This is a genomic window from Streptomyces sp. NPDC005794, assembly GCF_042871445.1.
Classification (GTDB): domain Bacteria; phylum Actinomycetota; class Actinomycetes; order Streptomycetales; family Streptomycetaceae; genus Streptomyces.
In genome coordinates this window covers 226,449-282,009 of sequence record NZ_JBIAIN010000008.1, presented here as the reverse complement: position 1 = coordinate 282,009, position 55,561 = coordinate 226,449, and the positions used below count along the sequence as shown (strand labels likewise).

At 70.8% G+C, this 55,561-nt stretch carries 49 protein-coding genes and 2 pseudogenes (1 of these 51 running past the window's edge); 16 read left to right on the top strand and 35 right to left on the bottom strand.

Annotated elements, in window-relative coordinates; genetic code table 11:
* Positions 1-139: 139 nt before the first annotated feature.
* Positions 140-304 carry a 50S ribosomal protein L33 gene (rpmG, locus tag ACFYQ5_RS15820; protein WP_389197869.1) on the bottom strand — a complete coding sequence of 55 codons (165 nt, stop codon included), beginning with the start codon at positions 302-304 and terminating at the stop codon, positions 140-142.
* A 472-nt stretch (positions 305-776) separates the two neighbouring features.
* Here rpmG and ACFYQ5_RS15815 point away from each other — a divergent pair, with 472 nt between their 5' ends.
* Positions 777-2,210 carry a PP2C family protein-serine/threonine phosphatase gene (locus ACFYQ5_RS15815; protein WP_389197868.1) on the top strand — a complete coding sequence of 478 codons (1,434 nt, stop codon included), beginning with the start codon at positions 777-779 and terminating at the stop codon, positions 2,208-2,210.
* 109 nt (positions 2,211-2,319) lie between these two features.
* On the opposite strand, the gene ACFYQ5_RS15810 is transcribed toward ACFYQ5_RS15815, so the two are convergent.
* The gene (locus tag ACFYQ5_RS15810) at positions 2,320-3,816 is read right to left on the bottom strand and encodes a hypothetical protein (RefSeq protein WP_389197867.1); all 1,497 of its coding nucleotides are present in this window, start codon (positions 3,814-3,816) and stop codon (positions 2,320-2,322) included.
* A gap of 231 nt (positions 3,817-4,047) precedes the next feature.
* Between ACFYQ5_RS15810 and ACFYQ5_RS15805 the strand changes: the two genes are divergently transcribed.
* Positions 4,048-5,184 carry an aminoglycoside phosphotransferase family protein gene (locus ACFYQ5_RS15805; RefSeq protein ID WP_389197866.1) on the top strand — a complete coding sequence of 379 codons (1,137 nt, stop codon included), beginning with the start codon at positions 4,048-4,050 and terminating at the stop codon, positions 5,182-5,184.
* A gap of 97 nt (positions 5,185-5,281) precedes the next feature.
* Here ACFYQ5_RS15805 and ACFYQ5_RS15800 read toward each other — a convergent pair whose 3' ends face one another.
* A complete protein-coding gene (locus tag ACFYQ5_RS15800; protein ID WP_389197865.1) occupies positions 5,282-6,613 on the bottom strand; it encodes an N-acetylmuramoyl-L-alanine amidase in 1,332 nt (443 codons plus the stop codon).
* Positions 6,614-6,851: 238 nt separating this feature from the next.
* Here ACFYQ5_RS15800 and ACFYQ5_RS15795 point away from each other — a divergent pair, with 238 nt between their 5' ends.
* Positions 6,852-9,116, top strand: coding sequence for a germacradienol/geosmin synthase (locus tag ACFYQ5_RS15795; RefSeq protein ID WP_389197864.1), 2,265 nt, complete (start codon positions 6,852-6,854; stop codon positions 9,114-9,116).
* Here the strand turns inward: ACFYQ5_RS15795 and ACFYQ5_RS15790 are convergent.
* Entirely contained in the window at positions 9,055-9,555 is a 501-nt protein-coding gene (locus ACFYQ5_RS15790) for a hypothetical protein (RefSeq protein WP_389197863.1), read from the bottom strand. The two genes, ACFYQ5_RS15795 and ACFYQ5_RS15790, sit on opposite strands and share 62 nt — an antisense overlap.
* A 47-nt stretch (positions 9,556-9,602) precedes the next feature.
* The gene (locus tag ACFYQ5_RS15785) at positions 9,603-10,004 is read right to left on the bottom strand and encodes an ACT domain-containing protein (protein ID WP_389197862.1); all 402 of its coding nucleotides are present in this window, start codon (positions 10,002-10,004) and stop codon (positions 9,603-9,605) included.
* Between the two features lie 138 nt (positions 10,005-10,142).
* Between ACFYQ5_RS15785 and ACFYQ5_RS15780 the strand changes: the two genes are divergently transcribed.
* Positions 10,143-11,240 carry a nitrous oxide reductase family maturation protein NosD gene (locus ACFYQ5_RS15780; protein ID WP_389197861.1) on the top strand — a complete coding sequence of 366 codons (1,098 nt, stop codon included), beginning with the start codon at positions 10,143-10,145 and terminating at the stop codon, positions 11,238-11,240.
* A gap of 34 nt (positions 11,241-11,274) precedes the next feature.
* Positions 11,275-12,354, top strand: coding sequence for a methyltransferase (locus ACFYQ5_RS15775; RefSeq protein ID WP_389197860.1), 1,080 nt, complete (start codon positions 11,275-11,277; stop codon positions 12,352-12,354).
* Positions 12,355-12,428: 74 nt separating this feature from the next.
* Here the strand turns inward: ACFYQ5_RS15775 and ACFYQ5_RS15770 are convergent, their stop codons facing one another.
* The 7 genes from ACFYQ5_RS15770 to ACFYQ5_RS15740 all read right to left on the bottom strand — a co-directional run bounded on the left by ACFYQ5_RS15770 (position 12,429) and on the right by ACFYQ5_RS15740 (position 17,684).
* Positions 12,429-12,761: a TcmI family type II polyketide cyclase gene (locus ACFYQ5_RS15770; protein ID WP_389197859.1), complete on the bottom strand. Its 333-nt coding sequence runs from the start codon at positions 12,759-12,761 to the stop codon at positions 12,429-12,431.
* A gap of 19 nt (positions 12,762-12,780) precedes the next feature.
* A complete protein-coding gene (locus ACFYQ5_RS15765) occupies positions 12,781-13,260 on the bottom strand; it encodes an SRPBCC family protein (RefSeq protein ID WP_389197858.1) in 480 nt (159 codons plus the stop codon).
* Between the two features lies 1 nt (position 13,261).
* Positions 13,262-13,519 (bottom strand): acyl carrier protein, encoded by a 258-nt coding sequence (locus ACFYQ5_RS15760; protein ID WP_389197857.1) that lies wholly within the window; start codon positions 13,517-13,519, stop codon positions 13,262-13,264.
* Between the two features lie 15 nt (positions 13,520-13,534).
* The gene (locus tag ACFYQ5_RS15755; protein ID WP_389197856.1) at positions 13,535-14,785 is read right to left on the bottom strand and encodes a ketosynthase chain-length factor; all 1,251 of its coding nucleotides are present in this window, start codon (positions 14,783-14,785) and stop codon (positions 13,535-13,537) included.
* Positions 14,782-16,053, bottom strand: a complete 1,272-nt coding sequence (locus ACFYQ5_RS15750) for a beta-ketoacyl-[acyl-carrier-protein] synthase family protein (protein ID WP_389197855.1) — start codon at positions 16,051-16,053, stop codon at positions 14,782-14,784. Before ACFYQ5_RS15750 ends, ACFYQ5_RS15755 begins: the two co-directional genes overlap by 4 nt.
* Positions 16,050-16,493: a cupin domain-containing protein gene (locus tag ACFYQ5_RS15745; protein WP_389197854.1), complete on the bottom strand. Its 444-nt coding sequence runs from the start codon at positions 16,491-16,493 to the stop codon at positions 16,050-16,052. The genes ACFYQ5_RS15750 and ACFYQ5_RS15745 overlap by 4 nt, the downstream gene beginning before the upstream one ends.
* Before the next feature lie 72 nt (positions 16,494-16,565).
* The gene (locus ACFYQ5_RS15740; RefSeq protein WP_389197853.1) at positions 16,566-17,684 is read right to left on the bottom strand and encodes a TcmI family type II polyketide cyclase; all 1,119 of its coding nucleotides are present in this window, start codon (positions 17,682-17,684) and stop codon (positions 16,566-16,568) included.
* A 271-nt stretch (positions 17,685-17,955) separates the two neighbouring features.
* Here ACFYQ5_RS15740 and ACFYQ5_RS15735 point away from each other — a divergent pair, with 271 nt between their 5' ends.
* Positions 17,956-19,590 (top strand): FAD-dependent oxidoreductase, encoded by a 1,635-nt coding sequence (locus ACFYQ5_RS15735; RefSeq protein ID WP_389197852.1) that lies wholly within the window; start codon positions 17,956-17,958, stop codon positions 19,588-19,590.
* Between the two features lie 44 nt (positions 19,591-19,634).
* Here the strand turns inward: ACFYQ5_RS15735 and ACFYQ5_RS15730 are convergent, their stop codons facing one another.
* Positions 19,635-21,155 (bottom strand): alpha/beta fold hydrolase, encoded by a 1,521-nt coding sequence (locus tag ACFYQ5_RS15730; RefSeq protein WP_389197851.1) that lies wholly within the window; start codon positions 21,153-21,155, stop codon positions 19,635-19,637.
* 56 nt (positions 21,156-21,211) lie between these two features.
* Positions 21,212-21,775 (bottom strand): TetR/AcrR family transcriptional regulator, encoded by a 564-nt coding sequence (locus ACFYQ5_RS15725; RefSeq protein WP_389197850.1) that lies wholly within the window; start codon positions 21,773-21,775, stop codon positions 21,212-21,214.
* A gap of 100 nt (positions 21,776-21,875) precedes the next feature.
* Here ACFYQ5_RS15725 and ACFYQ5_RS15720 point away from each other — a divergent pair, with 100 nt between their 5' ends.
* Positions 21,876-22,343 (top strand): DUF1348 family protein, encoded by a 468-nt coding sequence (locus ACFYQ5_RS15720; protein WP_389197849.1) that lies wholly within the window; start codon positions 21,876-21,878, stop codon positions 22,341-22,343.
* A 116-nt stretch (positions 22,344-22,459) separates the two neighbouring features.
* Positions 22,460-23,749: a phenylacetate--CoA ligase PaaK gene (paaK, locus tag ACFYQ5_RS15715; RefSeq protein ID WP_389197848.1), complete on the top strand. Its 1,290-nt coding sequence runs from the start codon at positions 22,460-22,462 to the stop codon at positions 23,747-23,749.
* Positions 23,750-23,786: 37 nt separating this feature from the next.
* Here the strand turns inward: paaK and ACFYQ5_RS15710 are convergent, their stop codons facing one another.
* From ACFYQ5_RS15710 to ACFYQ5_RS15695, 4 genes and pseudogenes are all read right to left on the bottom strand, one after another.
* Positions 23,787-24,698, bottom strand: coding sequence for a class F sortase (locus ACFYQ5_RS15710; RefSeq protein ID WP_389197847.1), 912 nt, complete (start codon positions 24,696-24,698; stop codon positions 23,787-23,789).
* Between the two features lie 90 nt (positions 24,699-24,788).
* Complete coding sequence (locus tag ACFYQ5_RS15705; RefSeq protein ID WP_389197846.1) at positions 24,789-25,289, bottom strand: sortase; 501 nt, start codon at positions 25,287-25,289, stop codon at positions 24,789-24,791.
* Positions 25,290-25,703: 414 nt separating this feature from the next.
* Positions 25,704-26,275: pseudogene (locus ACFYQ5_RS15700) on the bottom strand (DNA alkylation repair protein); the annotation flags it as partial.
* Positions 26,276-26,285: 10 nt separating this feature from the next.
* Positions 26,286-27,830 carry an acyl-CoA synthetase gene (locus tag ACFYQ5_RS15695; RefSeq protein ID WP_389197845.1) on the bottom strand — a complete coding sequence of 515 codons (1,545 nt, stop codon included), beginning with the start codon at positions 27,828-27,830 and terminating at the stop codon, positions 26,286-26,288.
* A 256-nt stretch (positions 27,831-28,086) separates the two neighbouring features.
* On the opposite strand from ACFYQ5_RS15695, the gene ACFYQ5_RS15690 reads away from it, so the two are divergent.
* Together ACFYQ5_RS15690 and ACFYQ5_RS15685 are read left to right on the top strand one after the other, a co-directional pair.
* On the top strand, positions 28,087-29,949 hold the full coding sequence (locus tag ACFYQ5_RS15690) for a serine hydrolase (protein WP_389197844.1): 1,863 nt from the start codon (positions 28,087-28,089) through the stop codon (positions 29,947-29,949).
* A 437-nt stretch (positions 29,950-30,386) separates the two neighbouring features.
* Positions 30,387-30,509: pseudogene (locus tag ACFYQ5_RS15685) on the top strand (acetylxylan esterase); the annotation flags it as partial.
* 125 nt (positions 30,510-30,634) lie between these two features.
* On the opposite strand, the gene ACFYQ5_RS15680 reads toward ACFYQ5_RS15685, so the two are convergent.
* Entirely contained in the window at positions 30,635-32,209 is a 1,575-nt protein-coding gene (locus ACFYQ5_RS15680; protein ID WP_389197843.1) for a phytoene desaturase family protein, read from the bottom strand.
* Positions 32,210-32,364: 155 nt separating this feature from the next.
* Between ACFYQ5_RS15680 and ACFYQ5_RS15675 the strand changes: the two genes are divergently transcribed.
* Positions 32,365-32,991, top strand: coding sequence for a DinB family protein (locus tag ACFYQ5_RS15675; RefSeq protein ID WP_389197842.1), 627 nt, complete (start codon positions 32,365-32,367; stop codon positions 32,989-32,991).
* Positions 32,992-32,994: 3 nt separating this feature from the next.
* On the opposite strand, the gene ACFYQ5_RS15670 is transcribed toward ACFYQ5_RS15675, so the two are convergent.
* Both ACFYQ5_RS15670 and ACFYQ5_RS15665 read right to left on the bottom strand, forming a co-directional pair.
* Positions 32,995-35,238: a tetratricopeptide repeat protein gene (locus tag ACFYQ5_RS15670; protein WP_389197841.1), complete on the bottom strand. Its 2,244-nt coding sequence runs from the start codon at positions 35,236-35,238 to the stop codon at positions 32,995-32,997.
* A gap of 211 nt (positions 35,239-35,449) precedes the next feature.
* Positions 35,450-36,340, bottom strand: coding sequence for an oxygenase MpaB family protein (locus tag ACFYQ5_RS15665; RefSeq protein WP_389197840.1), 891 nt, complete (start codon positions 36,338-36,340; stop codon positions 35,450-35,452).
* 124 nt (positions 36,341-36,464) lie between these two features.
* On the opposite strand from ACFYQ5_RS15665, the gene ACFYQ5_RS15660 reads away from it, so the two are divergent.
* A complete protein-coding gene (locus ACFYQ5_RS15660; protein ID WP_389197839.1) occupies positions 36,465-36,926 on the top strand; it encodes a hypothetical protein in 462 nt (153 codons plus the stop codon).
* A gap of 6 nt (positions 36,927-36,932) precedes the next feature.
* Here the strand turns inward: ACFYQ5_RS15660 and ACFYQ5_RS15655 are convergent, their stop codons facing one another.
* Positions 36,933-38,090, bottom strand: a complete 1,158-nt coding sequence (locus ACFYQ5_RS15655; RefSeq protein WP_389197838.1) for a methyltransferase — start codon at positions 38,088-38,090, stop codon at positions 36,933-36,935.
* Between the two features lie 71 nt (positions 38,091-38,161).
* Positions 38,162-38,374 (bottom strand): hypothetical protein, encoded by a 213-nt coding sequence (locus ACFYQ5_RS15650; RefSeq protein WP_389197837.1) that lies wholly within the window; start codon positions 38,372-38,374, stop codon positions 38,162-38,164.
* 212 nt (positions 38,375-38,586) lie between these two features.
* On the opposite strand from ACFYQ5_RS15650, the gene ACFYQ5_RS15645 reads away from it, so the two are divergent.
* Positions 38,587-39,408 carry an endonuclease I family protein gene (locus tag ACFYQ5_RS15645; RefSeq protein ID WP_389197836.1) on the top strand — a complete coding sequence of 274 codons (822 nt, stop codon included), beginning with the start codon at positions 38,587-38,589 and terminating at the stop codon, positions 39,406-39,408.
* 298 nt (positions 39,409-39,706) lie between these two features.
* Here ACFYQ5_RS15645 and glsA read toward each other — a convergent pair whose 3' ends face one another.
* Positions 39,707-41,059 (bottom strand): glutaminase A, encoded by a 1,353-nt coding sequence (glsA, locus tag ACFYQ5_RS15640; RefSeq protein ID WP_389197835.1) that lies wholly within the window; start codon positions 41,057-41,059, stop codon positions 39,707-39,709.
* Between the two features lie 64 nt (positions 41,060-41,123).
* Complete coding sequence (locus ACFYQ5_RS15635; RefSeq protein ID WP_389197834.1) at positions 41,124-41,390, bottom strand: DUF1269 domain-containing protein; 267 nt, start codon at positions 41,388-41,390, stop codon at positions 41,124-41,126.
* Between the two features lie 136 nt (positions 41,391-41,526).
* Here ACFYQ5_RS15635 and ACFYQ5_RS15630 point away from each other — a divergent pair, with 136 nt between their 5' ends.
* From ACFYQ5_RS15630 to ACFYQ5_RS15620, 3 genes are all read left to right on the top strand, one after another.
* Positions 41,527-42,642 carry a chemotaxis protein gene (locus ACFYQ5_RS15630; RefSeq protein WP_389197833.1) on the top strand — a complete coding sequence of 372 codons (1,116 nt, stop codon included), beginning with the start codon at positions 41,527-41,529 and terminating at the stop codon, positions 42,640-42,642.
* A 120-nt stretch (positions 42,643-42,762) separates the two neighbouring features.
* Complete coding sequence (locus ACFYQ5_RS15625; RefSeq protein ID WP_389197832.1) at positions 42,763-43,029, top strand: hypothetical protein; 267 nt, start codon at positions 42,763-42,765, stop codon at positions 43,027-43,029.
* Positions 43,030-43,170 (top strand): hypothetical protein, encoded by a 141-nt coding sequence (locus ACFYQ5_RS15620; protein WP_389197831.1) that lies wholly within the window; start codon positions 43,030-43,032, stop codon positions 43,168-43,170.
* Positions 43,171-43,215: 45 nt separating this feature from the next.
* Here the strand turns inward: ACFYQ5_RS15620 and ACFYQ5_RS15615 are convergent, their stop codons facing one another.
* The 10 genes from ACFYQ5_RS15615 to fdh form a co-directional block, all read right to left on the bottom strand.
* Positions 43,216-45,603, bottom strand: coding sequence for a phosphoketolase (locus ACFYQ5_RS15615; RefSeq protein WP_389197830.1), 2,388 nt, complete (start codon positions 45,601-45,603; stop codon positions 43,216-43,218).
* 31 nt (positions 45,604-45,634) lie between these two features.
* Positions 45,635-47,041: an NADP-dependent succinic semialdehyde dehydrogenase gene (locus tag ACFYQ5_RS15610; RefSeq protein WP_389197829.1), complete on the bottom strand. Its 1,407-nt coding sequence runs from the start codon at positions 47,039-47,041 to the stop codon at positions 45,635-45,637.
* Positions 47,042-47,189: 148 nt separating this feature from the next.
* Positions 47,190-47,651 carry an ATP-binding protein gene (locus tag ACFYQ5_RS15605; protein WP_389197828.1) on the bottom strand — a complete coding sequence of 154 codons (462 nt, stop codon included), beginning with the start codon at positions 47,649-47,651 and terminating at the stop codon, positions 47,190-47,192.
* 153 nt (positions 47,652-47,804) lie between these two features.
* On the bottom strand, positions 47,805-49,901 hold the full coding sequence (locus tag ACFYQ5_RS15600) for a xanthine dehydrogenase family protein molybdopterin-binding subunit (RefSeq protein ID WP_389197827.1): 2,097 nt from the start codon (positions 49,899-49,901) through the stop codon (positions 47,805-47,807).
* Positions 49,902-49,943: 42 nt separating this feature from the next.
* On the bottom strand, positions 49,944-50,939 hold the full coding sequence (locus ACFYQ5_RS15595; protein WP_389197826.1) for an FAD binding domain-containing protein: 996 nt from the start codon (positions 50,937-50,939) through the stop codon (positions 49,944-49,946).
* Positions 50,936-51,508, bottom strand: coding sequence for a 2Fe-2S iron-sulfur cluster-binding protein (locus ACFYQ5_RS15590; protein ID WP_389197825.1), 573 nt, complete (start codon positions 51,506-51,508; stop codon positions 50,936-50,938). The genes ACFYQ5_RS15595 and ACFYQ5_RS15590 overlap by 4 nt, the downstream gene beginning before the upstream one ends.
* A 35-nt stretch (positions 51,509-51,543) precedes the next feature.
* The gene (locus ACFYQ5_RS15585; protein WP_389197824.1) at positions 51,544-51,939 is read right to left on the bottom strand and encodes a hypothetical protein; all 396 of its coding nucleotides are present in this window, start codon (positions 51,937-51,939) and stop codon (positions 51,544-51,546) included.
* Positions 51,940-51,951: 12 nt separating this feature from the next.
* Complete coding sequence (nrfD, locus tag ACFYQ5_RS15580) at positions 51,952-52,902, bottom strand: NrfD/PsrC family molybdoenzyme membrane anchor subunit (protein WP_389197823.1); 951 nt, start codon at positions 52,900-52,902, stop codon at positions 51,952-51,954.
* Entirely contained in the window at positions 52,899-53,804 is a 906-nt protein-coding gene (locus ACFYQ5_RS15575) for a 4Fe-4S dicluster domain-containing protein (RefSeq protein WP_389197822.1), read from the bottom strand. The genes nrfD and ACFYQ5_RS15575 overlap by 4 nt, the downstream gene beginning before the upstream one ends.
* Positions 53,801-55,561 carry the 3' portion of a formate dehydrogenase gene (gene fdh / locus ACFYQ5_RS15570; protein ID WP_389197821.1) on the bottom strand. 1,512 nt of this gene lie beyond the right edge of the window, so only the last 1,761 of its 3,273 coding nucleotides appear in the window; its start codon lies off the right edge, out of view — the gene reads right to left on this strand; its stop codon occupies positions 53,801-53,803. Before fdh ends, ACFYQ5_RS15575 begins: the two co-directional genes overlap by 4 nt.

Below are 55,561 nucleotides of genomic sequence, written 5' to 3'. Positions count from 1 at the left end.
CCAGACCTCACTCCCCACGTATAGGTGAACGATAAACCACCGCTCGCCGTTCCCGTGAATCCACCCCCAGCGGTGTGATCCGCACCACGATCGCGCAGGCCAGGGCGCCTCCGGGTGCAGCAAGGGATGCCGTCGCTCGTCAGCGGGCCTCACGGAACACGACGTGGCGCCCCACGGCCGGGTCGAACTTCCGCAACTCCAGCCGGTCGGGGTCATTGCGCCGGCTTTTGCGCGTCACATAGGTATGACCGGTTCCGGCCATGGACCGGAGAAGGACGACGGGCCTGGTCTCACTGCGCGCCATGGGGCCTCCAGACAGAGTTCCGACCCCACCCAGGATGGGAATGGGTGTCGTTTTCGCTTCTGGCTCCCATAACACGTACGAGTGCATCATCATTCCCGCCTTCGAACGGGGGGCCGACGCACGCCCGACCGCTATATCGAACGTTCCATCGGCCGGCACCATGATCGGCGCGACAGTCATCCGTTCCGCAACTCCGCACGACTCCGTATATGCCCTGATCCCGGCCGGTCCGAGCCGTACAGCGCCGCGTGCGCGGGCGTACGCCGAACGGCTCACGCCTGGCGACTTGCCTCAACTCCCCGCCAGGGGCAAGGGTGTTCGCCAGACCCTCGCCACACTCAGCCGACGGCATATGCCGGAAGCAAGAACGTATCGAGTGTCGCCAAACCCCTTACGGGGCCCCCAAGCCTGTGCAACAGTCGTGTTCGGTCCACCCCACGAACCGGCTGCACCGCCTGTATCGGAGTATCAGATGCCGTCCCATCTGTTTGCGGACCGCCCGGCCCCACAGCCGCCCGAGCGGGATGCCGTCGATGCCCTGATCAACCGGACCCGACTGCTGCGCGGCGACGTGGACGCCGTACGGCGCGACAGTTCCGTGATCGACGACGACGATCCCCAGCTGCGCTGGCAGCGGGCGCTCTGCGAGCTCGCCGTCCATCAGCTCGACGACCTCGGCGAGCATCTGGGACAGCTACGGGACGGCATCCCCCACGCCACGGCCGCCGAGCCCGCGGGAGGGCCCTCCACGGAGACGCCGGCCGAACCGCCGACGGGATCGCTCCTCAGCAGGGTGGGCAGTGCCGAGTGGAATCTGCTCACCGACGAGGTCAGTTGGTCCGACGAGCTGTATCGGATCTTCGGCAGGTCCCCGGAGACAGGAGCGCTGTCCCTGGACGAGCTGCCGTCCCTGCTCCTCGCGGAGGACCAGCCCCTCCTCACCTCGATGGTGACCGACTGCCTGGTGGACGGCAGGCCGATAGACGGCGAATTCCGGATCCTGTTGCCTGACGGCGATATGCGCACGCTGCACATGACGGGCGAACCCGTCCTCGACGCGGATGGCTGCACCGCTTCCATGTGGGCGGTCCTGCGCGATGTCAGCAGGCTGCGGCGCAGCCAGCACATCGTGAGCAGGACACGGGACACCTTGCGGCGCCAGGAACAGCGGGCCAGGACCGAGCACCGGATGGCGGTAGAACTCCAGGAGGCCGTCCTTCCACCGTGGCGCGGCTCACTGTCGGCATCCGGCCGGAGCGCGCGTGGCCTGGACCTCGCCGCCCATTACCTGCCGTCGGAGTCGAGTGACCTGATCGGGGGCGACTGGTACGACGCGCTGCCGCTCCCGGACGGCAGGACCATGCTCACCGTCGGTAACCTCACCGGCCACGGAATCCCTGCCACCTCGGCCATGGCGATGTTACTCGGCGCGCTGCGGGGCATGGCCGTGGCGGGCGTCGCCCCGGGGGCGGTCCTGGGCCATCTGAACGAGCTGATCGAATGCTCGGCGCAACCCGCTTTGGGCAGCGCCGTGTGCTGCCGCTTCGACCCTGAGAGCGGCACGCTCGTCTGGGCGCAGGCAGGGCACCCCGCACCGCTGCTGTTCCGCAACGGAGTGGGGCGTCCTCTGTCCGCGCCGGACGGGGTCCTCCTCGGGGCGGCATCCGGAGTCATCTACGAGCAGGACCGGGTGGACCTGCTGCCGGGCGACGTACTCGTACTGCACACCGACGGACTGACACGACAGAACGACCGGAGCGCCGGCCCGGACATGCTTCTGGGGCTGGCGCCTCGGTTCGCGCAGGCCCGCACGGCACAGGACTGCGTACGAATCCTGGTCGAGGAGCTCGGATCGGCCGAACGACTGGACGATGCCTGCGTGTTGGTGGCCCGCGTCGATACGTGAGGGACTTCTGGGTCGCCTCGGGCCTCAGGTAGGAGGAGACCCCTGGCAGGGCAGACCTGTCCGGCCCCGGGACACATGCGGTCCTGAGCGCGTCGACGGCGATGACAGGTCAGATCTGGGAACCTTTCGCCTTTTTGCTGGATGCCCGTGTGGGCAGGGCGAGCTCGATCTCCTCGCGCAGGTCTTCGATCGTGGCGTGACCCGCGAACTGGCCGGTGAGCCGGTACATCTCCCGCAGCCGGTCCCAGGTCCGGTGCGAGGACGTCTCCCCCATCGACACCAGGGCGAGCCGTGCGTAACGGTCGGCCTGCTCGGGGTCGTCGGCGATGAAGCATGCCGAGGCGAGCGAGATGTAGTCGAAGATCTTGGAACGCTGGCGACCGTTTATCCGCAGGTCAAGGGCCTGCTTCGCGTGGCGCTGAGCGGTGGAGGCCGCACCCGGTTCATGGTCGGCCAGGGTGCGGAAGGCCAGTGCCTGCATCCCGTGCATGTCCGCCTCGTCGAACATCTGCATCCAGCTCGGCGGCGGTACATCACCCTTGTCCGAGACGAACAGCTCCTCGGCCTCGCCGAGGGTACGGCGCATGGCCTGCCCGCGTCCCATCGACGCCTGCGCCCAGGCCTCGATGGTGTGCAGCATCGCGCGGGTACGCGGCAGGGTCTCCTCCCCGGAACCGGACTTGGCCAGTTTCATCAGGTCCAGGGCCTCGTCCGGCCGGCCCAGGTGGACCATCTGGCGTGCGGCGCGGGAGAGCGCCTCGCCCGCCCTCGGACGGTCGCCGCCCTCACGCGCCGCGTGGACGGCGATCACGAAGTACTTCTGGGCGGTGGGCTCGAGGCCGACGTCGTGCGACATCCAGCCTGCGAGGACCGCAAGGTTGGCAGCGACGCCCCAGAGACGACGCTGCAGGTGCTCGGGGTGGTGGTAGGCGAGCATGCCACCCACTTCGTTGAGCTGCCCCACGACGGCCTTGCGCTGCAGCCCGCCTCCTCTGGAGGCGTCCCAGGCCCGGAACACCTCGACCGAGTGCTCGAGAGCCTCGATCTCCTCGGAACCGACGGGGGCGGCCTCGTACAGGTCGAAGCCGGCGTTGTCGGCGTACAGGGGATCGTTGAGTCGGGCGCCCCGGGCCGCCGGAGCCGGATCGGAGTGCAGCCAGTCGTGCATGGCACCGGTGAGAGCTGAGCCGGCGGTGAGCGCGGCGCCCGCGCCTACCAAACCGCGTCGGTTGAGCATGAGGTCCATTCCCGTGAATTCGGTGAGGACCGCTGCCGTCCGTTCGGGCGCCCACGGCAAACCGTCGGGATTGTCTTCCGTCCCGGCTTTTCGCCGCTTCCCCACACGCCCGCGCCGGCCGAACCCGAGGTCCTCGATGGTCACGACACGGCCGAGCCGCTCGGTGAACAGAGCTGCCAGCACTTCGGGCACGGGATCACGGGGGGACTCCCCCATGTCGATCCAGCGCCGCACCCGCGAGGTGTCGGTGGCCAGTTGGAGGTGGCCCATGGCCGCCGCCTGCCTGTTCACCATTCTCGCGAGTTCGCCCTTGGACCAGCCGGCCAGGCCGAACAGGTCAGATAGGCGGGTGTTGGGTTCTCCGGTCACGTCAAGCCCCCAGGTTCTCGGCTGACTTGACCCTAGCTCCCCTGCGGATGCCCGGCGAATATTCGCCAGGGTTCGCCAGGGGTCGCCAGATGTTGTGCCACCCGCCGTGCGGTGTCAGGTAGGAAAGCGCCACCCCGCCCGGCAGCCCTAGGTACTCCCCAGGGTGCCGAACGGCCGCCGGCCGGGGCGGCGCACGCAACTTGTCGGCGCACGAAGGGATCTGTCTCGCCCATGTACACAGCATCGTCCTCCGTGTCCGCCCCGCCCCGGCCGCTTCGTCCTCTGGGGGCGGGCGGCGGGCCGTATCTCGACCCCCGCGCCGCGTCTCCGGCGTCCGGCACGGGTCGGACCCGGCGGGCGGCGGGGCCGGGCTCCCAACCTCTCAGCGGAAGACTGGACCTGTCCGGTACCCAGGGCGCGCAGCTGCGGATGGCCATCGCCTCGGTGCACCGCATCTGCCCCGAGTTCAATCCGGTGCAGGTGCTGCGCCGCAGCGGGCGTTCGGTGCTCATCGTGGGCACCACCGGCCGTGCGACAGCGGTGGCCAAGTGCTTACTCGATCACTCACCCGCGTGGACGGAGCGGTTCAGGCACGAAATAGCGGCATACCGCGCGTTCGTCAGGCACCGCCCACCGGTCCGGGTCCCGCGGCTCATCGCCGCCGACCCGGAGAACTGCACCCTGGTGATCGAGCGGATGCCCGGCCGTGTCGCGGCGCTGACGAGGCATCCTGCGGAGCCGCCGCCCCGTGCGGACCTGCGGGCCGTTCTCGGAGCGGTCAGCCAGGTCAACGCCTGGAGGCCGCCGGCCGGTCTGTTCGACGCTCCCCTGGATTACGCATCACGGATCGCCCGCTATCACGAGTTGGGGCTCTTCACCGATCGTGATCTGGGTGACCTGCAGAAGCTGCTGCACGGCCTGGCCCATGCGGGCGGCCGACAGGGCATGGGCCAGTTCTGCCATGGCGACGCTCTGCTCTCGAACATCCTGCTGCCGCCCACCGGGCCCGTGCTGGTCGACTGGGAGCACGCCGGCTGGTATCTGCCGGGATATGACCTGGCGACGCTCTGGGCCGTGCTCGGTGACGCACCGGCGTCACGACGCCAGATCAGCCAGCTGGCGCAGACGAAGGGCCCCGCTGCCCGTGACGCTTTTCTGGTCAACCTCATGATCGTGCTGACCCGGGAGATCCGTACGTACGAGACGGCTGTCCAGCGCGCGATGCGTGACGGCGCGCCGGCCGGGAACGGCCAGGCACGGCAGGGTGTGCTGTCCTCCGGCGAGGAACAACGGCTGCTGCTGCGCAGGCTGCACGACGACTGCGCCATGGCCCGGCGGGCCGTACGCGCAGCGGTGGGGACACGCTGACCACGCCGGGTCGACCGGCCTGACCGACGGGGGGAGCGCGCTGCGGGACCGGTGCCGACACACAGTCCCGCAGCGCGCCGTACGAGGTCTCAGCCGCTCATGAACCGGCTCGCACCACATCGACGTCAACCGCCTTCACGAAGCCGATCCGGTGACCGATCTGGACCGTCACGTACTTCTGTGTTCCGCGGAAGTACGTGTGGTCGTACGGCTTCGACGCGTCGATCGTCGGTGCGTAGTAGTAGCCGGTGGGTGCTTCGCCACCGCCGGGGAACGCCTGCCCCTCCTTGATGGTGTACACGAGTGGGCCGCCCACGGTCGGCTTGACGAAGTCCGTGGGGTACTCCGCCTTCTCCGGGTAGGCGACTCCGTAGACCGGCACCTCCGTCTTGCCTGCCTTCGGCCGTACGACGAGGCCGGATGTGGGGCTGACGACCCGGGTCCCGGCGGGGGTGTGGAACCACGCCTTCTCCCCGTACCACCAGATCGCCGTCCAGCCGGGTGCCCTCTCGGCGACGACGGCCTGCTGGGTGGCATTGATCTTGCTGCCCCAGTCCGCAGCGCAGTTCGTCCCCGGCGAGCCGTCCGGGTGCAGACCCGGGTCGGAGAAGAGCGGCGAGTCCGCGGACGGCCCGGTGCGCAGCGGGACCGCGCTGCTGCCCTGCCGAGGCAGATCGACGCCTTTCTCGCAGTCACGGAACTCCTGCTGGTTCCTGGTGAAGTCCGCGCTGACGGTGACCAGTTCGCTGCTCCTGGGCGCGCTCGGCACGGTGGGCTTGCCGAGCAGTGCCATGAAGCGGTTCCAGTCCCAGTAGGGGCCCGGGTCCCAGTGCATGTTCTGCGTACCGGCCGCGCTGGTGGGCGGTACGCCGTCGTGTCCGAGGATGTGCTGCCGGTCGAGCGGGATGTCGTACCTCGCCGCCAGGTGACGCACCAGTCGTGCGGTCGAGCGGTACATCTCGGGGGTGTACCACTTGGCGCCCTCGGCTGCGACGCCTTCCTGCTCGATGCCGATGGAGTGGGTGTTGAGGTACCAGTTGCCCGCTTGCCAGGCGACGTCCTTGTTCTTCACCATCTGCGTGACATGGCCGTCGGACGAACGCACCACGTAGTGGGCGGAGGTCTGGTTGGCCGGGTTCTGGAAGATCTTCAGGGTGGTGTCGTAGTCGACCTCGGTGTCGTGCAGGACGATGAACTCGATGGGGTTGCTCTCGGGCCGGTTCGCCGTGTCGTAGTTGCCGTAGGTGTCCTTGTCCGACGGGTCGCCGGTCTGCTGGTAGGCCGCGGGGACCCAGTCGCAGTCCAGGTCGCGCGGGCATTCCGGTTGCACGGGGTCCGCTCCGGCGGCCGCCGGGGAGAGGAGCGCCATGCTCAGCGCTCCCACCGTGGTCAGTGCGAGGGCGAGTCTGGTCCTCTGCTTGGACGTCATGACAACCCTTCTTGGGCCTGGTTGGCAGAGCGGTTCCCGGGGCGCTCCCCGCGTTCATCGGTCGGCGCACACTCTGTGGCGGGAGGTGTTGGTGAGTCAAGAGTGCAGTGTGCCGCCGGACCTGAGTTTGTGTGACTATTCCGCGCTGTGCGTGCCCCGGATGGCCGAGGGGTAGTGCTGGCGCCGACAGGGGCGGTCCGCGTGGACCGCGCGGAGTTCTCGGAAAGGCCGGACGCACATGGCACAGCCCTTCTCACTGCCGGACTTCTACGTGCCGTACCCGGCACGCCTCAATCCGCATCTGGAGGCGGCCCGGAGCCACACCCGGACGTGGGCGCGCGGAATGGGGATGCTGGAGGGCTCCGGTATCTGGGAGGAGAAGGACCTCGAATCCCATGACTACGCGCTGCTCTGCTCCTACACCCATCCCGACTGCTCGGCAGAGGCCTTGTCCCTGGTCACCGACTGGTATGTGTGGGTCTTCTTCTTCGACGACCATTTCCTCGAGCTGTTCAAACGCACTCCGGACCGTGAGGGCGGGAAGCGGTATCTGGACCGGCTGCCCGCCTTCATGCCCATGGAGCGGGGAGCGGCGACGCCGGAGCCGACCAATCCGGTGGAATCGGGGCTGGCCGACCTCTGGGCCAGGACGGTGCCCTGCATGTCCGATGCCTGGCGGGCCCGGTTCGCCGAGGCGACGGAGAATCTGCTCAACGAGTCCCTGTGGGAGCTCTCGAACATCAACGAGGGACGGATCGCCAACCCCGTCGAGTACATCGAGATGCGCCGCAAGGTGGGTGGGGCGCCGTGGTCGGCGGGCCTGGTGGAGTACACGGCGAACGCGGAGGTGCCCGACGCCGCGGCCGGTTCACGCCCGCTGCGGGTGCTGAGGGACGCCTTCTCCGACGGCGTGCACCTGCGCAACGATCTGTTCTCGTACCAGCGCGAGGTCGAGGACGAGGGCGAGAACAGCAACGGCGTACTGGTCCTGGAGAGGTTCCTGGGCTGCTCGACCCAGGAGGCGGCGGAGGCGGTCAACGATCTGCTGACGTCCCGCCTGCAGCAGTTCGAGAACACGGCCCTCACCGAACTCGGTCCGCTGTGCGCGGAGAAGGGGCTGACCGCCGACGAGACGGTCGCTGTCCTGGCGTACGTGAAGGGGCTTCAGGACTGGCAGTCCGGTGGCCATGAGTGGCACATGCGCTCCAGCCGCTACATGAACGGCGGCGGCGCAGGTGAGAGCGTGCCCGGTTTCGGCATGGCCGCCGCATCACTCCGCTTCACCCCGCGCTCGGAATCGTTCCGCAGCCGCAGCCACACCCATGTGCCGTACCAGCACGTCGGACCGTCCCTGCTGCCCGACTTCGACATGCCGTTCGGCACGACGCTGAGCCCGCATCTGGACGGGGCCCGGGTCCGGATCGTGGAGTGGTCGCGCCGGATGGGGCTGCTGGAGGCGCAACCGGGTGTGCCGGGCTCACACATCTGGGACGAGGAGCGCCTCGTCGCGACCGATCTGCCGCTCTGCGCGGCGGGGCTGCATCCCGATGCGACTCCGGACGAGCTCGATCTGTCCTCGGGATGGCTGACCTGGGGGACCTACGGCGACGACTGGTTCCCGGTGGTGCACGGCCGGACCCGTGATCTGGCCGGGGCGCGGCTGGCGAACGAGCGGCTGTCGCTGTTCATGCCACTGGACGGGGCGTCCGTGCCCGAGCCCGTCAACGCCCTGGAGCGGGCGCTGGCCGACCTCTGGCGGCGGACGGCGGAGCCGATGGACGACGACGCCCGACGGACCTTCCGGGAGGCTGTGGAGTCGATGACGGCGAGCTGGCTCTGGGAGCTGACGAACCAGGCGCAGAACCGGATCCCCGATCCGGTCGACTACATGGAGATGCGCCGGGCCACGTTCGGTTCGGACCTGACGATGAGCCTGTGCCGGCTGGGTCACGGCAGGAAGGTGCCGGACGCGGTCTACCGCAGCGGTCCGATGCGGTCCCTGGAGAACGCCGCAGCGGACTACGCGTGCCTGCTCAACGACCTGTTCTCGTACCAGAAGGAGATCGAGTACGAGGGCGAGGTGCACAACGGTGTCCTCGTCGTGCAGAACTTCTTCGGGGTGGACTATCCGACGGGTGTCGCGATCGTGCACGAATTGATGAATTCACGCATGCGCCAGTTCCAGCATGTAGCCGAGCAGGAACTGCCGGTTCTGTACGACGACTTCGATCTGAGCGCGGAGGCGCGGGAGGTCCTGGCCGGCTATGTGGTGGAGCTCCAGCACTGGCTGGCGGGCATCCTGATCTGGCACCGGGACTGCCGGCGCTATCGCGAGGAGGATCTTCGGCGGGGCACCGGAACCCCGTGGCACATCAGCGGGCCCACGGGGTTCGGGACGTCGGCGGCGCGGGTGACACGTCTGCTGACGACGCAGGGACGTTTCAGCCCTGCTGGAACAGCTCCGCGGGAAGTGGTTTCAGCAGGGCGTACAGATCGTCGGTGATCGGCCGGTCCCAGCTGGCGATGGTGACGAGTACGCCATCGCTCCGGTCGAACTGGACGCAGGAGATCCGGCTCTCGGAGAGCTTGATGCGGCGCACGATCAGCAGGCTGTCGCCCTGCATGACGGGCACGTCCTCGGCGCCGGTCACTTCGACGGGCTCGTCGTTCTCGAGGGCGAGGAGTAGCTGGGCGACCTCGAAGGGGACCTGCCCCTCCTCGGTCTCGCGGGCCGGTGAGCCCTTCGGCAGATTCCCGATGATCATCGCGGGGCCGCGTCCGCCGAACAGGTCGTAGCGCAGGAAAACGCCCTGACAGCTCCCGTCGGGAGCGGGGAGCAGACCGGCGCCGAGGTTGCCGGGCCAGTCCCCCGGGTCCATGGCCAGGACATCGAAGTCCGGGCCCGCGGGTGTGGCGGCGCTACGGCGGCGGAGGAAGGACATGGGGGCCATGTTACGTGTCCCGGCTCACGTGGCGGAGCCGGGCACTCCTATGCGGACTCCACGGCCAGCGCTTCGAGTACCTGGACCGCCTCGGTCGCACGCGCGTACGGCACGAACAGGTGGTCATGGTGGAATCCGGCGACCACGTTGCAGCTGATCCCGGCGTCCGTGAGGGCCAGGGAGACCGCTGCGGTCAGTCCGACGGCGTCCAGCGCGGAATGCACACGGAGCGTGATCCAGCCGGCCACGAAGTGGGACGCCAGTCCTGATGCCGCGGCTTGCGCCTCGGGAACGACGAGGGTCAGTCCCTCCTCCTCGGAGACGGTGACCACCGGGGCGACACCGGTGGGCACCTCGCCACCGGGCACGGTCGTCCAGACGTAGCGGCCGGGCCTCAGTTCCGGTCGCATGCCGTGCAGCAGTGTTCGAAGATCGCGCTCGCCCGTCATGGGGCCACGCTACGGCCTCGTGGAGGGCACGGGACCGCGAGGGCGTAAGCCATTCAGGCACGCCATGTATCCATACGCTCACCTTGCGTGGCACCGTGGGTTGATCGCCCCTAGCTTCGGCTCATGAGGAAAAGACACATGAAATGCCTGGCGGGCATCACTGTCGCTGCGGCCACGGCCCTGGGCCTCGCGGCCGTTCCCTCCGTCGCGTCCGGAGAGAGCGACCGTGTGGTGCGCCCGGGCGAATCGATCCAGAGCGCGGTGGACGCCTCGAAGCCCGGGGACACCGTCGTCGTCCTGCCGGGCACGTACCGCGAGAGCGTCCTGATCACCAAGCCCGGCCTGACCCTGCGCGGGACCGGTGAGCGGACAGTGATCGCACCGGCGGCCGCGAAGGGCGCCAAGGGCACGAAGGGCACGAAGGGCGCCAAGGCCGCCAACGCCTGCGCCATGGGCGGGAACGGCATCTGCGTCATCGGGACGAAGGGCCACACGGTCGACGACGTCCACATCCGGTCACTGACCGTCTCCGGTTTCGACAAGAGCGGCGTCTGGGCTGCCTGGACCGACGGGCTCTCCGTCCACAGGGTGGCCGCCCGCAAGAACGGCACCTGGGGCATCGCGCAGGAGCGGTCCACCCGCGGCGACTTCCGGCACAACACCGCCACCGGCAACGGCGACGCGGGCATCTTCGTCGCCAACTCGGTCACCGAGGAGGGCGGAGCGACCGACACCGGCGGGACCCTGGTCGTGGACAACTCCGTGAGTGGGAACCGCATCGGCGTCACCGCCCGCCGGGTCCGGAACCTCGTGATCGACGGCAACACCCTGACCGGCAACTGCAGCGGCGTGTTCGTCGTGGGTGACGAGTCCAGGCCCGCGGCCGGGGCGATGACGATCAGCGGCAACCGGATCCTCAAGAACAACAAGTTCTGTCCGGCGACCCCTCGCCTGTCCGCGATCCAGGGGTCCGGCATCGTCCTCACCGGAAGCGAGGCCACGACGGTACGTTCCAACGTCATCCTGGACAACGTCGGCTCCACCCCGCTCTCCGGCGGCATCCTGCTGTTCAAGAGCTTCGTGGGCGCGCTGAACACCGACAACACCATCAGCGAGAACCTCGTACGCGGCAACAAGCCGGCCGACCTCGCCAACCGCGACACCGCGGGCACCGGCAACAGCTTCGTCAGCAACACGTGCGGGACGTCCGTCCCGGCCGGGATGTGTGCCGGATGACGGTGCACCACCGCACAAGGAGAAAAGAGACGGTATGACCACCGTGAGTCCCACCCCCGACACCACCCCCGTCGTCACTCCGCCCGCCGCGCCCCACGTCGCCGCCACCCCTCCGCCGTCCATGCGGCTGCGGGAGCTCGCGTTCGGAGCGGCCTGCGCGGCCGCTGTGCGGGCGGCGGCCAGGCTGGGCGTCGCCGACGCGCTGGGTGAGACGCCGGCATCGGCCGCGGAGCTCGCCCTGGTCGTGGACGCCGAGCCCGTACCTCTGCGGCGGCTGCTGCGCGCGCTGTGCTGCTACGGGATCTTCGGCGAGACCCCGGAGGGGAAGTTCGTCCACACGGAGATGTCCCGTCTGCTGCGCGAGGACGACCCGAACAGCCTGCGGTACATCTCCCTGTGGTGCACGGAACCCTGGACCTGGGAGGTCTGGCCGCGGCTGGACGTTGCGGTGCGCTCCGGCACGAGCGTCTTCCCGGAGACGTTCGGCAAGGGCTTCTTCGACTATCTCCACCAGGACGCGGGCGAGTCCGCCCAGGTGTTCAACCGGGCCATGACCACCTCCAGCGTGCAGTCCGCACAGGACGTCGCCGGTCTCCTCGACCTCACCGGGGTGTCCTCGGTCGCCGACATCGGCGGTGGTCAGGGGCACGTACTCGCGAGCCTGCTGGAGAAGCACCCCTCGGTCCACGGAACCCTCCTCGACCTTCCGGGTGTCGTGGCGCGTGCGGACGCGCGGTTGCGGGACGGCGGCCGGCTCGCCGACCGGGTCCGGATCGTGCCCGGGGACTGCCGTGAGGACATCCCGTTCGAGGTGGATATGTACGTCATCAAGAACATCCTCGAATGGGACGACGAGAGCACCCGCAGGACCCTCGCCAACGTGCTCGCCGCTGCCCGTCCGGGCGCCCGTGTCGTGGTCATCGAGAATCTCGTCGACGACACCCCGTCGATGCGGTTCACCACCGCCATGGACCTGCTGCTCCTGCTCAACGTCGGTGGTGCGAAGCACACCCGGGAGAGCCTGGTCGGGCGGCTGTCCGACGCGGGCCTGCGGGTCGGTGAGATCCACCCCGTCAACGCGTACCTGCACGCCTTCGAGTGCGTCGTCCCGTAGCGCGCGGCCCCCGGCGCACGGAATCGCCCCGGGTCCGGCACCTGAGTGCCGGACCCGGGGCGACCGTTTGTGTGTCAGGCGGAGCCGTCGCGCTGCCAGCGGTAGAACTGCTGCGCCATCGCGTCCTTCGGACCGCGCCAGGTCTGCGGGTCGTACGGGCTCACGAACGCGGTCAGTTGCTCGCTGACGGCCTTGAACTCCGGGTGCTCCGTCACCTTGGCGATCTCCGGGCCCGGGGGCCGGTCGGATTCGATCAGGTGCAGATACACATCGCCGAACTGGAACAGAGTGCGCCTGTTGACGCCGACGAGGTGGGGCAGTTCGGTGTTGTCGGACGCCTCGAAGAGCTTGGCGATGTCCGGTGCCGATTCAGGCGCCATCCGGGCGACGATCAGTGCGTGGTGCATCCGGCTGCCTTTCCGGGCATCAGTTGGCGGGGACGGAGGCGGTGCGGCGTTCCCGGTCGCGCTGCTCGATCTTGTCGCGGATGAGTTCCAGCTGGACGCGCGAGTTGCGGTTGATGTTGTCGGTCATCCACGCGTCGTCGACCGGTGCGTCGGGGCGCATCGCGAAGTCCTGGCGCCAGTGCATGCGCGTGCCGCCGGGGACCTCCGAGTACTCCCACCGGATGTCCATGTGCTGGAACGGACCGGGCTCGACCCGCCGGGCGCGTACGTTGCGTCCCTGGCGGTCCGTGGTGCGCTCGGAGACCCAGCTCCATACCTTGCCGTTGTCGTCGGGGTGCATGGTGAGGCGGAAGGTCGTCTTCTGCCCCTCGCGCTCGATCACCTCGACGGCCGCGTACTCGCTGAACAGCTGCGGCCAGTTCTCGAGATCGTTCGTCATGTCCCAGACGAGGTCCAGGGGGGCGGCGATGGTGATCTCGTTCTCGGTGTGTCCGGACACGTCAGGCTCCTGTCACGAGGGTGTTGTTCACGAGGTCGATGAACTCGCCGGGCGTCTTGCACCGGTCGGCGTCGACGGGCAGCGGGTGGCCGTACCGGTTCTCGAGCGCGGCCACGATGCCGAGCAGGCCGAGCGAGTCCAGGCCGTACTCGTCGAAGGCCGAGCCGGGGCGGCTCGCCATCTCCGACGGGTCGACCGTGAGGCCGGCGCCGCTCTTCATCAGCGTGGCCAGTTCTTCGTACGTCAGCTGAGCGGTCATGAGGACTACTCCTTCTCACAGCGGGGTGTCGGTGGGGCGGCGCAGTACCAGGGCCGAGTTCGAGCCCATCAGCCCGCGGCTCAGTACGAGCGCCGTGCGCAGTTCGGCGGGGCGCGCTCGGCCGGTGACCACGTCCAGGTCGTGACACACCTCGAAGACGTTGGGCGTCGGCGGGATCAGGCCGTGCTCCATGGCCAGCACCGCGGCAGAGGTGTCGAGCACGGGTGCGCCGCAGTAGGCGCGGCCCGTTCCGGTCTTGGGCGCGGTCACCGGGACGCGCCGTCCGTGCGGGCCGAGGGCATCAGCGATCGCCAGGGCTTCGGCACGGTCCGCCGAGGGCACGCCCAGCGCGTCCGCGAAGACGACGTCGATCTCCTCCGGAGCGCAGTCCGCCTCACGGAGCGCCCCTTCGATCGCCCGGGCCAGTCCCGCGCGGGACTCTTCCCACCGGGCCGCGCCGGTGAAGGTGGCGGCGTGGCCGGCCAGTTCGGCCCGGATGTGTGCGCCGCGGTCGCGGGCCGCCGTCTCCTCCTCGACGACCAGCATCGCGCCGCCCTCGGCCGGCGCGAATCCGCAGGCGTCCGCGGTGAACGGCCGATAGGCGCGGGTGGGTTCGTCGCAGAGGCTGAGGTCGTCGTAGCCGAGCTGGCAGACGACCGAATACGGGGCGAGCGGAGCCTCGGCCGCGCCGACGACAACGGCGTCCGTGCCTCGCCGGATGGAACGCCCGGCGTGCATGAGCGCGTCCAGGCCGCCGGCCTCGTCGCTGGCCACGACGGCGCACGGCCCCTTGAAGCCGCCCCGGATCGAGATCTGGCCGGTGCTGGCCGCGTAGAACCAGGCGATGGACTGGTAGGGGCCGACGAAACGGGAGCCCTCACCCCACAGCCGCTGCAGCTCGCGCTGGCCGAATTCACCGCCACCGGATCCGGCGGCGGTGACCACGCCCACCTTGAAAGGCGCGCCTTCGTAATCCGCGCGTCCGAGCCGCGCGTCGTCCAGGGCGAGATCGGCGGCTGCCATCGCGTAGTGCGTGTATCGGTCGGTCTGGACGAGGAAGCGCTCCTCGATGTACGCGACCGGGTCGAAGTCCCTGACCTCGCCCGCGACCCGCAGCGGGAGGTTCTCGCAGCCCGCGCGGGACACGAGGTCGAGGACGCTGGCACCGTCCTGGGTCTGCTTCCAGAAAGCACTCGCGCCGATCCCGTTGGGGGCGACGACACCGATCCCCGTGATGACGGAGCTGCGGGTTGCCTGGGTGTTCATGGGGTCCTCCCGCCTGATCGGGTCATGGCGACGGCGGACTGGAATCCGCCGAAGCCGCTGCCGACCGAGAGCACGCTGCGCAGCTTGAGGGGCCGTGCGGTGCGGGGTACGTAGTCGAGATCGCACTCGGGGTCCGCGGTCTCGTAGTTGGCCGTCGGCGGCACCGTCTGGTGTTTGAGGGCCAGGACGCACGCGGCGATCTCGATCGCGCCGATGGCGCCGAGGGAGTGGCCGACCATCGACTTGATCGAGCTCATCGGCACCTTGTACGCGTGCGCGCCCAGGGCCCGTTTCACCGCTGCCGTCTCGTGCCGGTCGTTCTGCTTGGTGCCCGAGCCGTGCGCGTTGACGTAGTCGACCTGCGATCCGTCGAGGCGGGCGTGCGCGAGGGCGGTGTTGATGGCCTCGGCCATCTCGAGCCCCTCGGTGGTCAGCCCGGTCATGTGGTAGGCGTTGCCGAAGGTGGCGTAGCCGGATATCTCGCAGTAGACGGTCGCGCCGCGGGCGCGGGCGTGCTCCAGCTCTTCGAGCACGAGGACGGCGCCGCCCTCACCCATGACGAAGCCGTCCCGGCGGGCGTCGAACGGCCGGGAGGCGTGCTCCGGATCGTCGTTGTTCGCCGAGGTCGCCTTGATCGCGTCGAAGCAGGCCACCGTGATGGGGGTGATCGGCGTGTCGGACGCTCCGGCGACACAGATGTCGACCCGGCCCTCCTCGACGGAGTGGAAGGCGTACCCGATCGCGTCGAGGCCTGAGGTGCACCCGGTCGAGACCGTCTGCACGGGCCCGTGTGCGCCGACCTCCTCCGCCACCGCCGAGGCGAGGGTGCTGGGCGCGAACGCCCGCTCCAGGTGGGCGCCCGCCTGCCGGTGGTCGACGTCCCAGCGCGCGCCTCTGTCGCTGACGGCGACGTAGTCGTGCTCCAGGCGGGTGGTGCCGCCGACCGCGGTCCCGAGGGACACCCCCATACGCCAGGGGTCCTCCTTCTCGAGGTCGAGTCCGGCGTCGCCCAGCGCTTCCCTCGCCGCCACCAGGGCGAACTGTATGTACCGGTCCGAGCGGGCGATCAGGTTCGCGTCCAGGCCGTGGGCGACGGGATCGAAGTCGCACTCGGCGGCGATACGCGAACGGAACTGTGCCGGGTCGAACAACGTGATGCCACGGGTCGCGGTACGGCCGTTGGCGAGCAGGTCCCAGAACGCCGGTGCCCCGATGCCACCGGGTGCGACGACGCCGACCCCGGTGACGGCCACGCGCCGCCGCGTCATGAGGCCGCCCCCGTTCGTTCTGGCGGAGCGTAGCCGTCACTGGGGTCCGCGGTTTCCGTGACCTCGGTGTCCACGTGTCCGAGCTCGGGACGCGGGGCGAGCGGGCCGAGGTGGAACACCATGCGCGCTTCCACGTCACCCACGTTGCGGAAGCGGTGTCGCACGTGCGGCGGGATCAGCAGGCCCTGGTCGGGCCGCATCGAGTGCGATTCGCCGTCCAGGTCCACTTCGAGGAGTCCGTCCACGACGTACACGAATTCCTCGGAGTACGGGTGGTAGTGCTCACCGATGCGGTCGCCGGGGGCGACGATGGCCAGCCCCATGAAGCCGCTGGTGGCACCCACCGCCGTGGGTGTGAGCAGGGCGCGCAGGTCGCCTCCGCGCCTGCGGTTGGGCTGAGTCTCGCTGAGGTCCACGATGCGAGGCCGGTGGGTGGTCATGGCTGGTCTCCTCCAGGCACGTTGTGCGGTGTGAAGGCAGCACGGGGTGGGCCCCGTGCTGCCGGTGACGCATCAGGACTCGGCGGCCCGACGGTCGGTGATCAGCTTCATCTCGGCCTGCGCGAGGAAGCGTGCGGCCTCCTGGTCGGTCGTCGGCATGCCGTTCGCACCGCCGTCGAGCAGCCGGCCGAGCGTGGCCGCCTTGCGGTGACCGCCGATGCCCAGTGCTTGCGCGGGCTGCGCGTTGAGCGGGCCGCTCACTTCGAGGAGCCGCACCACGACGTCGTCACGCTGGAAGATCGTGCTGCTCTCGATGGGGCTCGATGCGTCGTTCGCCGCCTCCTCGTCCTGGCCGGCGAGCAGCCGGGCCAGTGCCATGCCGCAGCCTTCCTTGGCCTGGTAGAAGAGTGAGTGCCGCTGGACGTCCTCGGAGGCGTGACGGCCGGCCGTCACATGGTGGACGGTCGGCAGTGCGGCGCGGGTGAAGAACATCCGGGCGGAGTCGGGGTCGCTGAGGTCGCGGTCCTGCTCCAGGTACGGATTGATGGCTTCCTCGACCGCCCTGACCTCGGGCTGACGGGAGACGTGACGCAGGGCTGCCATGAGGTCGCCTTCGACCTCGACCGCTCGCACGACACGGTTCCCGTGCATGAAGAGCGAGGTGCGGCGCAGCCGGGTGTTCTCGTCGACGCGCGCCTGCGGGGAGTCGTAGTCGGCGAGGATCTTCGCGACCATTTCCTCCGTGCCCGGCTTCACCGTGAAGGTGAGTGCGTGACGTACGACGCCGTCGCCCAGCCGAGGGGCGGACTGGAGGCGGCCCTTGGCAGGCTCGGGAGTGTTCTCGAACGCGGCCCCGGTCTCCCGCAGAACGCTGAAGCGAAGGGACCGCGTGTCGCGTACACAGCTGTGCAGCGGTTGCACCGTCGCCACGTGCTCCTCGCTGTTCACCCAGGCGAGGAAGGGCGGGGCACTCTCCCACTCGCTGGTGATCAGCCACTGCGAGGGGTTCTCGATGGACTGGCAGAGCTGGTCGCTGATGTGTCCGGGGATCGAGGCCACCTGGTTGCGCATGTGCTCGTACGCCTCGAGGAACTGGTTCTGGGCGCCGTCGTGCAGGTCCAGCAGCAGTATGACCCGGAGCCTCGAACCGTCGAAGGCGGACTGAGATATCCGTTCCGAGAGGGTTGTCATCTTTCGCTCTCCTTCGAGACGGTGCGGTGGCCACGTCCCGTGGCCTCTCGTCATCCGTCGGTTTCGGTGGAAGCGGTGCAGGTCCCCGCCCGCCGACACGTGACGCCCCCCCGCTTCGCGAGCATCGCTCCCGCGACTGATCGTGGAACGGCGGCAGGAGTGGCGCGAGATTTATGAACCGTTCAGGTGAGGCGTCGGCCGAAGCCCGGCCGAAGCCCTCCTGCGAGGGCATGGACAGTGCATCCGTCACGCGTCCGAGCTGGAGCACCTGATGAACGAGAACGTCGACCTCCGCGTACCGGTCCTCATCGTGGGCGGCTCCCTGGTGGGCCTGTCCACCTCCCTCTTCCTGAGCCGGCTCGGCGTCCGCCACCTGCTGGTGGAGAAACACGGCAGCACCTCGACCCACCCGCGGGGGCGCGGGAACAACGTCCGCACGATGGAGCTGTTCCGGACCGCGGGTGCGGAGCACCTGATCCGGGACGCCGCATCCGTGCTGGCGGACAATCACGGCATCCTCCAGGCCGGGTCGCTCACCGGCGACGACCAGGAGTGGCTGTTCAAGGAGATCGACCCGGGCGGCGGGCTCGCCAGGTTCAGCCCGAGCAGCTGGTGCCTGTGCAGCCAGAACGACCTGGAACCCGTCCTGGTCGCGCATGCCCGGGCGCAGGGCAGCGAGCTGCGGTTCTCCACCGAGCTGCTCACCTTCGAGCAGGACGCGGACGGGGTCACCGCCGTGGTCAAGGACCGGGAGACCGGGGAGCACACCACGGTGCGCGCCGACTATCTCGTCGCGGCCGACGGGCCGCGCAGTCCGGTCAGGGAGCAGCTGGGCATCGGCCAGACGGGTCCGGGGGACCTCTTCCACAACGTGAGCATCACGTTCCGCTCCCGGCGGCTCGCCTCCGTGGTGGGTGAGCGGCGCTTCATCGTCTGTTATCTGACCGATCCGGAGGCGGACGGGGCGCTGCTGCCCGTGGACAACGAGGAGCGGTGGGTGTTCCACGCGCCGTGGCAGCCCGACCGGGGCGAGACACTGGAGGACTTCACCGACGAACGGTGCGCGGAACACATCCGCAGGGCGGTCGGAGCACCGGACCTGGACGTCGAGATCACGGGCAAGGCCCCGTGGCACGCCGCCGAGCGGGTCGCCGAACGGTACGGTTCCGGCCGGGTCTTCCTCGCCGGTGACTCGGCGCACGAGATGTCCCCCACCGGCGCGTTCGGTTCCAACACCGGTATCCAGGACGCGCACAACCTGGCGTGGAAACTGGCTGCCGTGATCGGCGAGGTGGCGGGGCCGGGGCTCCTGGGGACGTACGAGGAGGAACGGCTCCCGGTGGCGAAGGCCACGAGTGCGCGCGCGTCGGCCCGTTCGGGAGAGCACAGCCACCCGGGGTACGCCGGTTCGCCCGGCCCGGGTGGCGGCCGCAAGGGCGGCATGCTCACGGTCGCGCTCGGTTACCGCTATGTGCGGGGCGCCGTCCTGGACGTCGATCCCGGCCTTCCGGTGGTGCCGGAGGGCATGGGCCTGACGGGTGAACCCGGCACGCGGGCGCCGCACATGTGGCTCGGCCGGGACGGCGGGCGCGTGTCGACCCTGGATCTCTACGAGAAGTCGTTCGTGCTGCTGTGTGATGCCCGGCATCCGGACTGGCGCACGGCGGCGGAGCAGGTGGCGAAGCGCCTGTCGGTCCCCTTGCAGGTCTTCGGGATCGGTACCGCTCCGGGCGCGGACCTGACGCCCGAGGGTGGTGCCGACTGGGCCGCCTCCCACGGCACGTCCGCCGAAGGCGCCGTTCTGGTGCGCCCCGACGGATTCGTGGCCTGGCGTTCGGAGAGCGCGGCTGCGGACCCGGAGGCGACGCTGTACGAGGTCATGGTGACTCTGCTCCACCGCGGCTGACGCGGCAGGTACGGCCGGCGGGGCCCGGGCGGCCCCGGGGCCCGTCAGCCGACGCCGAACGACCTGAGGGCGGTGAGGTACGCCTGGGGGTTGTCGGCGTGCACGAGATGGCCCGCGTCGACGGAGGTGAACCGCCCTCCGGGTATCTGCCGCGCCATCCAGGCCAGTTGTTCCTGGTCGACGTGGCTGCGGGCGCCTCCGACGACGAGTACCGGGGCGGTGATCTCGCCCAGGCACTCCCGTGCTGCCGGGTCCGGGGCGTTCAGCTGGGTGTCGATGGACGGGACGACCTGCCAGTCGTGACCGAGCTCTCCCGGCGGCCGCTGGGCCGGCGGACGGGGCGGGTCGAGCGGGAGCAGGGGCGGGGCCTCCTCGATGACGAGTGCCCCGACCAGTGCCGGGTGCCGCTCGGCGAGCAGCAGGGCTGCGGCGCCGCCCACGGAGTGCCCGATCACCGTGGCGCCGGAGAGATTGCGGGCCTCCAGGAAGGCGTGCAGGTCGTCGCGGAAGAATTCGAAGGAGTAGCGGCCCGGCCAGTCGCTGAGGCCGTGGCCCCGGAAGTCGAGTGCGTACACCCGGTGGCGGGCCGCGAGCTGTTCGGCGATGCCTGTCCAGTCCAGGCTGCTCCCGCCCCGTCCGTGGGCGAGGACGACGGCTGGGGCGGACGGGTCACCCCAGGTGCGGTACGCGAGCCGGATCCCGCCCGCCTGCACGCTGCTGACGTCGGGGTCGAGGAACGCGGCGACGGTGCGTACGAAGGCACCGGGATCGTCCAGCCACGGGAAGTGGCCGGCGCCCCGCTGGACGACGAACTCCGCATGGGGGAAGAGCGCGGCGAGTTCCGCGGCGCGGTCGGGGCTGGGTCCGCCGTCGTACTCCCCCGCGAGGACGAGCACGGGTACCGGCAGCGCCCGCAGTGCGGCGATCGTGGCGTCGGTGTCGAGGCCGCTCTCCGGGTAGTAGAGCGAACCGGCCAGGGCGTTCCGCTGCTCAGGGGATGCGGCGGCGTGCGCCTGGGCCGCCGCATCCCAGCGCCCGTAGGTGAACGGCCTGATCCCGGCCCAGGCCTCGGGCGTGGCACGTCCGGCCTGGATCTCCTCCAGCGCGGCCCTGGCCTCGGCGTACCAGGGTTCGTGGGCGCGCATCTCGGCGGCGTCGCGCCGGTCCTGGTCGGTGGCGGGCAGGCCCAGTGTGCCCGTCCCGGATGTGACGAGAGTGAGGGAGCGCAGTCGCTGCGGGTGCTTCGCCCCGTAGAGCGCCGCGAGTTCCCCGGAGGCGGAGTGGCCCAGCACGTCGGCCTGTTCGAGGCCGAGGTGTGCGCGGAGCGCCTCGACGTCGTCGACGAGCCGGTCGATGCGGTACGTCGACGGGTCCTGCGGGACGGCGGAGTCCCCGGTGCCCCGCAGATCGAGCAGCACCAGTTGCCGCACTCGGGACAGACCGCCGAGGTCGCCGAAATAGCGGGCGGCCCGCATGGGGCCGCCGGGCAGGCAGATCAGCGGTTCGCCCTCGCCCACCAGGTGGTAGGCGAGTTCGGTTCCGTCGTACGTGCTGAAGATCGGCATAGCCGCCATCCAAACAGGGCGGGTGGCGTGGTGCGCGTGCGTACGCCCACAGCGAATCAGGTGACGGGGACGGCTGCCAGAAGCTGGGCGGCTGCCCGACCGGCCTGGTGGGCGGGCTCGGGCGTTCCGGACACGGCCGCGGTGACGATCGCGCCTTCGGCGAGCAGTACGTACGCGAGGGCGGACTCCTCCGGTCGTCCCGCGGCCACGACCAGACCGGTGACATAGGCGCGGAAGGCGTCCTTGTGGAGGCGCGCGATGTCGGCGACCGAGGCGTCCACCGCGCCCAGTTCACCGAAGCTGTTGATGAAGGCGCAGCCACGGAAGCCGGGCTCGGAGAACCATGCGTGCAGCCAGTCGAAGACCGCGAGGACCCGGTCCTGCGGTGTTCCCCGGCGAGTGTCCACGTAGGCGGCGAGTTGCGCGCGCCACCGGGCGTCCCGGGCTTCGAGGCAGGCACGGACCAGAGCGGACTTGGAGGGGAAAAGGGCGTACAGGCGCTTGAGCGGGACACCGGACGTGGCGCGGATCTCGTCCATGCCGACGGCCTGGATGCCGCGGGCGTAGAACAGGTCCTCGGCGGCTTCCAGTGCCGCGGTCCGTGCCTGTGCGAGATCCACCGTGATTCCCCTTGCCGCCTTGCGTGAGAACGTACGTTCTCATACAGTACGACGCCTGCGCAGAGAACGCACGTTCTCCCCTTCGACGGAAGAGCCCTCCATGGACGCACAGTCGCTCATCCCGCCCTTCACACAGGAGTCCGCGGTCGCGAAGGTCCGCCGCGCCGAGGACGGCTGGAACACCCGGGACCCGGAGAAGGTCGCGCTCGCCTACACACCTGACTCACGCTGGCGCAACCGCGCCGAGTGGGTGACGGGCAGGGAGGAGATCATCGGCTTCCTGCGGCGTAAGTGGGCCCGGGAGCTCGACTACCGCCTCGTCAAGGAGCTGTGGGCGCACGACGCCGGCCGGATCGCTGTGCGTTTCGCCTACGAGTGGCACGACGACGGAGGCCGCTGGTACCGCTCCTTCGGCAACGAGAACTGGGAGTTCGACAGCAGCGGCCTCATGCGGGTGCGCCACGCGTCGATCAACGACGTCCCGATCGAGGAGTCCGGCCGCCGGCTCCGCTGGCCGCTCGGACGACGGCCGGACCACCATCCCGGACTCACCGAGCTGGACTTCTGACCAGGAGTTGTCCACAGGCGACACCTCGGCCCTTGCCAGAACCCCCCACCTCCTGAATTACTGCTCCCAGGAGGCGACCGAATGGTCGGTCGTCGGTCGGCGAGGGGATGATCCGTATGACCGCGCTGCTTGACGCCGGCGAGCGGCTCGGCCGCGACGAGCTCGAAGCCCTGCAGCTGGAGCGCCTCCGGGCCACACTGCGGCACGCCTACGAGAACGTCGGGTTCTACCGTGCGGCCTTCGAAGAGGCGGGGCTGCGCCCCGAGGACTGCCGTACGCTCGCAGACCTCTCCCGCTTCCCGTTCACCGTCAAGGCCGATCTGCGCGCCAACTACCCGTTCGGGATGTTCGCCGTTCCTGAGGACCGGGTGCGGAGGATCCACGCGTCCAGCGGCACGACCGGCCGGCCCACGGTGGTCGGGTACACCGAGCATGACCTGGACACCTGGGCCGACGTGGTCGCCCGGTCGATCAGGGCGGCGGGCGGGCGCCCGGGCCACAAGGCCCATGTGGCCTATGGGTACGGCCTGTTCACCGGAGGGCTCGGAGCCCATTACGGGGCGGAGCGCCTCGGCTGCACCGTCATTCCGGCGTCCGGTGGCATGACCGCGCGCCAGGTGCAGCTGATCCAGGACTTCCGGCCCGAGATCATCATGATCACGCCTTCGTACATGCTGACCCTGCTGGACGAATTCGAGCGCCAGGGAGTCGACCCCCGGTCGACGTCGCTGAAGATCGGCATCTTCGGCGCCGAGCCGTGGACGGAGCGGATGCGCGACGAGATCGAGGAACGGTTCTCCATCGACGCCGTCGACATATACGGGTTGTCGGAGGTGATGGGCCCGGGTGTGGCGCAGGAGTGCGTCGAGACGAAGGACGGGCTGCACATCTGGGAGGACCACTTCTATCCGGAGGTCGTCGACCCGTTCACCGGTGAGGTCCTTCCGGACGGGGAGGAGGGCGAACTGGTCTTCACCTCGCTCACCAAGGAGGCCATGCCGGTGATCCGCTACCGGACCCGGGATCTGACGCGGCTGCTGCCTGGGACGGCGCGCGTCTTCCGCCGCATGGAGAAGGTCACCGGGCGCAGTGACGACATGGTGATCCTGCGCGGGGTGAATCTCTTTCCCACGCAGATCGAGGAGATCGTCCTGCGGACCCCGGGGGTGGCCCCGCACTTCCAGTTGCGGCTGACCCGGCAGGGGCGGCTGGACGCGCTGACCGTACGGGCGGAGGCACGGGCCGGTGCGACGGCGGCCGAGCGGGAGGCGGCCGTCCTGTCGATCGCGGCGGCCGTGAAGGACGGGGTCGGCGTGAGCGTCGGGGTCGAGATCGTCGACCCGGAGACACTGGAACGGTCGGTGGGCAAGATCAAGCGGATCGTCGACCTGAGGGGGGCCGGCTGAGGAGCCCCGCTCAGGGGCATCGCGCGGCCCGACACGTTCAACGCGTGGCGGTCATGGCTGCGAAGACCACGACGTTGTCCTGGTAACCCGTTGTCTTGTTGTAGCCGCCCCCGCAGGTGATCACTCGCAGTTCAGGTCTGGCGGAGGGACCGTAGACCTTGGCGTCCGGGAAGTTCTTCTTGCTGTGGACCTCGACGGCGTAGACCGTGAACACGGCGGTGCTCCGGTCGGCACGGACGATCTCGACGGTGGCGCCCTTGCGTACGGACCCCAACGCGTGGAAGACACCGGGCCCGACGCGGGTGTCCACATGCCCGGTCGTGACAGCGGTGCCGACAGAACCCGGCACCGTTCCACCGGCGTACCAGCCGGTGAGGACGGGGTTGTTGTCGGGCGGAGGCTCCAGAGCCCCCGCCGCGTTCAGGGCGAGCTTCATCAGGGGCGCGTCCACCCGGAGGACCGGGATCCGCAGCCGCAGCGGAGTCGAGGGCGGGAGCGGCTGTACGGCGGGGCGCGGGACCGCGGAGCCGCGGCTGGGTGCCGGACTCGCGGGGACCGGACCGGTCGCGGTGTGACCGGGCGGGCTTGCCGGCACGGAGCCGGCCGGCACGGGGGCCATGGAGGCCGGCCGGACGAACGGCCAGGGCAGCAGCGCCGGTGGCACGGAGGGGCGGCGCATGGAGGAAGGCGGTTCGAGGGCTGGACGTTCCAGGGCCAGGTGGGCGGGAGCCTGCAAGGGTCTCGTCGGGTGGGCGGTGGCCCCCGCGGGAGCCGGAGCGGTGGGCGGCGCGGGGTCGGCAGCGGCGGTTCCGGCAGCCGGTGGCTGTGGTGGCCGGTCGTCACGCATTCCGCTGACCACCAGCGCCGTACCTGCCACCAGGGCCCAGACGAGGTGCTTGACCGCCGGGAACGACTGGGGGGCCGTGCCGGCCGTGCGCCCGGTTTCCATCGTGTGTACCTCTGCTTCGCAGCGGGTGGGGTGGGGCGTCCACGGGTCCGGACGAGGTGGCGTCCGGGCCCGCGGACGTGGACCGTACGGTCAGGAGTGGGCTGCTGCGGCCCGGCGGCGCATCCTGACCACTCCGCCGGCCACCGCTGCGGCGAGCAGCGCACTGCCCGCGGCAAGCTGTGTGCCCTGGTCCCTGGGCGCACCGAAGCCGGCGTCGATCCCGCCGGTGGGGGCGCGGTCGACGATCCGGTACGTGTCCGTGATCTTGATGCGCGGCGGGCACTTCACGGTGACGGTGTCCGTGCCGGGGCGGGCCCCCTTCGGGATGTCGAACACGCCGACGAGTACGCCCTTGCGGTCGCCCTCGAACAGGTGGAAGGCCCCTCCCACCTCCGACGTGCCCTTTCCGTAGGTCTCCTTGCCGCAGGCTCTGGTGCTGACGGTGACCTGTGAGCCCGGCGAGGCCGCCGCCGGGCTGATGCGAATGGTCTGTTCACCGGCGGGGCCGGACGCCGCTCTTGCGGCAGGAGCCACAAGTGCGAGAGAACCTACGGCCAGACAGATACCCGCACCGACGCGTGTGTTGCGCATGAGGATCCTCCAACGGGAGCAGGGTCCGGCCGGTCGGCGCGGCGCCTCTGCTGTGCTCCGCTCTTGAGGCAACCGACAGCCCGTCGCCTGCGCAACAGGAGGCGCCGTCCCGCACGTCACCCGGCCGGGCTCGGGATTCCTGGGACGAACGATCGTTTACGCAGGTCACCCGAGCCGGCGGAAGTACTGAGGAGGGATCATGCACAGGACGGCGAACGGGCTAAGACGCCGACTCCGCTGCTGTGGGTGACTCTGCGGGGAGGCGAGAGCGCGCCGACGATGTGCGCCGGGCGCCGCGGGGAAAGATCGGCCGTCGTCCTGGGCACGGACCGGCACCTCGAGCGCCACACGCCGTAGCGGCACACTCGTCCGGCGCTCGGCCGCCCCGGGCCGGGGCCGGGGCGCTGCCTCCGGTCAAGCCACCGTCTCGTCGTGCTGTCGGCGTACCATCTCGGTGATCCAGACGGGCGCGAACGGAGACGTGCAGCCTGGGGACGTCGGGTAGTCCTTGAGCACCTCCAGGCGCTCACCGATGTCCATCGCACAGGCGCGGTGCTCGGCGTGTTCGATCCCGATCTGCGCCAAGCAGTGGTTCATCGCCCACTGCAGCCGATCCGGGGCGCCCTTCATCTGCATCTCGATGGCGTCGAGCAGTCCTGCGAGGTCGAGGCCCTCGGGCTTCTTCGTCACGCGTTCGGTGGTCAGCGCCGCCCAGCCGGCACTCGCGACCGCTGGGTCCGGATCGGTGAACCAGGCCAGGCGCAGCTCTTCGGAGTGCGGGTTCTTCTTCACCACGTAGTTCACGAGCCAGTCCTGCACCTTGGGTGTGCGCTCCTGGCGCACCATGGCGTCCAGCTCGTCACGCCCGAACGCCTTCGGGCGGCAGATCAGGATGCCCAGCAGTCTCGCCGCGGTGTCCTCCGTTCCCAGAGCCGGCACGCAAGTTCCTGCTGTGTCTTCAGCCGCTTCGCGAGCGCGCGTAGCTTTGGATTCCGTTCATGGCCTCGGTGAAACCGGCGGCGGGGCCGTTGCGGCCTCCGGTTCGGAGAACCGGTCCCGCAGCTCCCTCTTGAGAATCTTGCCGCTTGCGTTGCGTGGGAGCTCACCGACGAACAGGACCCTCTTCGGGGCCTTGAAGTGGGCGAGTTTCCCGCGGGCGTGCTCGATGAGTTCGGATTCCGAGGCCTCACCCCGGAGCACCACGACCGCGGTGACGGCTTCGATCCAGCGCGCGTCGGGCAGCCCCACCACGGCCACCTCGGCCACCTCGGGATGAGTGTAGAGGGCATCCTCCACCTGCCGTGAGGCGACGAGCACGCCTCCCGAGTTGATGACGTCCTTCACGCGGTCGACGACCGTGAAGTAACCCTCCGGGTCGCGTACGGCAAGGTCGCCGGAGTGGAACCAGCCCTCACGGAAGGCCTCCGCACTCTCCTCCGGCTTGTCCCAGTAGCCCTGGCACAGCTGAGGGGAGCGGTAGACCACTTCGCCCGCCGTGCCGTCGGGCATCTCCTTGCCGTGCTCGTCGACCACCTTCGCCTCGACGAAGAGCACGGGCCGCCCGCAGGATTCCATCCGCCCTTCGTGCTCTCCGGGGCCGAGGACGGTGGCGAGGGGCCCGATCTCGCTCTGGCCGAAGCAGTTGTAGAACGCCAGGTCCGGCAGCCGCTCACGCAGTCGTTCCAGGACGGGCACGGGCATGATCGACGCGCCGTAGTACGCCTTGCGCAGGGCCCCGAGCTCGCGGGTGGCGAACTCCGGATGGTTGGCGAGTCCGATCCAGACGGTCGGCGGCGCGAAGAAGCTGTCCGCCTGACCCGCCTCGACCAGGTCGAGGATCAGGCCGGCGTCCGGGGCGTCGAGGATGGTGTTCTCGGCTCCCACCGCGAGGTACGGCAGCAGGAACACGTGCATCTGTGCGGAGTGGTACAGGGGCAGCGAGTGCACCGGACGGTCGGTGGCGCGCAGGTCGAGTGCGGTGACGGCGCTGACGTACTCGTGGACCAGCGCCCCGTGCGTCATCATCGCGCCCTTGGGCTGGGCTGTGGTGCCGGAGGTGTAGAGCAGTTGGGCCAGGTCGCCGGCGCCGGGCTCACGTACGGGGGTGAAGGGGCGCGGGGTGTCCAGCTCGCCGAGGAGGGAGTCCGGCGCGTCGCGCAGCGGCCGTACGTCGTGCCCGGCCGGGACGCGTGACGCGAGCCCCGGGTCGGTGAGAACGAGTGCGCTGCCGGACTGTCGGAGGATGTATGCCAGGTCCTCGCCGGTGAGGTTCTGATTGACCGGCACATGGACCAGTCCGGCCCTGGCGCAGGCCAGGAAGGCGATCAGGTACGCGTCCGAGTTGTGGGCGTAGGACGCCACCCGGTCACCGGGGCGCAGCCCGTGTGCGGCGGTCAGCACGGAGGCTGCCGTGCTGACCGCCTCGTCCAGGGCGGCGTAGGTCCAGGACCGCTCGGCGTAGCGTACGGCGGTGCGCCCGGGGGTGCGCCGTGCGCTGCGCGTCAGTACGCCGTCTACTGTGCTGCTGCGTACACCTGTCATGGCGTGATCCTGAGTGGCGGGCCGCCGGGGGTCAAGGGTCCGGCACACCCGTGTCGGCCCGGCCCATCCCCATGGCCGGGTCGGGCAGGACCCCGTCAATCACCTGACGTCACGTCAGGTTCTCTGCCCATGAGAGACCCCCACGGGTGGCCACGGTGACAGTAATCTCTGCTTCGGCAGGAAGTTTCATCACCGCGCGCATTGTCGAAAGTTACTTTCGGTCGGGTGTTCTCGACATGAGGGGAAGGGATTCCGGATGGGCGGAAACGTGTCGGGGCGGGGAATGAGCCGCCGGAGGGTGGGCGGCGGGATACTGGCACTGGGCGGAGCGTTCGCCCTCGCTCCGATTCCCTTCGCGGGGTCGGCGGGAGCGGCGGCCGGCGCCGAGCGGGGCGCGGGGCCGCTGGGAGGCGAGGCACCGGGAACCGGGACGGGTATGGGATCAGGGCGGGGCGGAACGACATTGCGCCGTGGGCCGGCCGCGCGTGCCGGGCTGCTGCCGGACCAGCTCGACCTGCTCGTCGCCGATGCCGAGAAGTACCTCACAGACTCCCCCGCGCACCCCTGGTACGCGGGTGCGGTCCTGCTCGCCGGCCGGGGCGGCACCGTGGCCCTGCACCGGCCGATCGGCCGGGCGGTGCGTTACGCGGCGTACGACGAGACGACCGACACCGGGGTGGAGTTCCCGCCGGACCAGCAGATCGCGATGGCGGAGGACACGGTCTTCGACCTGGCTTCGGTGTCCAAGCTGTTCACCTCGATCCTCGCCGTGCAGCAGATCGAGCGGGGCGCGCTGGAACTCGAGGCGGCGGCCGCGTCCTATCTCCCCGATTTCGCCGGCGGCGGCAAGCAGGACATCACGGTCCGACAGCTGCTGACGCACACCTCGGGCTTCCGGGCCTGGATCCCGCTCTACGAGGAGCCGACCCGCGAGGGGAAGCTGCGCCTGCTCTGGGACGAGGTGCCGGCCTCGTCCCCCGGCACGGAGTACCTCTACTCCGACCTCAATCTGATCTCGCTGCAGCTGATCCTGGAGAAGATCACCGGCCGCACCCAGGATGCCCTGCTCCGCGAGGAGATCACCGCTCCGCTCGGCATGCACCGCACCCGGTACAACCCGCCCGCCTCCTGGAAGCCGAAGATCGCGGCCACCGAGGACGCCCGGCTGCCCTGGTCAGGGCTGGACCGCGGGCTGGTCTGGGGCGAGGTCCATGACGAGAACGCGTACAGCCTCGGCGGGGTCGCCGGACATGCCGGCGTCTTCTCGTGCGCCTGGGATCTGGCCGTGCTGGCCCGCACGTTGCTCAACGGCGGGATCTACGGCCGATCCCGGATCCTGTCCCAGGAGTCCGTGGAGCTGCTGTTCACCGACTTCAACACCGCGTTCCCCGGCGATGAGCACGGCCTCGGGTTCGAGCTCTACCAGCACTGGTACATGGGGGCGATGGCCACTCCGCGCACGGCGGGACACACGGGTTTCACCGGCACGAGCCTGGTCCTCGACCCGACGACGGACTCTTTCCTGATCGTCCTGGGCAACTCCGTCCACCCGGTACGCACCTGGCGTTCGGGCAGTGCCCCGCGGGTCGCCACGGCCAACCGGATGGCGCGCGCGGTGCCCGTACGCCCGGCCCGGGGCCGTACCGCCTGGTTCTCAGGCATGGCGAGCGCCGCGGCCACGACACTGGCGCTGCCCGCGCTGCGCCCTGTCTCCTCACATCCGGTGCTGGGGTGCGCCGTGTGGTGGGACACCGAGCCGGCTTCGGACGCCCTCCGTCTGGAAGCCTCGTCGGACTCCGGGGCGACATGGCAGCCGGTGCCGTTCACGACCGTACCGGCCCAGGGGGACGGCCCCCGGGAATCCCGGCCGCATCCGGACGGTTCGGTCTCCGGCTGGTCGGGGCGCGTCTGGCACCGGCTGGAGGCGGACCTCTCGGCCTGGCGGGGCACGGAGCTGCGAATCCGCTGGCGGTACGTCACCGACCAGTCGTACGTCGGGCGTGGGGTCTACGTGGACGACGTCCGGGTCGAGGACGGCGGCCGGGCGCTCTTCGACGGGAACAGGCCCGGCGACGCCGCACGCTTCGAGGCGGCGGGGTGGACCGTTTCCTCCGGCTGAGTGTGGCCGGCCGGCTGGATCACCAGCATGAACGGACCCGGTCCAGATCAGGAACAAGCCGGGCGAGGCGTTCGCCGCCACGCGGAGCGGGGTGAACCGGATCCGGGAGGTCCCGCGCCGGCGCGAGGCGCCGGAGACCGCCGTGTCCACCGCGCGGCTGAATCTGTCGTCCCCGTGGAGCTGAAGAGCGCGGGCCCCCGGAGGGGTCCGCGCGCCTTCGTTCCTCGGTGCCGTCCGGGGTGTCCGTCAGCCTGGCATCGGCGGCTTCGCCCTCTCCGTACGGGTGAGCGCCACGGTGGACGTCAAGGAGTAGCCGCCCCGGCCCTCCTGGAACAGGCGGAGTCTCTCCGGCGCGAGCGTCGGAACGGCGAGTTCGGCAGGAAGCCGTGCGCGCGGTCGACGGGCTGTCCGGGCACCGCTTGCGGATCGAGGAGTCGATGGAGACCCTCTCCTACGCCGACGGGGTCGACTTTACGGGCAGGGCGACAGTCCCCGCGTGGCTCTCGGTGGGGCTGATGAACCGGATCTGCCCGTCGCCGACGCTGTTCGCGGCGTACCACGCGTACGCGGGCCACGAAGAGCTGACGGTGTTCCCGTCCAACGGCCACGAGGGGCGGCGCGGAGTACGGCCTGCCGCGCAAGGCCGGGGCGCCGCACGGAGTGTTCGGCCGGCCGGGGACGGCGGTCACCGGCCCAGCGCCGCCAAGGCGGCGTTGTGGCCGGGCACCCCGCTGACTCCGCCTCCGCGCACCGCGCCCGCCCCGCACAGCAGGACGTTGGCACGGTCGGTCTCCACGCCCCAGCGGCCCGTCTCCTCGGTGGCGTACGGGAACGAGAGGTCCTGGTGGAAGATGTGGCCGCCGGGGAGCCTCAGGTCGCGCTCCAGGTCGAGGGGTGTCTTCGCCTCGATGCACGGCCTGCCGTCGGCGTCGAGGGCCAGGCATTCGGCGATCGGCTCCTCGAGATGGGCGTCGAGTTCGGCCAGGGTCGCTTCGAGCAGGGTGGCGCGCGTCGCCTCGTTGTCCGCCGTGAACAGCCGGGCGGGAGTGTGCAGACCGAACAGGGTGAGGGTCTGGTAGCCACGGGCGGCGAGGCCGGGTCCGAGGATCGACGGGTCGGTCAGCGAGTGGCAGTAGATCTCGGACGGCGGGGCGCCGGGCAGGCGTCCGGCCGCCGCCTCCCGGTAGGCGGTGGCCAGTTGCTCGTACCCCTCGGCGATGTGGAACGTGCCGGCGAACGCCCGGCGCGGGTCGACGGAGTGGTCGCGCAGTCCGGGCAGCCGGGTGAGCAGCATGTTCACCTTCAGCTGAGCTCCCTCGGGCGGTACGGGCGGGTCCTCGCCGAGGAGTGCGGCCAGTGCCTGCGGCGAGGCGTTGACCAGGACCCGGCGCGCGCCGATGACGTGTTCCCCGTCGGGTGAGCGGACCGTCACCTCGGCGTGGGTGCCGTCGGTCTCGATACGGGTCGCTTCATGCAGCACGCGGATCTCGGCACCCGCCGCCCGGGCCGCGCCGGCGAGGGCGTCGGTGAGCGCGCCCATGCCGCCGACCGGGACGTCCCAGTCCCCCGTGGAATTGCCGATCACGTGGTAGAGGAAGCAACGGTTCTGGAGCAGGGACGGGTCGTGGGCATCGGCGAAGGTGCCGATCAACGCGTCGGTGAGCACGACACCGCGGACGAGGCCGTCGGCGAAGTTCTCCTCGACGGCGACGCCGATGGGCTCCTCGAACAGCATGCGCCAGGCGTCCGCGTCGTCGACGCGCGCCCGCAGGTCGTCGCGGGCCGGCAGGGGTTCGGTGAGGGTCGGGAACACCCGCTCGGCGACCCGGCCCGTCATCCCGTAGAAGCGCTGCCAGGCCTCGAACTCCCGGTCGTCGCCCGTGAGCGCGGCGAAGGACTCCCGGGTGCCCTCACCCCCGACGAGCAGCCCGGTGGGCCGGCCGCCGCGCACCGCCGGGGTGTACGAGGAGACGGTGCGCTTGCGTACGGCGAAGTCGAGGCCGAGCTCGCGGACGATCTTCTGCGGGAGGAGCGAGACGAGGTAGGAGTATCGGGAGAGCCGGGCGTCGATCCCTTCGAAGGGGCGGGTCGACACGGCCGCTCCCCCGGTGCTGCCGAGACGTTCCAGGACGAGTACGGACTGTCCGGCGCGGGCGAGGTAGGCGGCGGCGACCAGGCCGTTGTGGCCTCCGCCGACGACCACCGCGTCGTAGGCGGCGTGCGCGGGGGTGCCGGGTGAGGACGTCTCGTCTGCGGGCATGACCCTTCGTAACACGCGCTGATCGTCCCTGGCCAGAGGCGCGGGCCGTGGCGGACGGCGCCCCGGGCGTACCGAAAACCTGTGGGCGGCCCGGTCCCGGCTGTGGCAGAGTGCTCGCCCGGACGGCGTCCTCGCCGCACGACCGAGGAGAATCCATGGATATACCTGCGCGTCTCAGCCCGTTGCTCGAGCAGTTCGACTGGGCACGCGAACGGCTCACCGACCGTCTTGCGGGCCCGTTCGTGGACAGCGGCAACGGCACGGACGTGGAGGTCCCCGCGCTGACCGACGAGGAGTATCTGTGGGAGCCGGTGCCGGACTGCTGGTCGGTCCGCCTCCGCGACGCGGGTCCCGGGCGGAGCGCGACCGTCCTGACGGGTGCGGGCGAGTGGGGACGCGACACAGCGCCGTACCCGCACCCCGTGCCGCCGCCCTTCACCACCCTCGCGTGGCGCCTCAGCCATCTCAGCGAGCTGCTGGCCCTGCGTGCGGACCACACGGCGGGCAGCCACAGTCTGACCCGGAACGACTACCGCGTGGTGGGGGACGCCGCGGGGGCCCTCACGGATCTCGACGCCTCGGCCGCCGCGTGGCGTTCGGCGCTGCTCGGCGCCGACGACACGGCGCTCGACACGGTCGGACACAGCACGTACCCGCACGGCGGTGACCCTGAGAGCCCATTCCTGGAGGTCGTCTGGTGGGTCAACCAGGAACTGCTGCACCACGGAGCCGAGATCGCGCTGCTGCGTGACCTCTACCGCGTACGGGGCAACCTGGCCTGACGGTCAGTGCGGCGGCATCCCGCGCTGCCGGCGCAGGTCGGCGGCCCTTCGGTAGAGGTCCACCGCCTCCGCGCTGCGGCCGAGCTGTTCCAGGCAGTGCGCCTCGTCGTTGCGGCTCGCGAGGGTGTCGGGGTGGTCGGCGCCCAGGACCCGTTCGCGGGTCTCGGCGACCGTACGGTAGTCGGTGAGCGCGTCGGCCCAGCGACCGAGCCAGCCCAGCGCGACGGCCACCTCGCGGCGGCTGACGAGCGTGTCGGGGTGGTCGTGCCCCAGAGTGCGTTCCCGGATCGCGCAGACCTCTCGTGACTCGGTGAGCGCTTCCTCCCAGCGGGCCATCCGCCCCAGGTTGACCCCGAGGCCGTGCCGGGCGCGCAACGTCTCGGCGTCGGCGGGGCCATCGACCCGGGTGCGGTCCTCGACCAGGGTGCGGTAGAGCTCCAGGGCCTCGGCGCTGCGGCCCAGCCTGCCGAGGCTGATGCCCACCTCGTAGCGCGCGGACAGCGTGTCGGGGTGGTCGGCGCCGAGCACGGCGGCGCGGGCCAGTGCCACGTCGCGGTAGGTCTGCAGGGCTTCGGTCCAGCGGTCCAGCCGGCCGAGTGTGTACGCCACTTCGTACAGCGTGACCAGGGTGTCCGGGTGCGTGGCGCCGAGCAGGCGGCCGCGCGCGGCCGCCACCTCGCGGGCCATGCGGCAGGAGTCCTCCAGGCGGCCCAGTCTGCTGAGGTTGAAGGCGAGGTTGTGGCGGCAGCGCAGAGTGTCGGGGTGGTCCGGCCCCATGGAGCGCTCCCGCGAGGCGAGCACCGCGGCGTAGACCTGGTGGGCCTCGAAGTGACGGCCGAGCTGGCCGAGGACGTACGCCGTCTCCTGCCGTGCCGCGAGAGTCTCGGGGTGGTCGGGGCCCAGGGTGCGTTCCCGGCCGTCGGCGACCCGGCCGAACTCGCGCAGTGCGTCCACGGCGTGTCCGGTGCGACTGAGGCTGAATCCGACCTCGTGCCTGCTGGCGAGGGTGTCGAGGTGATCGGGGCCGAGCGCGTGTTCGCGTTCGGCGGCGACCGCGCGGTGTACGTCGCCCGCCTCTTCCCAGTGGCCCAGGCGTCCCAGGTTGAGTCCGGCGCTGTGCCGGCCGGCCAGAGCGGCGAGCAGTTCGGGTGACGGGGTGGGGCGGACAGGTCCCGCGGGCGGGAAGCCGCCGGTGAGAGCGTGACCGGTCCCGGTGGTCCAGGCCCCGGTCAGCGCGGCGGCGTGGTCGACGGCGGCCGTACCAAGGTAGGTCGCACCGCTCGCCTTGTGACCGGTGGTCATGTTGCGGGTCCAGGACGGCAGTTGCCTTGCGCCTGCCGAGCGCTGCACCGGGACGGGCGGGGCGAGCCGGAGCCGCCCGGCTTCCGGCTGCTCACCGGTACGGCCGAGCGCGATGCGCTGCCGCAGGGCACTGGCGTCGGCCGGCCGCTCGCCGGGTGTCTTGGCCAGCAGGTCCAGGACGACCTTGTCGAAGAACCCCGGGAGTTCGGCGCGGTGGGTACGCGGCGGCTCGGGAGCGGTGTCGCGGTGTCCGACGAGCACGCCCCAGGCGTCGTCCATGTCGAACGGCGGTACGCCCGTGGCGATCTCGTACAGCACGCAGCCCAGGGAGTAGAGATCGCTGCGGTGGTCGACCTCCCCGCCGCTGATCTGCTCGGGCGACATGTAGTGCGGGGTGCCCATGGCGATGCCGGTGCCGGTGAGGCGGGAGGTGAATCCGATGTCGTGGCCGAGCCTGGCTATGCCGAAGTCGCAGATCTTCACGGCGCCGTCGTCGAGCCGCATGATGTTCGCGGGCTTGAGGTCTCGGTGCACGATGCCCTGCTGATGGGTGTAGCCGAGAGCGTCCGCGACCTGCTCCGCGATGTCGACCACGTCGGCAACCGGCAGCGGGTGCTGCTTGTTGTCCTCCAGCAGCTGGCTCAGATTGCGGCCCTCGAGGAGCTCCATGACGAGGTAGAGGACACCGTCCGACTCGCCGAAGTCGTGGACGACCGTGACTCCACGGTGCTGGAGCGCCGCGGCCACCCGCGCCTCACGGCGGAAGCGCTCGCGCAGAATGCGGGTGAAGGCCTGGTCGTGCTGCGGCCCCATCGGTTTCAGGCACTTGACGGCCACCTGCCGGCCCAGCGATTCGTCGCGCGCACGCCACACCTCGCCCATGCCTCCGCGCCCGATCAGATCGAGCAGCCGGTACCGGCTCTGGATCAGCCTGGTGTCCGCCATCGCCTGTTGTCGCCCCCGTTTGCTTCGCTGCCCGCCAGGGCGTGTTTCGGAAGTAGCGCCGTCCGCCCGGAGGGCGGGGCCGGCGGCGTCCGGTGCGTGCGATCGCAAGGCGGAGGGTCGCCCAGATACTGGATGTATCCGGGTGATCCCGACAACACGGCGAGCGTGCGTGCCAGACACCGCCGGACAGGCGGGACTTTCGAAACACGCCCTACTGCTGCTGCGCCCTCCCCGGCCCGTCCAGTATGGCTGCCTGTCTGCGGAGTTTGTACGGGGCGGGCCGGCTCCCGGGGCCGAGCCGTGCCATCGCCTTCACAATGTGCCCGGGTGGCAGGCACCAGCGGAGGCGGGCGGGGACGCAGCGCAGGGCGGTACCCGTGGTGCGCAGGTGGCGGTCGACCGCCACCGGGGGCGGTGCGGCTCTGCCGTACAGCTCATGGGCGTACGGGGGCAGCGAGTCGTAGGCGAGCGCGGCCACGCGCCGCCAGACGAGGGCGCGCGCCGGCGTCAGTACGGTGGGAACCGGCGGGTTGCGCAGGAAGTCGTCGACGTCCGACGCCTCGGTGCCGGCGGCGAGCAGGGGGCGGACCTTGTCGAAGTAGGCGGCAAGCGCCGCAGTCGTGCCGGGGACGCCGGAGGGGTCCAGGCCGACGAGGCGGGCTCCCCGCCGCTGCTCGTCGACGTAGCGGTCGGCCTGGGTGTCACTGAGCGGGAAACCGGAGCGGCGTTCGACCTGGAGGTAGGAGTCGACCTCGGCGCAGTGCACCCAGAGCAGCAGCTCCGGTTCGTCGATGCCGTAGACCTCGCCGGTATCCGGGTCGGTGGCTTTGAGGAGCCGGTGTATTTTCCGGACCCGGGCGCCGTATTTCTCCGCGGCCCGCGTGGTGTCGTAGGTGAGCGTGCCGACGAAGTCGGCCGTACGCATCAGACGCCCCCAGGCGTCCTTGCGGAAGTCGGAGTTCTGCATGACGCCGCGTACGGCGCGCGGGTGGAGCGCCTGGAGGTAGAGGGCGCGGACGCCGGCCACCCACATCATGGGGTCCCCGTGCATCTGCCAGGTGACGGAGCCGGGGCCGAACAGCCCCGGGTCTGGATCGTTCATCGGCTCGTTCCTTCCGTTCGGCGGTGGAACGGTCGTGCCGGGAAGATCGTGGCCCTCGTAGGATGACGCCCCGGCGCAGTTTCATGCATACCGCAACCGCGCACGTTCCGGGGAGGGGTGGGCCGTGCCCAGGTGGGGACTGGTGGTCGAGGAGAACCGTGGGTACGGCCGACACTCACGGACATGGTCGGTGGAAGTCGTGGGCCAGGTGGAGGGAACGCGCGAGGAGGCGCTCGCAGCACTCCGGCTCCGGGCCGAGCGTTTCGAGCCGTTCCATCCGGCTGAGCCGAGACGCCGGGAGCTGTACCGGGAGGCGGACGGTTTCCTGCTGGTCGTCCACGGGCTCCGGCAGCCGTTCCACTGCCGGTTCTCGGTGGCCGAGCAGCTGTACGACAGTGCCGCTCCCGAGCCCGGGGCGCGGCAGCCGGACGCCCCTGCGCCGGCTCGGGAAGAGCCTGCGCCGAACGTGCCCGCGCCGCTGCCGCCGAAGACCAGGCTCCGGCGGGCCCGACCCGGTCCCCCGCCCGACTGGGACGCGCAGGTGCCCGAGGTGCCGTCCTGGCTGGGCCGGGACGACCTCCCTTGACGCGGGTCAGCGCTTGACGGCCCGCAGGACCACGAACTTCGGGTCGCCGGCGACGGTGACGCAGTTGCCGAAGATCCGGCGCAGCTGGGTGTGGTAGGCGAGGTGGCGGTTGCCGACGACCCACAGCTCGCCGCCCTGGCGCAGCGCGGCTCGTGCTCCGTGGAACATGTTCCGGGCCGTGGCGTCGGTGACCGCTTGGTGCGAGTGGAAAGGCGGGTTGCTGAGGACCAGGTCCACGCTTGCCGGCGGCACGTCCGCCATGCCGTCGCCGACCAGGAACTCGGCCTCGGCGTCCGGTCCGGTGTTCGCGTGGAACGTCTCTTCGGCGGAGGCGACGGCCTGGTACGACTCGTCGATGAAGGTGACGGTGGCGTCGGGGTTGGCGAGTGCCGCGGACGTGCCCAGGACGCCGTTGCCGCAGCCGAGGTCGACGACGCGGTCGGGCCCCTTCCGCTCCGGGAGGTGCTTCAGGAAGAAGCGGGTGCCGATGTCCAGGCGTTCGGCGCAGAAGATCCCGGCGTGATTGGTGACGGTGCGACCGGAGACCACGCCGACGTCGTCGGGCAGGTCGTAGCGGTGCGGCCAGGGACTGGGGGTCCTGGCCAGGCCCGGGTCAGGGGTGCAGAAGATGAGCCTCGCCTTCTTCACCGCGAGGGAGGTGCGCGTGGGACCGATGATCCGCTCGAACAGCTTGAGGGTGGAGGTGTGGATCTCCTTCACCATGCCGGTTCCGATGACGACGGTCCCGGCGTGCACGGCGGGCGCGAGTCTGTGGAGCTGGTCCTCCAGGAGCGCGAGGCTCTTGGGTACGCGCACGAGCAGCAGGTCCACGCGCTCCGGCGGGGTGTCCCGCACCGACAGGATGCGCACCGAGTCCGGGTCGGCGCCGTTGCGCGCCAGGTTGGCCTGGGTGGCGCGTCGGGCGAGGTACGAGTCGGTGATCTGGACCGGGCCGTGCGCGGCCAGCACGGTGGCCAGGGCACCCCAGCGGTCGCCGACCACGGCCACGGTGCCGGCCGGCCGGACCGGTTCGCTCCCCTCCGCTCCCTCCAGCCGCCGCAGCAGATACTCGTCGGCGGCGTCCCACGCACGGAACGGGTCGCGCGGGTTCTCGGGGAAGCGGGCGAGATCGAATTCGCCCTGTGACGTCGTCAAACGGTTCATATTGAGTTCAGGCTAGCCGAGTGGCGGGGAGCGCTCCGCACGCTCCCCGCCTCCGGGATGTCACGTGTGCCCTACGGGAGCCGTTTGTCCATGGCCGACCGGCCCTCCTCGGACAGCCTGCGCTCGGCCCACTCCAGGCTCTGAGGGGTCAGGTCCCGCCCGGAGGCGAGCACCAGATCCTCCGCGGTGGGCTGATCTCCACCGCCGGTGTGCAGCAGACGGTCCGGGGTGACCCCCCGCACTTCCGGCACGGATACGGATACGGATTCGGACTCTTCGCTCATACCGCCTCCTCGTCCATGCGGCAATTCTCGCGCCGGGGCGGCATCCGCGCATCCGATGCCCCCGGGGACCGGAAGAAGCTGTCACTTGACCTGCACATGATGAATACGCAACGTTCACACGACCGGCACCGTGCGTGTGGAAGGCTCCCGACCGAGCAGTCAACGTCCGGCCCTCACGACACCGTTCCGCCACCCCGGAGAGGACACCCCACATGTCCAGTCGTCGCCGTTTCTACGCGCGTCCACTACTAGCGGCAGCCGCCTCGGTCGTCGTTCTCGCAGGCGTCGCCGCCGCCGCGCCCGCGGTCACCCCCACGACCGCCGGCACGGCGTCCCCGGCCGCCGCTCTCGACGACACCTACTACCAGGACGCCCTGGGCAAGACGGGCACCGCCCTCAAGAGCTCACTGCACACGATCATCAGCGACCAGACCACGCTCTCCTACAGCCAGGTCTGGGACGCGCTCAAGGCGACCGACGAGGACCCGGCCAACTCCTCCAACGTGATCCTCCTCTACACCGGCCGCTCACAGTCCAAGAGCGAGAACGGGGGCGATGTCGGCGACTGGAACCGGGAACACGTCTGGGCCAAGTCCCACGGCGACTTCGGCACCGCGACCGGCCCCGGAACCGACATCCACCACCTGCGGCCCGAGGACGTCCAGGTCAACTCCACCCGCGGCAACAAGGACTTCGACAACGGTGGCAGCGCCGTCTCGGGTGCGCCCGGCAACTACACCGACGGCGACTCCTTCGAACCGCGCGACGCGGTCAAGGGCGATGTCGCCCGGATGATCCTCTACATGGCGGTGCGGTACGAGGGCGACGACTCCTTCGCCGACCTGGAGCCGAACGACAGCGTGAGCAACGGGTCGGCCCCGAACATCGGGCGGCTCTCCGTTCTGAAGCAGTGGAGCCAGGAGGACCCGCCGGACAGCTTCGAACAGAACCGCAACGAGGTCATATTCGACCAGTACCAGCACAACCGGAATCCGTTCATCGACCACCCCGAGTGGGTCGAGGCCATCTGGTAGGGAGTCACCGGCGATACGGCCGACAGAGACAGCGGCACGGTATCGCGAGGGGGGCCGGGGGTGCGGTCGCGCCCTGGGCGGCCGGTACGGCGGCTCCGGGCTCGTCCGGCTCCGCCGTAACCCTCTGCCCCCTCCCCCCGCATGCCCAGCGGTTCGCCCCGCCGCCGTAGGGACGTCGGCGGTCTGCGCACACACGCGCAAGAAAGGTCATCGGGCCGGGCCGATGCGCCACCCCGCCGTGCCACCGGGTTCGACCACCTGGGCGACGTGCCTTTCGGCCGGATCCCGGGCACGTGACTCAGCCCGGTCCGGCCTGCGCCTGCGCGCAGTGCCCCACGGCCTCCTCGCGGGAGCCGAAGCGCGGCAGGTCCTGGCCGGTCCGCTCCCGGACCAGGTCCGGCGGTCCCAGCCGGTCACCCGGATCGACGACGGCAGCGCGCCGCCCTTCCCTGGCGAGCCGGGACAGGCCGGCGTGCAGCAGCTCGAGGGCCAGGGCGTCGGCGCCGGTCACCTCGCGCAGGTCGAGCACCACCGAACCGGCCGGCTCCGGGCCCGACTCGTCCAGCGCGTACAGCACACGCTCGGCCGCGGTGAAGTCGAGGGCGCCCTGGGCCGCGACCACACCCACGCGTTGGTGCAGCGCGCGCTCCCGCCGGCCGGACGGAGCCGAGGGCAGCACATCGGCCGTGGTGACCAGCGTGACGGTGGAGCCGGGCAGCGCCGGATTCCTCATGAGGTGCAGCCCCAGACGCTCCGAGAGCGCCCCCAGGGCGGCGTGACCTCGCACCGAGGTGCCCGCCTCGTCCAGCAGCGGGCTGTAGGCGGCCAGGCCGAAGCGGGCCGGCCCGGCGGCGATCAGGCCGCCCGACACTCCGCTCTTGGCCGGCAGCCCGACCCTCAGCAGCCAGTCACCTGAGGCGTCGTACATCCCGCAGGTCGCCATGACCGCGAGGACCTGAGCCGCGACCTCCGGGGAGACGACCTTCTCCCCGGTGACCGGATTGACCCCGCCGTGCGCCAGGGTGGCGGCCATCACCGCGAGATCGACGGCGGTGGCCCGCACCGCACACTGGCGGAAGTAGGTGTCCACCGCGGCCACCGGGTCGACGGGCAGGGTCCCCGCGCTCCGGATCAGGTAGGCGAGTGCCCGGTTGCGGTCCCCCGTCGCGGCCTCGGAGCGGTACACGTCCTCGTCGACATCCAGCTTCCGCCCGGCGAACCGGCTCAGGCAGGCCAGGATCCGCTGGAACGCGGGAACCTTGCGGCTGTCGGGCACCAGGGCGGTCGTGACGATGGCGCCGGCGTTGACCATCGCGTTGGCCGGCCGCCCGGTGCCGGGCTCCAGGCTGATGGCGTTGAACGCCTCGCCGCTCGGCTCGGCACCCACCCAGCGGCCCACCTCGTCGAGACCGTGCGAGGCCAGCGCGAGGGCGTAGACGAAGGGCTTGGACACCGACTGCAAGGTGAAGGGAGTGTCCGCCGCACCCGCACTGTAGGAGTGCCCGTCCATGCTGACGAGGGCGAGCCCGAAGTCGTCGGGGTCCGATCCGGTCAACTCCGGGATGTAGTCGGCGCGTCGGCCCTCACGTACGCCGACGAAGCGTCCGTGAAGATCACGCAGCGCGTCCGTGACGGCCTCGGACGCGCTCACCTGGGGACCGCCGGCTGCCGCACGGGGCCTTTGGCGGGCCCCGCGAGGGGCGGCTCCTCCCCTGTCACTCCGCCTCGTCGCCGAAGACCTCGCGGAGCCCGGCCTCACGCTCCGCGTCGAGGTTGCCGTGCAGCAGTTCAGCGCCCCCGCCCGGCAACGACTCGCTGATGCGGCTGGGCACCTCGTCCAGGGTGAGCAGGAACAGCGCCGATGTCCCGGGCGTCACCTTCTGCTTGACCTCGGCGATGAAGTCCTCGTCGATACCGACGTCGGCCGACGCCGTCTCCACGCCGTCGGCCGTCCGGTACTTCCACACAGCGAGTGTGGACATTGCATCTACCTCCGAAAAGCAAGGGGACAATTCGCCCATATTACGATCAAACGGTATGAATTGACTCGTCGAACGACCCGCCCCACGCCAAGGGCGGCTCCAGTACCGAGGACCCCGAACCCTCCGGGAGGGAACGATGGATACGGACGCCCTGACGCCCGGCCTGTTGCAGGAACTTCGCGCGACCAGGCCCTATCCGGCCCTGTCCCTGACGATGCCGACCCACCGCCGGGCACCGGACAACGCCCAGGACGCCGTGCGGCTGCGGAACCTCGTGGCCGAGGCCGGCGGCCGGCTGGACGCCGACCCCCGGGTGACCCGCGAGGCCGCGGCCGCGGTGAAGGCGCAGCTCGACCGCGCGGTGGCAGAGGTGGATCAGCGCCGCGCCCTGGAGTCCCTCGTCATCCTCGCGGACGCCGGTGAGTACCAGATCTGGCAACTGCCGCGCACCGCACCCGAACGAGTGGTCCTGAGTGACAGCTACCTCACCCGCAATCTGGTCGCGGCGAAGGCCGGAGCTCAGTCGTTCCGGGTCCTCAGCCTGTCCGCGGAACACGCCTCCCTGTTCTCGGGCACCCCCGACGGCCTGCACCCCGAGCCGAGGGACGGATTCCCGCTCACGGCCCCGCACGAGGAGCCCAACCCGCAGCGTGAGGAGCGGATCGGCGACACCCCGAGCACCTACAGCAGCGAGGACGCGCGCAACTTCCTGCGCACGGTCGACGAGCAGCTGCGGACGGTGCTGGCCGCCGACCCGCGCCCGCTGTTCCTGGTCGGCCTCGCGCCCGCGCTCGCCCTGCTCGACGAGGTGGGCGAGAGTGCGAAGCCGGCTGTCGGCAGGGTCGCGAAGGGGACGACCGCGGACACGAGCGCGTCCGAGCTGATCAAGGAGCTGGGCCCGGCACTGGAGGACCGGCGGAAGCAGGCCGCGGCCCGGATCCGGGACAGGCTCGACAACGCCCACAGCAGCCGCTCCTTCGCCGGCGGCCTCGACGAGGTATGGCTGGCCGTACGGGAGGGCCGGGCGGGCCTGGTCGCGGTGGAGGAGCATTTCGAGCAGACGGTCGTGGTCACCGACGGGCATCTGGAGCCGGTGGGCCCGGACGTCACACCGGCCGCGGACGGCCAGGTCCGGGAGGACATCGTCGACGAGCTCGTCGAAGCGGCGCTGGACAAGGGCTGCGAGGTGGCCTTCGTCGCCGACGACTCCCTCGCGGGCCACGGCCGGCTCGCAGCGGTTCTGCGCTTCTGACCCGCGTGTCCCTGCGTAAGGATTATGTGAATTTGCCTAGGTTTGGCGCTCCCTGGTCGATCTCGTCGGCCTCACCGAGTTGATCTCAGTGATCACGTCGTGCACGAAGGAGAGCCATTCATGGACCGATTCAGGCGCGCATCGGCGGCAGCCCTGCTGACAGCGGCGGCGCCGGCCGGCGCGGTGGGCGGCGCGGTGGCGTCGTCCGGCGTCCCCGCGCCGCCGTCCGGGGAACGCGCGCGGGACCTGGCCTCGCGGCCGGCTCTCTCCGCGCACGCGACCGCGCGCACCGTGGCCGCCTGGGAGGAGTTCCGGATCCACGGCTCCGCCCGCAACGTCCGTTCCGGCACCCCGGTCACCCTGCAGCAGAAGCAGGGCACGCGCTGAGTGTCCCTGCCCGCCATCATCAGGACCGCAGTCACCGGTGAGTACAGCCTGCGCGTGAAGCTGGGCATGCGGGGCGAGAACGCCCTGCGGATCGTCGGCGGCGGGGCCGTCTCTCCGGTCGTCCGGACGTCCGTGGACTGAGCGTCTGCCGTACGCACTCCGGCCGGAGTGCGTACGGCAGACGCGTCAGCCCTCCCAGGTCCAGTCGGCCACTTCGGGCAGGTCCGTGCCGTGCTCCCGGATCCAGTCGTGGTGACGGGTGCGGACGTCCGCCATCGCCTGCCGGACGGCGACGGCGCGTACCCCCAGCCCGGGCACCCGGTCGACCACGTCCATCACCAGCCGGTAGCGGTCCAGGTCGTTGCGGACCACCATGTCGAAGGGTGTGGTGGTGGTCCCCTCCTCCTTGTAGCCCCGGACGTGGAGGTGCTCGTGTCCCGCACGCCGGTACGCGAGACGGTGCACCAGCCAGGGATAGCCGTGGTAGGCGAAGATCACCGGCTTGTCACGGGTGAAGACGGAGTCGTACTCCGCGTCGGGCATCCCGTGCGGGTGCTCCTCGTGGGGCAGCAGCCGTGTCATGTCGACCACGTTGACCACGCGCACGGCGAGGTCGGGAAGGTGACGCCGCAGCAGCCCGGCCGCCGCCATCGTCTCCAGGGTGGGCACGTCCCCGGCGCAGGCCAGCACGACATCGGGCTCGCGGCTTCCGTCCTCGGTGCCGGCCCATTCCCAGACGCCGGCCCCCCGGGCGCAGTGCGCGCGGGCCTCGTCGAGGGTGAGCCAGTCGAAGCCGGGCTGCTTGCCGGCCACGATCACGTTGACGTAGTCGCGGCTGCGCAGCACGTGGTCGGCGGTGGACAGCAGTGTGTTGGCGTCCGGCGGCAGATAGACCCGGACGACCTCGGGGCTCTTGTTGAGGATGTGGTCCACGAAGCCGGGGTCCTGGTGCGAGAAGCCGTTGTGGTCCTGGCGCCAGACGTGCGAGGTGAGCAGGTAGTTCAGCGAGGCGACGGGCGCGCGCCAGTGCAGTCGGCGCGAGGTGCGCAGCCACTTGATGTGCTGGTTGACCATCGAGTCGACGATATGGGCGAAGGCCTCGTACGACGAGAAGAGGCCGTGCCGCCCGGTGAGGAGATACCCCTCCAGCCAGCCTTGGCAGAGGTGTTCCGAGAGCACTTCCATCACCCGGCCGTCGCGGGCCAGATGCTCGTCGGTCGGGAGGATCTCCGCCTGCCATGCCTTGCCGGTGGCCCCGTAGAGCGCACCCAGTCGGTTGGACTCGGTCTCGTCGGGGCCCACCACACGGAAGTTCCTGCGCTCGGCGGTGGCCGCCATGACGTCTTCGAGCAGCCCGCCCAGCACCCTGGTGGGCTCGTGCAGGACGGTCCCCGGCTTGTCGACCCGCACCGCGTGGTCCTCGAGGGGAGGGAGCGGCAGATCCCGCAGGAGCAGCCCGCCGTTGGCGTACGGCGTCGAACCGAGCCGGGCGGCGCCCTCGGGGACGCAGTCCAGGACCTGGGCGGTGGGCCGGCCCTCGGCGTCGAAGAGTTCACCGGGCCGGTAGGAGCGCATCCACTCCTCGAGCATGCGCAGGTGATCGGGGTTGTCGCGGACCCCGGGCAGTGGGACCTGGTGGGCGCGCCAGGTGTTCTCGACGGGGAGTCCGTCCACCTCCTCCGGCCCGGTCCAGCCCTTAAACGTACGCAGGACGATCATCGGCCAGCGAGGACGTACGGACGCGCCCTCGGCGCGGGCCGCGCGCTGGTACTCCTCGATACGGTCCGCGGCGAGGTCCATGGCGGCGGCCAGCGCGCGGTGGACCACGGAGGGCTCGTCCCCTTCGACGTAGAGGGGATCATGGCCGTATCCGCGCAGGAGTGCGTCGAGTTCGCCTTCGGGCAGCCGGGCGAGCACCGTCGGGTTCGCGATCTTGTACCCGTTGAGGTGGAGGATCGGCAGGACGGCCCCGTCGTGCACGGGGTCGAGGAACTTGTTGGAGTGCCAGGACGCGGCGAGCGGCCCCGTCTCCGCCTCCCCGTCCCCGACGACGCACGCGACCAGTAGGTCTGGATGGTCGAACGCCGCACCGTAGGCATGGGTGAGCGCGTATCCCAGCTCGCCGCCCTCATGGATGGAGCCCGGGGTCTCGGGGGCGACATGGCTGGGCACACCGCCGGGGAAGGAGAACTGCTTGAACAGGGCCGCCATTCCCGCGCGGTCGCGGCTGACATCGGGGTACGTCTCCGAATAGCTGCCCTCCAGCCATGAATTGGCGAGGACGGCGGGGCCGCCGTGACCCGGCCCCCAGACGCAGAGTGCCCGCCGGTTCCGCGCCTTGACGACCCGGTTGAGGTGGGTGTGGACTAGATTCAGTCCGGGTGAGGTGCCCCAGTGGCCGAGCAGCCGCGGTTTGATGTGCTCGGGGGCCAGCGGCTCCTCCAGGAGCGGGTTGGCCATCAGGTAGATCTGGCCGACCGCCAGGTAGTTGGCGGCACGCCAGTGCGCGTCGAGTGCCGAGATCTCGGTGTCGGAGAGGACGAATGCCCCCGACGGTGTACGGGCGTGGGTCATGAAGCGTCTCCCTGGGGTCCCTGGAGCATGCCTAGCGGGCGTCCGGGCCGGGTCCGTACCAGACCGTGGTGGCGTTGCAGAACTCGCGGATGCCGTGCCCCGCCAGCTCTCGCCCGTAGCCGGAGCGCTTCACCCCGCCGAACGGCAGCGCGGGGTGGGAAGCCGTCATGCCGTTGAAGAAGACCCCGCCGGCCTCCAGGTCGCGCACGCAGCGGTCCATCTCCCCCGGGTCACGCGTCCAGACGTTGGAACTCAGCCCGAACGGTGTGTCGTTGGCGAGGTCCACGGCCGCTTCCAGGTCCGTCACGCGGTGGAGCGTCGCCACCGGACCGAAGGTCTCCTCACGGTGGATACGCATGTCCGGGGTGATCCCGGTGAGCACCGTGGGCTCGTAGAACCAGCCACGGTCCAGCCCCTCGGGCCGCCGCCCCCCGCACAGCGCGGTGGCACCCTTGCCGAGGGCGTCCTCGACGAGTTCCTCCAGGTCGGTGCGGCCCTGTTCGCTGGCGAGCGGCCCCACGTCGGTGGTCTCCTCCAGCGGGTCGCCGACAGCCAGGTCGCGCATCCCCGCGGTGAACCGCTCGGTGAACACGTCGTACACGTCCGCGTGGACGATGAAGCGCTTGGCGGCGATGCAGGACTGGCCGTTGTTCTGGACGCGGGCGGTCACCGCGGTGTCGGCAGCCCTCTCGACGTCCGCCGAGGGCAGGACGAGGTAGGGGTCGCTGCCGCCGAGTTCCAGTACGGTCTTCTTCACCTCGTCGCCAGCGACGGCGGCGACCGCGCGGCCGGCCGGCTCGCTGCCGGTCAGCGTCGCGGCGGCGACCCGCGGGTCGCGCAGGATCGCCTCGACGGCCCCCAAACCGATGAGCAGCGTCTGGAAGCAGCCGGCGGGGAACCCTGCCCTGGCGAACAGGTCCTCGATGTACAGGGCGGTCTGCGGCACGTTCGAGGCGTGCTTGAGCAGACCGGTGTTGCCCGCCATGAGCGCGGGTGCGGCGAAGCGCATGACCTGCCAGAGCGGGAAGTTCCACGGCATCACGGCGAGCACGACGCCCAGCGGCCGGTAGTGCACCCGGGCACGGGAGGCACCGGAGTCCTTGACGTCGGTGTCGTCGGGGTGCTCGTCGGCGAGCAGGCGTTCGGCGTTGGCCGCGTACCAGCGCATCGCCTTGGCGCACTTGGCGGCCTCGGCGCGGGCGGCCTTGACCGGCTTGCCCATTTCGGTGGTCATGGTGCGGGCGATGTCCTGCTGGTCCTCGTCGAGGAGATCGGCGGCCCGGTTCAGCAGGCGGGCCCGCTCGGTGAAGTCGGTGGCGCGGAAGCTGCGGAACGCGCGGTGCGCGGCGGCGAGCCTCCGTTCGGTCTCCCGAGCGTCCAGTGCGTCGAACGTCCTGAGCGTCTCGCCGTTCGCGGGATCGACCGTCGCGATGGGCATGGCTGTGCCTCCTTGCGTTGTTCTCCGACCGTGCCGCGCCACAGCGTCGCGCGCAACGCGGGCCCCTCACGCACGCGTACCCGGCCGGCGCGGATCATGCGTGCGAGGCACACCGTCCGCGCCGGCCGGGCCGGCTCCGGCTGTTCCGTCACACGAGTTCGGGTGCCGGGCTGCCGAGGTACGTGCGGCCGCCGGGGCGGGGCTTCTGCGGAAGCAGTCCGACGGTGCACGGCGTCTCGGCGTAGCGCGTGAACCACACGACCTTGCCGTCGGTGGTCCGGCAGGTACCCCAGCTGTCGCTCAGCGCCATGACGCGGCTGAGGCCGCCGCCACCGCCGTCGAGCAGCCGGGGCATCCGGGAATCGCTGTCGGCCACGGACACCGTCAGGTGCCGGCCGGTCCAGCGGAGCTCGACGACGCACCCGCTGTCGTCCCCGACGTGTCGCTGGACATTCGTCAGGAGTTCCTCCGCGGCCCGGCACACCGGCCGGACGTGCAGGTCGAGACCCCAATGACGGAGGTGCGCGGCGACTATGCGCCGCACCTGGGAAATGCGCTCTGCCGACACCTGCAGGTCGACCAGATAGTGCCGGTCGGGTGGAACGGTCATCGTCGAGGCTCCTCACCGCGAGGCCCACGTGCTTCACCCCGTTTGAACCAACGACCCCCGAACACGAAGCGTGAGCAACAATCACTTCCGGGTCACTCATCAGGGTGACCCGACGGGGCCGGTCGCGCAACCGAGGGAACCGGGCACCGGGTGTCACGGCAGGTAGGGCAGGAGTTTGTCCGGGGTGAGGGGGAGTTCACGCAGCCGGGCGCCGGTGGCGTGCCGCACGGCGTTCCCGATCGCGGCCGCGGTGCCGACGATGCCGATCTCGCCGATGCCCTTGCTGCCCATGGGGTTGAGGTACGGGTCCTCCTCGTCGATCCAGTGCGCCCGGATGTCCGGGACGTCCGCGCAGGACGGCACGTGATATGAGGCAAGGTCGCTCTCGGTGAAGTCACCGAAGACCGGGTCCATGGTGCTGCCCTCGGTGAGGGCCATGCCGAGGCCCATGACCATGCCGCCGATGAACTGGGAGCGCGCCGTACGGGAGTTGAGGATGCGTCCGGCGGCGAACACACCGAGCAGTCTGCGCACCCGTACCTCGCCGGTGAGCGAGTCGACCGCGACCTCGGCGAAGTGGGCGCCGAAGGCGTGCCGTGCGTACGGGGACTCCTGTGCCGTCTCCTCGCCGGTGTCGGCGGTGACGGTGAGGCCCTCCGGCGGGAGTGGTCCGGTGTGCTCGGCGAGCCGGCGCACCAGGGCGGTGGCGGCCTTGTGCACCGCGGAGCCCCAGGAGGCCGTGCCCGCGGAGCCGCCCGCGACGGGCGCGGTGGGCAGATCACTGCTGCCGATGTCGATCGTCACGTTCTCCGGAGGTGTGTCCAGGACCGAGGCGGCGATCTGCGCCAGGACGGTGCGGGCGCCGGTGCCGATGTCGGTGGCGTTGACGCCGACGCGGTAGGAGCCGTCCGGAGCGGCCTGCGCGGAGGCCGCCGACCTGGACACGAGGACGGGGTACGTCGCCGACGCGACCCCGGTGCCGAGCAGCCAGGGGCCTTCCTCACGGGCGGCGGGCTGGGGGTCCCGGCCGTACCAGCCGAAGCGCCGGGCGCCCTCGCTCAGACAGGCCGCGAGGTTGCGGCTGCTGAACGGACGCCCGCTGTCGGGTTCGGTCTCAGGTTCGTTGCGCAGCCTCAGCTCGACCGGGTCGATCCCGAGCGCGCAGGCCAGTTCGTCCATGGCCGACTCCAGCGCGTACATGCCCGAGGCCTCCCCCGGTGCGCGCATCCAGGACGGGCTGGGCACGTCGAGTGCTGTCACCCGGTGCTCCGTGCGGCTGTGGGGCGAGGCGTACATGACGCGGGCGGGTACGGCTGCCTGCTCGACGAACTCCTTGATCCGCGAGGTGTGCGTGACGATCTCGTGGGAGACGCTGGTGAGCACGCCGTCGCGGTCGGCACCCAGACGAACCCGCTGCACGGTGGGCGCACGGTGCCCGACGAGCGCCGCCATGTTCCGCCGGGGCAGGGCGAGCTGGACCGGGCGGCCGGTGTGCCGTGCGGCCATGGCGGCGAGGACGCACTGGGGGCGTGGTGTGCCCTTGGACCCGAAGCCGCCGCCTACGTGTTCGGAGATGACGGTGATGCTGTCCTGGTCGAGCCCGAGGGCCTTGGCGAGACTGTCGCGCACGGCGGTCGATCCCTGGCTGGAGTCGTGGACGGTCAGATGTCCGTCGGCCCACCGGGCGGTGGAGGCGTGCGGCTCCATGGGGTGGTTGTGCAGTCCCCCCAGCGTGTAGGTGGCGTCGACGCGCACGGGCGCGGTGTCGAACGCGCGCGTGGCGTCGCCGCGTTCACGCAGAGCCGGGTGGCCGCCGTTCGCCTCCTCGGGGGTGTAGAGGCCCGGGTGGTCCCCCGTGAGGACGACATCGTGCCGTGTGGTGGCGTATTCGACGTACACGGCCTCGGCGCCCGCCCGCGCGGATTCCGGACTCTCGGCCACGACGAGGGCGACGGGCCAGCCCCGGTGCGGCACCCGGTCGTCCTGGAGCACGGCGAGGATCGGGTCGTCGGGCTCCTTCAGCCGCGGCGCGTTGTCGTGGGTCAGCACGGTGTGCACCCCGGGTACCGCCAGGGCATCGGCGGTGCGGATCGCGGTGACGCGCCCGCTCGCGACGGTGGCGGGGACGATCCAGCCGTACAGAGAGCCTGGCGTGGTGTGTTCCGCGGCGTAGCGGGCGGTGCCGGTGACCTTGTCCCGGCCTTCGCGGCGGACGACGGGCCTGCCCAGCGCCTGGGGGGAGTCGCTCATGTCGGTAGTCCTCGGTTCGTCGGGGTGTGCGGGAGCCGCGGATCAGGCGGATGCGGCCCGGGTGGTGAGTTCGACGAGGGCGCCGATGGCGAGCCGGCGGGCCAGGTCCACCTTGAAACCGTTGTCGCGCAGCGGCCTGGCCGCTTCGAGTTCGGCGTCCACCGCACGCGCGAAGGTGTCCTCGGTCGTGGGGGCCCCGCGCAGCACGTCCTCGGCCACCCGGGCACGCCACGGCCGGTGCGCGAGCCCGCCGAAGGCGAGCGACGCCCGTTCGACGTGGCCGTCGCGCACACTCAGTACGGCGGCGACGGAGGCCAGGGCGAAGGCGTACGAGGCGCGGTCCCTGGCCTTGCGGTACAGGGAGACGGCACCGGCGGGAGGCGGCGGCAGCACCACATCGGTGATCAGCTCGCCCGGGCGGATCACCGTGTCCTGGTCGGGGTTGTCGCCAGGCAGCCGGTGGAAGTCGGTCACGGACACGGCCCGCTCCCCCTCGGGTCCGTGCAGCTGGAGGGTGGCGTCGAGGGCCGCGAGGGCGACCGCCATGTCCGAGGGGTTGGTGGCGACGCAGTCCTGCGAGTGGCCGAGCACCGCGAGATCGCGGTGTGCTCCCTCCCTGGCCGGGCAGCCCGAGCCGGGAGTCCGCTTGTTGCAGGGCTTGGAGACGTCCTGGAAGTACGGGCACCGGGTGCGCTGGAGCAGATTCCCGCCGGTGGTGGCGGTGTTGCGGAGCTGACCGGACGCACCGGCCAGCAGTGCCTGCGAGAGGGCGGGCCAGCCGCTCCGTACGTCGGGGTGGGCGGCGAGGTCGCTGTTGCGTACGGTCGCGCCGACCCGGAGACCGCCGTCGTCCGTCCGTGTCACGCGGTCCAGCGGCAGCCGGCTGACGTCGATGAGCAGGCCGGGCGACTCCACCCCGAGTTTCATCAGGTCGACGAGGTTGGTGCCGCCGCCGAGGAATCGTGCTCCGGGGTGCCCTGCGCCGGCACGGACGGCTTCGGCCACGGTGGCGGGACGCAGATAGGCGAAGGGTTTCACGGGGCCACGTCCTCGATGGCCTCGACGATGTGCGGGTAGGCACCGCACCGGCAGAGATTGCCGCTCATCCGCTCGCGGATCTCGTCCGCGTCGAGCGGGACCGGCCCTCCGGCCGCGAGCGCCGTCCACGGGGTGACGTGGGAGGGGTAACCGTCCTCCACCTCACCGAGCATGCCGGCCGCCGAACAGATCTGCCCCGGGGTGCAGTAGCCGCACTGGAGGGCGTCCCTCTCCAGGAAGGCCGACTGCAGCGGATGCAGCCGGTCCCCGTCGGCCAGCCCTTCGACGGTGGTGATGTGGGCGTCCTGCTGGGCGACGGCCAGCAGGAGGCAGCTGTTGGCTCGCCGGCCGTCGACGAGCACCGTGCAGGCTCCGCACTGGCCGTGGTCGCAGCCCTTCTTGGCACCGGTGAGGCCGAGATGCTCCCGCAGCGTGTCCAGCACCGTGGTGCGGTGATCGAGCGTCAGGGTCCGTGCCGTGCCGTTGACGTGCAGAGTGAAGGTGGAACGGTCGTCGGGAGCCGGCACCGGTGCCGTTTCCGCGTCGACGGTCCCCTGGGTGGCATCCATGTACGCGTACCTTCCGTGTCCGGGGCCTGGGGTCGTCATGCGGGGCGGTGGCTCTCCAGCCGCAGGCGGATCTCCTGTTCCTGGTCGCCCGCGGCTGTTCCGACGAGCCGGACGGTGAACGCGTCCGCCAGGTGCTTGCGGAGACGGTCGACCGCCCAGTAGCCGCCCTGCGCCTCGACCATCACCGGCGCGGAGAGCTGCGCGGGCCCGGGGCCGGCCTTCGCCTCTGTGACATCGACGGTCGCCGTCCACACGGTGGGGCGCGTGTCCGATGCGTCCTCGGGGGTGTCGCTCGCCGGACGGTCGGAGACGAACGAGCGGCGCAGCACGTCGAACACGGTGCGCGCGTCCTCCTTGGGGCAGCCGGTCACCGCCACCACGACGTCGCCGCTCTCCTGGTGTTCCTGTGTCTGTTCCTGCGTGCTGTTCACCCTGGATTCCTTTCACTGGGAGCGCTGGGAGCGCTGGGAGCGCTGGGGACGCTGCTCGCCGGCCTCACGCTGGGGGCCGACCGTGTGGGCGGGGTCCTCGGCGGAGGCGATTCCCGCCGCGAAGACCCCGAAGCGTGTGCAGGCCGAGCCCGCGAGCAGGGCGAGCCCCGCGCCGGCAGCGAGGGGACGGCTGCGGTGTCCGAGCAGGAGGGCCGCCGCCGCCCCGGCCGCTGTGAGTCCGCGTGCCGCGCGCATCAGCGTCCCCGCACGGCCCTCGCGGTAGGTCACCGCGACAGGGCCGAGGCGCCGTTCCACCGCACGGCTGGCGGCGCCGTCGGCGACGGCCGCGAGTACGCAGGCGTACCTGGCCGGGGCGTTCTCGTGTACCGGCCCCGCGACCAGCGCCATTCCGGCGGCTGCGGCAGTGGCCGAGGCCCCGAAGAGATAGGGCAGTTCACGGTGTGCGCCGTGCCAGGCGGGGACGGCGGTGTCGGCGGCCAGCACCGCGGTGTACGTCGCCAGGACGGGGCCCAGTACTGCGGCGGCCGCGGTCGCCGTGGCGCCCGTCCTGGGCAGCCGGCCGGTCACCGTGGTGAGGGCGGCGGCCCCGGCGGCGGGCCCGTAGCCGGAGAGCAGCCAGGAACCCATGCTCATCGGGGAGGTCGGCTTGAAGACGCGCAGCATGTTGGCGAACCGCGACGGGCGGCCGAGGTCGTGGACGAGGGCGGCCGCGGAAAGGCTGACGGCGACGAGCGAGGACACCTTCAGGGCCCTGGCCGTGGTGCCACGGCCGGTGAGGTGGGCCCCGGCGGCGAGGACGGAACCGGCCCCGGCCAGTCCGCCGAGGAAGAAGTACCCGGCGATGTCCTGGGCGGACCATGACGGCGCCTTGATGACGGGCCGGCCGTAGTAGGAGGCGGACTCCACGCGGCCTGCCTCTTTCCTGGACGTGCTGGTGGTCATGTCCGGCCACTCCTTCGGGTGAGCACGGGAATCGCGAAGGACAGGGCGGCGCCCGTGACCAGCGACAGAGCGGCGATGCCCGCGTGGCGCCACATGGCCGGCAGGTCCCGGGTGGTGACCACGGGGTGCGGGGGCAGTCCGTACACCTCGGGTTCGTCCATGAGGAGGAAGAACGCGCCGTCCCCTCCGACGCCGTTGTCCGGTTCATGGCCGTACAGCCGGGCGTCGGCGACTCCGGCCTCGTGCAGTTGTTCCACCCGCAGCGCGGCACGCTCGCGCAGTTCGTCGAGCGGGCCGAACTGGATGGACTCGGTGGGGCACGCCTTGGCGCACGCGGGTTCCTGGCCCGCGCCGAGACGGTCGTAGCACATGGTGCATTTGAACGCCCGGCCGTCCGTGGGGCGCTGCTCGATCACTCCGTACGGGCAGGCGGGCACGCAGTAGCCGCAGCCGTTGCAGATGTCCTCCTGGACGACGACCGTGCCGAACTCCGTGCGGAACAGGGATCCGGTCGGGCAGACGTCCAGGCACGCGGCGTGGGTGCAGTGCTTGCAGACGTCCGAGGACATCAGCCACCGGACACCCGAGGCGTCCTCCGGCTGCTTCCCGGAATCCGGCTCGACGAGCGGCAGTTCCGTACGCCCGGCGGCCACGGGCTGCTCGATGAAGGCGACGTGCCGCCAGGTGGAGGCGCCCAGCCCGCCGGTGTTGTCGTACGACATACCGGTCAGCGACAGCCCGTCCTCGGGGAGGGCGTTCCACTCCTTGCAGGCGACCTCGCACGCCTTGCAGCCGATGCAGACGGAGGTGTCGGTGAAGAACCCGACGCGTGGCGGCGCGTTCTCGTGTCCGGCGTCGCCCGCCGGGTCGGGCTCGGGCCCGCCGAAGAGGTTGTCCCTCACGTCGCCTCCCGCGTTCCGGTCGTCTCCGTGATCCCGGCCCGGCGGCGGTACTCCGCGACGAGTTCGGGCAGTGCGGGGCCCCTGGGCCTGCGCCCGGGCCGGATGTCGGCGGTGAGCGCCTTGTCCTCCTGGATCAAGGCGTTGGGGTCGAGCGCGATGGCCACCAGCTCGTTGGCCGCGTCTCCGGTGGCGATCCCGTTGGGGCCCCAGTGGAAGGGCAGACCGATCTGGTGCACGGTCCGGCCCCGGACGGTCAGGGGCCTGATCCGGCGGGTCACCAGGACGCGGGCCTCGACGGCGTTGCGGGCCGTGACGATCGTCGCCCAGCCGCCGTGCTCCAGCCCTCGCTCCGTGGCGAGCTGCGGCGACACCTCGCAGAAGAACTCCGGCTGCAGCTCGGACAGATAGGGGGACCAGCGACTCATCCCGCCCGCAGTGAAGTGTTCGGTGAGGCGGTGGGTGGTGACGACGTACGGATACACGTCCGCACCCGGCTCGTCGCCGCTCGGGTGGTAGCGGTTGCCCTCGTGCGGGTGCAGCTGCCTGACCGGCGAGCGGGAACGCGAGGGGTGGAGCGCGTTGGTGAAGGGCGAGTCCTGCGGCTCGTAGTGCGTGGGCAGCGGGCCGTCCTCGAGGCCGGAGGGGGCGTACAGCCAGCCCTTCCCGTCGGCCTGCATGATGAACGGGTCGTCCCCGCGCAGCGCGTCGGGTCCTTGGGCTCCGGGCGGAGGTACGTGGCCGGGGGCCCGGTCCGGGACGAAGTCCGGGACGTCGTGCCCGGTCCACCGGCCTTCGGCCTCGTCCCACCAGACGTACGCCTTGCGGTCGCTCCACGGGCTGCCGTCGGGGGCCGCCGAGGCCCGGTTGTAGAGGATGCGCCGGTTGGCGGGCCAGGCCCAGGCCCATTCGGCCGCCACCCAGTCCTGCTCCGTGTGTGGCTTACGGCGGGCGGCCTGGTTGACTCCGTCCGCGTACACCCCGCAGTAGATCCAGCATCCGCACCGGGTCGAACCGTCGTCCTTGAGCTCGGTGTAGGCGGAGAGCGGGGCGCCGTCCGGGCCGTGCCCGTTGATCTCGGCCAGGACCGCTGCCGACACCGGTTCGTCGAGTGGACCCTCGACCGGGTAGTCCCAGGTCAGGTCCTGGACGGCGCGGTCCATCGGATCGGCCGACGCGGCGAGCCGCTCCTTGATGCGCCGGCCGAGGTGGTACATGAACCAGAGGTCGCTTCGCGCGTCGCCCTCGGGCTCGACGGCGGCGTGGTGCCACTGGAGCCACCGGTTGGTGTTGGTGAAGGAGCCCGACTTCTCGGTGTGGGCCGCTGCCGGGAAGAAGAAGACCTCGGTGCCGATCTCCCCGGTGGTCATCTCCCCGGTCTCCGTCTCCGGGCCGTCCTGCCACCAGGTGGCGGACTCGATGAGCGAGAAGTCGCGGACGACCAGCCATTCGAGCTGGGCCATGCCGAGCCGTTGCAGTCGTGTGTTGGCGGAGCCGACGGCGGGGTTCTCACCCATGAGGAAGTAGCCCTTGCACTCCCCCGCGAGTTGCGCCATCACCGTCTCGTACGTGCCGTGGGCGCCGGTGAGGCGGGGCAGGTGGTCGAAGCAGAAGTCGTTCTCGGCGGTGGCCGCGTCGCCGTAGTAGGACTTGAGCAGGCTGACGAAGTAGGCCCGCATGTTGCCCCAGAATCCTCCGTCGGTGCGGCTCGCCCGGATGAGAGCGTCGAGGTTCTCGTGGGCGTGGGCGTGGGGCATCGG

Excerpts from the sequence above, each read along its gene's own strand:
- rpmG (WP_389197869.1), bottom strand. The coding sequence starts at position 304 with ATGGCGCGCAGTGAGACCAGGCCCGTCGTCCTTCTCCGGTCCATGGCC.
- ACFYQ5_RS15815 (WP_389197868.1), top strand. The coding sequence starts at position 777 with ATGCCGTCCCATCTGTTTGCGGACCGCCCGGCCCCACAGCCGCCCGAG.
- ACFYQ5_RS15805 (WP_389197866.1), top strand. The coding sequence starts at position 4,048 with ATGTACACAGCATCGTCCTCCGTGTCCGCCCCGCCCCGGCCGCTTCGT.
- ACFYQ5_RS15800 (WP_389197865.1), bottom strand. The coding sequence starts at position 6,613 with ATGACGTCCAAGCAGAGGACCAGACTCGCCCTCGCACTGACCACGGTG.
- ACFYQ5_RS15795 (WP_389197864.1), top strand. The coding sequence starts at position 6,852 with ATGGCACAGCCCTTCTCACTGCCGGACTTCTACGTGCCGTACCCGGCA.
- ACFYQ5_RS15790 (WP_389197863.1), bottom strand. The coding sequence starts at position 9,555 with ATGTCCTTCCTCCGCCGCCGTAGCGCCGCCACACCCGCGGGCCCGGAC.
- ACFYQ5_RS15785 (WP_389197862.1), bottom strand. The coding sequence starts at position 10,004 with ATGACGGGCGAGCGCGATCTTCGAACACTGCTGCACGGCATGCGACCG.
- ACFYQ5_RS15780 (WP_389197861.1), top strand. The coding sequence starts at position 10,143 with ATGAAATGCCTGGCGGGCATCACTGTCGCTGCGGCCACGGCCCTGGGC.
- ACFYQ5_RS15775 (WP_389197860.1), top strand. The coding sequence starts at position 11,275 with ATGACCACCGTGAGTCCCACCCCCGACACCACCCCCGTCGTCACTCCG.
- ACFYQ5_RS15770 (WP_389197859.1), bottom strand. The coding sequence starts at position 12,761 with ATGCACCACGCACTGATCGTCGCCCGGATGGCGCCTGAATCGGCACCG.
- ACFYQ5_RS15760 (WP_389197857.1), bottom strand. The coding sequence starts at position 13,519 with ATGACCGCTCAGCTGACGTACGAAGAACTGGCCACGCTGATGAAGAGC.
- ACFYQ5_RS15755 (WP_389197856.1), bottom strand. The coding sequence starts at position 14,785 with ATGAACACCCAGGCAACCCGCAGCTCCGTCATCACGGGGATCGGTGTC.
- ACFYQ5_RS15750 (WP_389197855.1), bottom strand. The coding sequence starts at position 16,053 with ATGACGCGGCGGCGCGTGGCCGTCACCGGGGTCGGCGTCGTCGCACCC.
- ACFYQ5_RS15745 (WP_389197854.1), bottom strand. The coding sequence starts at position 16,493 with ATGACCACCCACCGGCCTCGCATCGTGGACCTCAGCGAGACTCAGCCC.
- ACFYQ5_RS15740 (WP_389197853.1), bottom strand. The coding sequence starts at position 17,684 with ATGACAACCCTCTCGGAACGGATATCTCAGTCCGCCTTCGACGGTTCG.
- ACFYQ5_RS15735 (WP_389197852.1), top strand. The coding sequence starts at position 17,956 with ATGAACGAGAACGTCGACCTCCGCGTACCGGTCCTCATCGTGGGCGGC.
- ACFYQ5_RS15730 (WP_389197851.1), bottom strand. The coding sequence starts at position 21,155 with ATGCCGATCTTCAGCACGTACGACGGAACCGAACTCGCCTACCACCTG.
- ACFYQ5_RS15720 (WP_389197849.1), top strand. The coding sequence starts at position 21,876 with ATGGACGCACAGTCGCTCATCCCGCCCTTCACACAGGAGTCCGCGGTC.
- paaK (WP_389197848.1), top strand. The coding sequence starts at position 22,460 with ATGACCGCGCTGCTTGACGCCGGCGAGCGGCTCGGCCGCGACGAGCTC.
- ACFYQ5_RS15710 (WP_389197847.1), bottom strand. The coding sequence starts at position 24,698 with ATGGAAACCGGGCGCACGGCCGGCACGGCCCCCCAGTCGTTCCCGGCG.
- ACFYQ5_RS15705 (WP_389197846.1), bottom strand. The coding sequence starts at position 25,289 with ATGCGCAACACACGCGTCGGTGCGGGTATCTGTCTGGCCGTAGGTTCT.
- ACFYQ5_RS15695 (WP_389197845.1), bottom strand. The coding sequence starts at position 27,830 with ATGACAGGTGTACGCAGCAGCACAGTAGACGGCGTACTGACGCGCAGC.
- ACFYQ5_RS15690 (WP_389197844.1), top strand. The coding sequence starts at position 28,087 with ATGGGCGGAAACGTGTCGGGGCGGGGAATGAGCCGCCGGAGGGTGGGC.
- ACFYQ5_RS15680 (WP_389197843.1), bottom strand. The coding sequence starts at position 32,209 with ATGCCCGCAGACGAGACGTCCTCACCCGGCACCCCCGCGCACGCCGCC.
- ACFYQ5_RS15675 (WP_389197842.1), top strand. The coding sequence starts at position 32,365 with ATGGATATACCTGCGCGTCTCAGCCCGTTGCTCGAGCAGTTCGACTGG.
- ACFYQ5_RS15670 (WP_389197841.1), bottom strand. The coding sequence starts at position 35,238 with ATGGCGGACACCAGGCTGATCCAGAGCCGGTACCGGCTGCTCGATCTG.
- ACFYQ5_RS15665 (WP_389197840.1), bottom strand. The coding sequence starts at position 36,340 with ATGAACGATCCAGACCCGGGGCTGTTCGGCCCCGGCTCCGTCACCTGG.
- ACFYQ5_RS15655 (WP_389197838.1), bottom strand. The coding sequence starts at position 38,090 with ATGAACCGTTTGACGACGTCACAGGGCGAATTCGATCTCGCCCGCTTC.
- ACFYQ5_RS15650 (WP_389197837.1), bottom strand. The coding sequence starts at position 38,374 with ATGAGCGAAGAGTCCGAATCCGTATCCGTATCCGTGCCGGAAGTGCGG.
- ACFYQ5_RS15645 (WP_389197836.1), top strand. The coding sequence starts at position 38,587 with ATGTCCAGTCGTCGCCGTTTCTACGCGCGTCCACTACTAGCGGCAGCC.
- ACFYQ5_RS15635 (WP_389197834.1), bottom strand. The coding sequence starts at position 41,390 with ATGTCCACACTCGCTGTGTGGAAGTACCGGACGGCCGACGGCGTGGAG.
- ACFYQ5_RS15630 (WP_389197833.1), top strand. The coding sequence starts at position 41,527 with ATGGATACGGACGCCCTGACGCCCGGCCTGTTGCAGGAACTTCGCGCG.
- ACFYQ5_RS15625 (WP_389197832.1), top strand. The coding sequence starts at position 42,763 with ATGGACCGATTCAGGCGCGCATCGGCGGCAGCCCTGCTGACAGCGGCG.
- ACFYQ5_RS15615 (WP_389197830.1), bottom strand. The coding sequence starts at position 45,603 with ATGACCCACGCCCGTACACCGTCGGGGGCATTCGTCCTCTCCGACACC.
- ACFYQ5_RS15610 (WP_389197829.1), bottom strand. The coding sequence starts at position 47,041 with ATGCCCATCGCGACGGTCGATCCCGCGAACGGCGAGACGCTCAGGACG.
- ACFYQ5_RS15605 (WP_389197828.1), bottom strand. The coding sequence starts at position 47,651 with ATGACCGTTCCACCCGACCGGCACTATCTGGTCGACCTGCAGGTGTCG.
- ACFYQ5_RS15600 (WP_389197827.1), bottom strand. The coding sequence starts at position 49,901 with ATGAGCGACTCCCCCCAGGCGCTGGGCAGGCCCGTCGTCCGCCGCGAA.
- ACFYQ5_RS15590 (WP_389197825.1), bottom strand. The coding sequence starts at position 51,508 with ATGGATGCCACCCAGGGGACCGTCGACGCGGAAACGGCACCGGTGCCG.
- nrfD (WP_389197823.1), bottom strand. The coding sequence starts at position 52,902 with ATGACCACCAGCACGTCCAGGAAAGAGGCAGGCCGCGTGGAGTCCGCC.